The 57,496-nt window shown below is 71.1% G+C and carries 51 protein-coding genes (1 of these 51 running past the window's edge); 12 read left to right on the top strand and 39 right to left on the bottom strand.

Annotation, left to right across the window (positions count from 1 at the left end):
* Together ACZ5NH_RS20235 and hisI are read right to left on the bottom strand one after the other, a co-directional pair.
* A protein-coding gene (locus tag ACZ5NH_RS20235; protein ID WP_468777030.1) for an anthranilate synthase component I crosses the window boundary here: on the bottom strand, positions 1-1,406 show its 5' portion. 73 nt of this gene lie to the left of the window's left edge; the window shows 1,406 of its 1,479 coding nt (coding positions 1-1,406); it begins with the start codon at positions 1,404-1,406; the stop codon falls past the left edge of the window.
* Between the two features lie 11 nt (positions 1,407-1,417).
* Positions 1,418-1,819: a phosphoribosyl-AMP cyclohydrolase gene (gene hisI / locus ACZ5NH_RS20230; protein WP_388621365.1), complete on the bottom strand. Its 402-nt coding sequence runs from the start codon at positions 1,817-1,819 to the stop codon at positions 1,418-1,420.
* Between the two features lie 83 nt (positions 1,820-1,902).
* On the opposite strand from hisI, the gene ACZ5NH_RS20225 reads away from it, so the two are divergent.
* Positions 1,903-2,538, top strand: a complete 636-nt coding sequence (locus ACZ5NH_RS20225; protein WP_388621367.1) for a TIGR03085 family metal-binding protein — start codon at positions 1,903-1,905, stop codon at positions 2,536-2,538.
* Positions 2,539-2,553: 15 nt separating this feature from the next.
* On the opposite strand, the gene ACZ5NH_RS20220 is transcribed toward ACZ5NH_RS20225, so the two are convergent.
* The 10 genes from ACZ5NH_RS20220 to hisD all read right to left on the bottom strand — a co-directional run bounded on the left by ACZ5NH_RS20220 (position 2,554) and on the right by hisD (position 10,197).
* Positions 2,554-3,795, bottom strand: coding sequence for an MFS transporter (locus tag ACZ5NH_RS20220; protein WP_468777028.1), 1,242 nt, complete (start codon positions 3,793-3,795; stop codon positions 2,554-2,556).
* Positions 3,796-3,810: 15 nt separating this feature from the next.
* The gene (locus ACZ5NH_RS20215; protein ID WP_388621371.1) at positions 3,811-4,398 is read right to left on the bottom strand and encodes an ArsR/SmtB family transcription factor; all 588 of its coding nucleotides are present in this window, start codon (positions 4,396-4,398) and stop codon (positions 3,811-3,813) included.
* An 84-nt stretch (positions 4,399-4,482) separates the two neighbouring features.
* Complete coding sequence (gene hisF / locus ACZ5NH_RS20210; protein WP_388621373.1) at positions 4,483-5,238, bottom strand: imidazole glycerol phosphate synthase subunit HisF; 756 nt, start codon at positions 5,236-5,238, stop codon at positions 4,483-4,485.
* A 6-nt stretch (positions 5,239-5,244) separates the two neighbouring features.
* The gene (locus tag ACZ5NH_RS20205) at positions 5,245-5,640 is read right to left on the bottom strand and encodes a RidA family protein (protein WP_450980651.1); all 396 of its coding nucleotides are present in this window, start codon (positions 5,638-5,640) and stop codon (positions 5,245-5,247) included.
* On the bottom strand, positions 5,637-6,362 hold the full coding sequence (gene priA, locus ACZ5NH_RS20200) for a bifunctional 1-(5-phosphoribosyl)-5-((5-phosphoribosylamino)methylideneamino)imidazole-4-carboxamide isomerase/phosphoribosylanthranilate isomerase PriA (RefSeq protein ID WP_388621377.1): 726 nt from the start codon (positions 6,360-6,362) through the stop codon (positions 5,637-5,639). The genes ACZ5NH_RS20205 and priA overlap by 4 nt, the downstream gene beginning before the upstream one ends.
* 3 nt (positions 6,363-6,365) lie before the next feature.
* Entirely contained in the window at positions 6,366-7,013 is a 648-nt protein-coding gene (gene hisH, locus ACZ5NH_RS20195; RefSeq protein WP_388621379.1) for an imidazole glycerol phosphate synthase subunit HisH, read from the bottom strand.
* A complete protein-coding gene (locus ACZ5NH_RS20190; protein ID WP_362112798.1) occupies positions 7,004-7,168 on the bottom strand; it encodes a hypothetical protein in 165 nt (54 codons plus the stop codon). The genes hisH and ACZ5NH_RS20190 overlap by 10 nt, the downstream gene beginning before the upstream one ends.
* 4 nt (positions 7,169-7,172) lie before the next feature.
* The gene (gene hisB, locus ACZ5NH_RS20185) at positions 7,173-7,766 is read right to left on the bottom strand and encodes an imidazoleglycerol-phosphate dehydratase HisB (protein ID WP_030783530.1); all 594 of its coding nucleotides are present in this window, start codon (positions 7,764-7,766) and stop codon (positions 7,173-7,175) included.
* A complete protein-coding gene (locus ACZ5NH_RS20180) occupies positions 7,763-8,875 on the bottom strand; it encodes a histidinol-phosphate transaminase (protein ID WP_468777025.1) in 1,113 nt (370 codons plus the stop codon). Before ACZ5NH_RS20180 ends, hisB begins: the two co-directional genes overlap by 4 nt.
* Entirely contained in the window at positions 8,872-10,197 is a 1,326-nt protein-coding gene (hisD, locus tag ACZ5NH_RS20175; protein ID WP_388621383.1) for a histidinol dehydrogenase, read from the bottom strand. Before hisD ends, ACZ5NH_RS20180 begins: the two co-directional genes overlap by 4 nt.
* Before the next feature lie 163 nt (positions 10,198-10,360).
* Here hisD and ACZ5NH_RS20170 point away from each other — a divergent pair, with 163 nt between their 5' ends.
* The 4 genes from ACZ5NH_RS20170 (at position 10,361) to ybaK (ending at position 15,264) form a co-directional block, all read left to right on the top strand.
* Positions 10,361-11,938, top strand: coding sequence for an oxidoreductase (locus ACZ5NH_RS20170; protein WP_388621385.1), 1,578 nt, complete (start codon positions 10,361-10,363; stop codon positions 11,936-11,938).
* 954 nt (positions 11,939-12,892) lie between these two features.
* Positions 12,893-13,954, top strand: coding sequence for a hypothetical protein (locus ACZ5NH_RS20165; RefSeq protein ID WP_388621387.1), 1,062 nt, complete (start codon positions 12,893-12,895; stop codon positions 13,952-13,954).
* A gap of 11 nt (positions 13,955-13,965) precedes the next feature.
* Positions 13,966-14,706: an LON peptidase substrate-binding domain-containing protein gene (locus tag ACZ5NH_RS20160; protein WP_388621389.1), complete on the top strand. Its 741-nt coding sequence runs from the start codon at positions 13,966-13,968 to the stop codon at positions 14,704-14,706.
* Positions 14,707-14,757: 51 nt separating this feature from the next.
* Complete coding sequence (gene ybaK, locus ACZ5NH_RS20155) at positions 14,758-15,264, top strand: Cys-tRNA(Pro) deacylase (protein ID WP_450980658.1); 507 nt, start codon at positions 14,758-14,760, stop codon at positions 15,262-15,264.
* Between the two features lie 86 nt (positions 15,265-15,350).
* Here the strand turns inward: ybaK and ACZ5NH_RS20150 are convergent, their stop codons facing one another.
* From ACZ5NH_RS20150 to ACZ5NH_RS20135, 4 genes are all read right to left on the bottom strand, one after another.
* Complete coding sequence (locus ACZ5NH_RS20150) at positions 15,351-16,022, bottom strand: AAA family ATPase (protein ID WP_468777022.1); 672 nt, start codon at positions 16,020-16,022, stop codon at positions 15,351-15,353.
* 34 nt (positions 16,023-16,056) lie between these two features.
* Positions 16,057-16,878, bottom strand: a complete 822-nt coding sequence (locus tag ACZ5NH_RS20145) for an ABC transporter permease (RefSeq protein WP_468777020.1) — start codon at positions 16,876-16,878, stop codon at positions 16,057-16,059.
* A 76-nt stretch (positions 16,879-16,954) separates the two neighbouring features.
* Positions 16,955-17,968, bottom strand: coding sequence for an ABC transporter ATP-binding protein (locus tag ACZ5NH_RS20140; protein ID WP_468777018.1), 1,014 nt, complete (start codon positions 17,966-17,968; stop codon positions 16,955-16,957).
* 81 nt (positions 17,969-18,049) lie between these two features.
* Positions 18,050-19,264 (bottom strand): NYN domain-containing protein, encoded by a 1,215-nt coding sequence (locus ACZ5NH_RS20135; protein WP_388621399.1) that lies wholly within the window; start codon positions 19,262-19,264, stop codon positions 18,050-18,052.
* A 225-nt stretch (positions 19,265-19,489) separates the two neighbouring features.
* Here ACZ5NH_RS20135 and ACZ5NH_RS20130 point away from each other — a divergent pair, with 225 nt between their 5' ends.
* Positions 19,490-19,666 carry a hypothetical protein gene (locus ACZ5NH_RS20130; RefSeq protein WP_228622693.1) on the top strand — a complete coding sequence of 59 codons (177 nt, stop codon included), beginning with the start codon at positions 19,490-19,492 and terminating at the stop codon, positions 19,664-19,666.
* An 83-nt stretch (positions 19,667-19,749) separates the two neighbouring features.
* Here ACZ5NH_RS20130 and dnaE read toward each other — a convergent pair whose 3' ends face one another.
* A complete protein-coding gene (gene dnaE / locus ACZ5NH_RS20125; RefSeq protein ID WP_468777016.1) occupies positions 19,750-23,289 on the bottom strand; it encodes a DNA polymerase III subunit alpha in 3,540 nt (1,179 codons plus the stop codon).
* A gap of 209 nt (positions 23,290-23,498) precedes the next feature.
* Between dnaE and ACZ5NH_RS20120 the strand changes: the two genes are divergently transcribed.
* From ACZ5NH_RS20120 to ACZ5NH_RS20105, 4 genes are all read left to right on the top strand, one after another.
* Positions 23,499-24,824 (top strand): DUF2252 domain-containing protein, encoded by a 1,326-nt coding sequence (locus tag ACZ5NH_RS20120; RefSeq protein WP_468777014.1) that lies wholly within the window; start codon positions 23,499-23,501, stop codon positions 24,822-24,824.
* Between the two features lie 67 nt (positions 24,825-24,891).
* A complete protein-coding gene (locus ACZ5NH_RS20115; protein ID WP_468777012.1) occupies positions 24,892-25,581 on the top strand; it encodes a hypothetical protein in 690 nt (229 codons plus the stop codon).
* A 132-nt stretch (positions 25,582-25,713) separates the two neighbouring features.
* Positions 25,714-26,526, top strand: a complete 813-nt coding sequence (locus ACZ5NH_RS20110; protein WP_388621408.1) for a DsbA family protein — start codon at positions 25,714-25,716, stop codon at positions 26,524-26,526.
* 94 nt (positions 26,527-26,620) lie between these two features.
* Positions 26,621-28,291 (top strand): alkaline phosphatase D family protein, encoded by a 1,671-nt coding sequence (locus ACZ5NH_RS20105; RefSeq protein WP_468777010.1) that lies wholly within the window; start codon positions 26,621-26,623, stop codon positions 28,289-28,291.
* A gap of 7 nt (positions 28,292-28,298) precedes the next feature.
* Here the strand turns inward: ACZ5NH_RS20105 and ACZ5NH_RS20100 are convergent, their stop codons facing one another.
* Complete coding sequence (locus tag ACZ5NH_RS20100) at positions 28,299-28,877, bottom strand: dienelactone hydrolase family protein (protein ID WP_451004044.1); 579 nt, start codon at positions 28,875-28,877, stop codon at positions 28,299-28,301.
* 104 nt (positions 28,878-28,981) lie between these two features.
* Between ACZ5NH_RS20100 and ACZ5NH_RS20095 the strand changes: the two genes are divergently transcribed.
* The gene (locus ACZ5NH_RS20095) at positions 28,982-30,055 is read left to right on the top strand and encodes a mechanosensitive ion channel family protein (RefSeq protein WP_468777008.1); all 1,074 of its coding nucleotides are present in this window, start codon (positions 28,982-28,984) and stop codon (positions 30,053-30,055) included.
* Here the strand turns inward: ACZ5NH_RS20095 and ACZ5NH_RS20090 are convergent.
* From ACZ5NH_RS20090 to ACZ5NH_RS20065, 6 genes are all read right to left on the bottom strand, one after another.
* Positions 30,027-30,767 (bottom strand): SDR family NAD(P)-dependent oxidoreductase, encoded by a 741-nt coding sequence (locus ACZ5NH_RS20090; RefSeq protein WP_468777006.1) that lies wholly within the window; start codon positions 30,765-30,767, stop codon positions 30,027-30,029. The two genes, ACZ5NH_RS20095 and ACZ5NH_RS20090, sit on opposite strands and share 29 nt — an antisense overlap.
* Before the next feature lie 90 nt (positions 30,768-30,857).
* A complete protein-coding gene (locus ACZ5NH_RS20085; protein WP_388621418.1) occupies positions 30,858-32,444 on the bottom strand; it encodes a Na+/H+ antiporter in 1,587 nt (528 codons plus the stop codon).
* Positions 32,445-32,540: 96 nt separating this feature from the next.
* Entirely contained in the window at positions 32,541-33,008 is a 468-nt protein-coding gene (locus ACZ5NH_RS20080; protein ID WP_468777004.1) for a GNAT family N-acetyltransferase, read from the bottom strand.
* A complete protein-coding gene (locus ACZ5NH_RS20075) occupies positions 33,005-33,949 on the bottom strand; it encodes an RluA family pseudouridine synthase (RefSeq protein ID WP_451551822.1) in 945 nt (314 codons plus the stop codon). The genes ACZ5NH_RS20080 and ACZ5NH_RS20075 overlap by 4 nt, the downstream gene beginning before the upstream one ends.
* Positions 33,950-34,021: 72 nt before the next feature.
* Positions 34,022-34,654, bottom strand: a complete 633-nt coding sequence (lspA, locus tag ACZ5NH_RS20070) for a signal peptidase II (protein ID WP_468777002.1) — start codon at positions 34,652-34,654, stop codon at positions 34,022-34,024.
* A gap of 59 nt (positions 34,655-34,713) precedes the next feature.
* The gene (locus tag ACZ5NH_RS20065) at positions 34,714-36,339 is read right to left on the bottom strand and encodes a histone H1-like repetitive region-containing protein (protein ID WP_468777000.1); all 1,626 of its coding nucleotides are present in this window, start codon (positions 36,337-36,339) and stop codon (positions 34,714-34,716) included.
* A gap of 605 nt (positions 36,340-36,944) precedes the next feature.
* On the opposite strand from ACZ5NH_RS20065, the gene ileS reads away from it, so the two are divergent.
* Positions 36,945-40,088, top strand: coding sequence for an isoleucine--tRNA ligase (gene ileS, locus ACZ5NH_RS20060; protein WP_468776998.1), 3,144 nt, complete (start codon positions 36,945-36,947; stop codon positions 40,086-40,088).
* 161 nt (positions 40,089-40,249) lie between these two features.
* On the opposite strand, the gene ACZ5NH_RS20055 is transcribed toward ileS, so the two are convergent.
* The 15 genes from ACZ5NH_RS20055 to ftsL all read right to left on the bottom strand — a co-directional run bounded on the left by ACZ5NH_RS20055 (position 40,250) and on the right by ftsL (position 57,125).
* Positions 40,250-41,425 (bottom strand): DivIVA domain-containing protein, encoded by a 1,176-nt coding sequence (locus tag ACZ5NH_RS20055; RefSeq protein ID WP_468776996.1) that lies wholly within the window; start codon positions 41,423-41,425, stop codon positions 40,250-40,252.
* A 55-nt stretch (positions 41,426-41,480) separates the two neighbouring features.
* Positions 41,481-41,768, bottom strand: coding sequence for a YggT family protein (locus ACZ5NH_RS20050; protein WP_055707297.1), 288 nt, complete (start codon positions 41,766-41,768; stop codon positions 41,481-41,483).
* Positions 41,769-41,830: 62 nt separating this feature from the next.
* Entirely contained in the window at positions 41,831-42,469 is a 639-nt protein-coding gene (locus ACZ5NH_RS20045; RefSeq protein ID WP_388621432.1) for a cell division protein SepF, read from the bottom strand.
* Between the two features lie 128 nt (positions 42,470-42,597).
* Entirely contained in the window at positions 42,598-43,317 is a 720-nt protein-coding gene (locus ACZ5NH_RS20040; protein WP_468776993.1) for a YggS family pyridoxal phosphate-dependent enzyme, read from the bottom strand.
* Positions 43,318-43,323: 6 nt separating this feature from the next.
* Positions 43,324-44,052, bottom strand: coding sequence for a peptidoglycan editing factor PgeF (pgeF, locus tag ACZ5NH_RS20035; protein ID WP_388621436.1), 729 nt, complete (start codon positions 44,050-44,052; stop codon positions 43,324-43,326).
* On the bottom strand, positions 44,049-45,257 hold the full coding sequence (ftsZ, locus tag ACZ5NH_RS20030; protein WP_388621438.1) for a cell division protein FtsZ: 1,209 nt from the start codon (positions 45,255-45,257) through the stop codon (positions 44,049-44,051). Before ftsZ ends, pgeF begins: the two co-directional genes overlap by 4 nt.
* A gap of 279 nt (positions 45,258-45,536) precedes the next feature.
* Positions 45,537-46,331 carry a cell division protein FtsQ/DivIB gene (locus ACZ5NH_RS20025; RefSeq protein WP_468776990.1) on the bottom strand — a complete coding sequence of 265 codons (795 nt, stop codon included), beginning with the start codon at positions 46,329-46,331 and terminating at the stop codon, positions 45,537-45,539.
* Positions 46,332-46,394: 63 nt separating this feature from the next.
* Positions 46,395-47,486, bottom strand: coding sequence for an undecaprenyldiphospho-muramoylpentapeptide beta-N-acetylglucosaminyltransferase (gene murG, locus ACZ5NH_RS20020; protein ID WP_468776988.1), 1,092 nt, complete (start codon positions 47,484-47,486; stop codon positions 46,395-46,397).
* A gap of 6 nt (positions 47,487-47,492) precedes the next feature.
* On the bottom strand, positions 47,493-48,851 hold the full coding sequence (gene ftsW / locus ACZ5NH_RS20015) for a putative lipid II flippase FtsW (RefSeq protein WP_388621443.1): 1,359 nt from the start codon (positions 48,849-48,851) through the stop codon (positions 47,493-47,495).
* Positions 48,852-48,948: 97 nt separating this feature from the next.
* Entirely contained in the window at positions 48,949-50,391 is a 1,443-nt protein-coding gene (gene murD / locus ACZ5NH_RS20010) for a UDP-N-acetylmuramoyl-L-alanine--D-glutamate ligase (RefSeq protein WP_388621445.1), read from the bottom strand.
* Complete coding sequence (gene mraY, locus ACZ5NH_RS20005; protein WP_388621447.1) at positions 50,373-51,446, bottom strand: phospho-N-acetylmuramoyl-pentapeptide-transferase; 1,074 nt, start codon at positions 51,444-51,446, stop codon at positions 50,373-50,375. Before mraY ends, murD begins: the two co-directional genes overlap by 19 nt.
* Entirely contained in the window at positions 51,443-52,849 is a 1,407-nt protein-coding gene (locus tag ACZ5NH_RS20000) for a UDP-N-acetylmuramoyl-tripeptide--D-alanyl-D-alanine ligase (protein WP_388621448.1), read from the bottom strand. Before ACZ5NH_RS20000 ends, mraY begins: the two co-directional genes overlap by 4 nt.
* A 28-nt stretch (positions 52,850-52,877) precedes the next feature.
* Positions 52,878-54,398 carry a UDP-N-acetylmuramoyl-L-alanyl-D-glutamate--2,6-diaminopimelate ligase gene (locus tag ACZ5NH_RS19995; protein WP_388621450.1) on the bottom strand — a complete coding sequence of 507 codons (1,521 nt, stop codon included), beginning with the start codon at positions 54,396-54,398 and terminating at the stop codon, positions 52,878-52,880.
* A 166-nt stretch (positions 54,399-54,564) separates the two neighbouring features.
* The gene (locus tag ACZ5NH_RS19990; RefSeq protein WP_468776985.1) at positions 54,565-56,526 is read right to left on the bottom strand and encodes a peptidoglycan D,D-transpeptidase FtsI family protein; all 1,962 of its coding nucleotides are present in this window, start codon (positions 56,524-56,526) and stop codon (positions 54,565-54,567) included.
* A gap of 5 nt (positions 56,527-56,531) precedes the next feature.
* Complete coding sequence (gene ftsL / locus ACZ5NH_RS19985) at positions 56,532-57,125, bottom strand: cell division protein FtsL (RefSeq protein WP_468776984.1); 594 nt, start codon at positions 57,123-57,125, stop codon at positions 56,532-56,534.
* Positions 57,126-57,496 lie beyond the last annotated feature (371 nt).

The following is a 57,496-nucleotide window of genomic DNA, read 5'->3' as shown; positions in this document are numbered from 1 at the left end:
TCCGCCACCGGGTCGGAGTCGGCGACGATGCCGGCTCCGGCCTGCACGTATGCCGTGCCGTCCCGCAGCAGGGCGGTGCGGATGGCGATCGCGGTGTCGGAGTCGCCCGCGAAGTCCAGATAGCCGACGCAGCCGCCGTACAGGCCGCGCCGGGACGGCTCCAGTTCGTCGATGATCTGCATCGCGCGGGGCTTGGGGGCGCCGGAGAGGGTGCCCGCCGGGAAGCACGCGGTGAGCACGTCGAAGGCCGTGCGGCCCTCGGCCACCCTGCCGGTGACGGTCGAGACGATGTGCATGACGTGCGAGTAGCGCTCGATGGACATGAAGTCGACCACCTCGACGGAGCCGGGCTCGCAGACCCGGCCGAGGTCGTTGCGCCCGAGGTCGACGAGCATCAGGTGCTCGGCGCGCTCCTTGGGGTCGGCCATCAGCTCCTCGGCGAGGGCCTGGTCCTGCTGCGGGGTGGTCCCGCGGGGCCGGGTGCCGGCGATGGGGTGGACCATCGCGCGTCCGTCCTCGACCTTCACCAGCGCCTCGGGGGACGAGCCGACGACGTCGAAGCCCTCGAAGCGGAACAGGTACATGTACGGGGAGGGGTTCGTGGCCCGCAGCACCCGGTAGACGTCGAGGGCGCTCGCGCTGCACGGGGTCTCGAAGCGCTGGGAGGGCACGACCTGGAAGGCCTCGCCCGCGCGGATGCGCTCCTTGACGTCCTCGACGGCCACCTGGAAGTCGGGGCCGCCCCACAGCGCGGTGTACTCGGGCAGTTCGGAGGGCGGCAGCACGGCAGGGGGCTGGGCGACCGCGCGCGTGAGGTCGGCCTCCATGGCGTCGAGCCGGGCCACCGCGTCGGCGTAGGCCTCGTCCACACCGGTGTCGAGGTCGTTGTGGTTGATCGCGTTGGCGATCAGCAGGACCGAGCCCTCCCAGTGGTCCATGACGGCGAGGTCGCTGGTCAGAAGCATGGTCAGCTCGGGCAGCTTCAGGTCGTCGCGCTCGCCGGGGCCGATCTTCTCCAGGCGGCGGACGATGTCGTAGCCCAGATAGCCGACCATGCCTCCGGTGAAGGGCGGCAGTCCTTCCTGCTGCGGGGTGTGCAGGGCCTGGATCGTGGCGCGCAGGGCCTTCAGGGGGTCGCCGTCCGTGGGCACGCCGACCGGCGGCGTGCCGAGCCAGTGCGCCTGTCCGTCGCGCTCCGTCAGCGTCCCGGCGGACCGGACGCCGACGAAGGAGTACCGGGACCAGGAGCGGCCGTTCTCCGCGGACTCCAGCAGGAAGGTGCCGGGGCGCTCGGCGGCCAGTTTGCGGTACAGCGCGACCGGGGTGTCGCCGTCGGCGAGGAGCTTGCGCGTCACGGGGATGACGCGCCGGTCGGTGGCGAGCTTGCGGAAGGTCTCGAGGTCCATGGCGGCCGACCTTACTGATCAGATGCCGGAGCGGCGGAATCGGCGTCCTTGAGGAGCACGTCCTCGTCGAAGCAGGTGCGCGCCCCGGTGTGGCAGGCCGCGCCCACCTGGTCGACCTTGACCAGGACGGTGTCGGCGTCGCAGTCCAGCGCGACCGACTTCACCCACTGGACGTGACCCGAGGTGTCGCCCTTGACCCAGTACTCGCGGCGGCTGCGGGACCAGTAGGTGCAGCGGCCGGTGGTCAGGGTGCGATGCAGCGCCTCGTCGTCCATCCAGCCGAGCATGAGCACCTCACCGGTGTCGTACTGCTGGGCAATGGCGGGCAGGAGACCGTCCGCGCTGCGCTTGAGGCGGGCGGCGATCTCCGGGTCGAGGCTGCTGGGCCGGGGAGTCCCGGTCGTACTGGTCATGGATGCCATTGTGCCGCGCGGGTACGACAACGCCGGTGCCGTGTCCACTGCGCGGACCGAGCACCTGGTCGTAGGCTGACTCCATGTCGACCTTCGCCAAGCGTGAACGGCTCCTGCTCGCGGACCTCTTGGAAACCGTTGGTCCGGACGCCGACACCCTCTGCGAGGGCTGGCGGACCCGGGACCTGGCCGCGCATGTCGTCGTGCGCGAGCGCCGCCCGGACGCGGCCGGGGGCACGCTGATCAAGCAGCTCGCGCCGCGCCTGGAGAAGGTGATGGCCGAGTACGCCGCGAAGCCGTACGAGGAGCTGATCCAGCTGATCCGTACCGGCCCGCCGCGCTTCTCCCCCTTCCAGCTCAAGCAGGTCGACGAGGCGGCCAACATCGTCGAGTTCTACGTCCACACCGAGGACGTCCGCAGGGCCCAGCCGGACTGGAGCCCGCGCGAGCTGGACCCCGTCTTCCAGGACGCCCTGTGGTCCCGGCTGGAGCGCACCGCGCGGCTGGTGGCCCGGGGTGTGCCGACGGGCCTGGTGCTGCGCCGCCCGGACGGGCAGACCGCCGTGGCACACCGGGGCGCGCCGGTGGTCACGGTGACCGGCGAGCCGTCGGAGCTGCTGATGTTCGTGTTCGGGCGGCAGAACGCGGCCGAGGTGGAGGTCGAGGGCGAGACGGACGCGATCACCAAGCTGACCGAGTCCAGGCAGCTGGGCATCTGAGCGTCTTCAAGGAGTTCAGCCCGGGAGTTCCGCGCGGCGCAGGGACGGTACGGCGAGGGCGACGACCCCGCCCAGGGCGCAGACGCCGGCGCTGACGGCGTAGACCGGCCCGAGCCCGAAGGCGCCGATCGCGGCCGCCGCGAGCGGCATGGACAGCGGGGTGAGGCCGAGGCTGATCATGCTGGAGACGGCGGTGACCCGGCCCAGATGGGCGGGGTCGGCATGGGTCTGCAGCAGGGCCCCGCACAGGGCGCCGCTGAGCCCGGTGAGCAGGCCGACGAGCAGGGCCGTACCGACGGCCGCGGCCAGGGTGGGTACGAACGCGAGGGCGCCGACGGCCACGGCCCCCACGGCACACGCCCACCCGGTGACCAGCCCGGCGCGCGGCAGCCGCCCCCGGACCGCCAGCAGCAGCGAGGCCGCTCCCGCGCCGGTCCCGAATCCGGCCAGCACCCAGCCCATGCCGGAGGCACCCCAGCCGCGCCGCTCGGCGAGCAGGGTCAGCCCGACGTTCAGCGGGCCGACGAAACCGAGGTCGCCGAGGGCGATGGCCAGCATCAGCGGGGCGAGGACGCGGTGGCGGCGGATGTGGCGCAGTCCGGCGCCGAGGTCACCCCAGGCGCTTCCCGACGCCTCGGGCCTGTCGTCCTTCGGCAGGTCCCGTACCCGCACCGAGAGCAGCAGGGGCACCGAGACGGCGATGAGCAGCCCGGCGAGGGCGAACGCGGTCGCGGCTCCGCCGACGGCCACGCCGAGCCCGCCGAGCGGGGCCCCGGCCACGCCGGCGAACCGGATCGCGAGGCCGCGCATCCCCTGGACCCGCGCGAGCTGGCCCTTCTCGGTGAGGCGGGCGGGCAGGGCGCCCACGGCGGGCATGAACACGGCGTCGACCGTGCCGAAGACCAGTGCCAGCACGGCGAGCGGCCACAGTCCCGGGCTGGTGAGGAACAGCAGGGCGGCCACGGCGAGGACGGCCGCGCAGCGCACGGCGTCGCTGCCGATGACGACGAGACGCGGCCCGAACCGGTCGGCGATCACTCCGCCGCCCAGCATCAGTACGGCCCTGGGCAGCGCGCTTGCGGACATCACGAGGCCGGCCTGTGCGGGCGTTCCGGCCTGTACGGCGGCCCAGGACAGGGCGAGGTAGTACACGCTGTCGCCGAGCATCGAGGAGGTGTAGGCGGCGAGCCAGCGCAGGACGTCGGGGTCGCGGTGGGCCTGTGGCGCGGTCGCCGACGGGGTGAGTGTGGCGGTCACGGGAGAGGGGGCCTCTCAGATGCGGAACGGGAAGCCGTACAGGTAGAGCGCCACGTGCTCGCGTCCCTCGGTCTCGCCCGCGGCCTCGGCGGCCCGGCCCCGCTCGTCGAACTTGCGCAGGACCGCATCCAGCTCGTCCTTCAGCGCGGTCAGCTCCGCCGGGGTCAGCCGCATCCAGGACTCGGTGTCCACCGACGCGGTGTTCCACTCGGGCCCCCAGGTGGGGCGTTCGTCCAGGTAGCGGCGGTACTGGTCGGCCCGCTGATCGTGGAAGAGACGCGTGGCCGCGAGGTGTGCGGCGGCCTTTCCCGGCTCTCCCCGGAAGTCCTCGTCCCGGATGCGCACCCCGTCGGACGCCGGCTGCCACCAGCGCTCCCGCCCGTCCGCCGTCTGCGGCTCGGCCTCCTCGATCAGCCCGTGGTCGGCGAGCTTGCGCAGGTGGTAGCTGACCAGGGACACCGCCTCATCGACGTGTTCGGCCAACTGGGAGGCGGTGGCCACCCGCTCCATACACAGCAGCCGGTACAGATGGGCGCGCAACGGGTGCGCGAGGGCCTTGAGCGTGCCCACGTCCGTGATCCGGCGCTCCTGTTCACGAGGCATACCCCGACCCTAGATACGAAAGAAAGGTTGCACAACAGATTTTGCGCAACCTCTCTTTCGTATCTGCCCAAGCCCGGCGCAGCGTCAGCGCACGGGGTGCCCCGCCGCCCGCAGCGTCTCCTTCACCTCGCCGATCCGCAGATCCCCGAAGTGGAACACCGACGCGGCCAGCACGGCGTCCGCGCCCGCCTCGATCGCCGGCGGGAAGTCGGCCAGCCTGCCCGCGCCACCCGAGGCGATCACCGGGACGGTCACGTGCTTGCGCACCGCCGCGATCATCTCCAGGTCGTAGCCGTCCTTGGTGCCGTCCGCGTCCATGGAGTTCAGCAGGATCTCCCCGGCGCCCAGCTCGGCCGCCCGGTGCGCCCATTCGACGGCGTCGATGCCGGTGCCGCGCCGGCCGCCGTGCGTCGTCACCTCGAAGGAACCCGACTCGGAGCGGCGCGCGTCCACCGACAGCACCAGCACCTGGCGGCCGAAGCGCTCCGCGATCTCCCGGATCAGGTCGGGACGCGCGATCGCCGCCGTGTTCACGCCCACCTTGTCGGCGCCCGCCCGCAGCAGCTTGTCCACGTCCTCGGCCGTACGGACGCCGCCGCCGACCGTCAGCGGGATGAACACCTGCTCCGCGGTGCGCCGCACCACGTCGTACGTCGTCTCCCGGTCGCCCGAGGACGCGGTGATGTCCAGGAACGTCAGCTCGTCGGCGCCCTCGGCGTCGTACACCTTGGCCATCTCGACGGGGTCGCCCGCGTCGCGCAGGTTCTGGAAGTTGACGCCCTTGACGACCCGGCCGTTGTCCACGTCCAGGCAGGGGATGACTCGGACCGCCAGGGTCATGACTGCTCAGGCTCCTCTGAATGCTTCAAGTTCCACTTCCACCAGGATGCGCGGATCGACGAACCCCTCGACGACCAGCAGGGTCGACACCGGGCGCACGGAGTCGAACAGCTCCTTGTGCGCCCGGCCGACGGCGTCCACGTCCCGCACATGGGTCAGGTACATCCGCGTACGGATCACGGACCCGATGCCGAGCCCGAACTCGCCGATCGCCTCGATGGCGCTGGTGAACGCCACCTTGGCCTGTTCGTACGGGTCGCCCTCGCCGTACAGGACATCGCCCCGGAAGGACGTCGTGCCGGCGACCAGCACGCGGTCCCCCGCCGCGACGGCACGTGCGAAACCGAAACTCTCTTCCCAGGGACTTCCGCTCTGCACACGCCGCACGGCTTCGGACGTCATGACGACACAGCCTCCAAGGCCTCTTCCAGGGTGAATGCCTTCGCGTACAGGGCCTTCCCGACGATGGAGCCCTCGACACCGAGGGGTACCAGCCCGGCGATGGCGCGCAGGTCGTCCAGGGACGACACGCCGCCGGAGGCCACGACCGGGCGGTCCGTCGCCGCGCACACGTTCTTCAGCAGCTCCAGGTTGGGGCCCTGGAGGGTGCCGTCCTTGGCGATGTCGGTGACGACGTAGCGGGCGCAGCCCTCCTTGTTGAGGCGCTCCAGCGTCTCGTAGAGGTCGCCGCCGTCACGGGTCCAGCCGCGGCCGCGCAGGGTCGTACCGCGCACGTCCAGGCCGACCGCGATCTTGTCACCGTGCTCGGCGATGACCTTGGCGACCCACTCGGGGGTCTCCAGGGCGGCCGTGCCGAGGTTCACCCGGGTGCAGCCGGTGGCCAGGGCGGCGGCCAGCGAGGCGTCGTCGCGGATGCCGCCCGACAGCTCCACCTTGATGTCCATCGCCCCCGCGACCTCGGCGATCAGCTCACGGTTGTCGCCGGTGCCGAAGGCCGCGTCCAGGTCGACCAGGTGCAGCCACTCGGCGCCGGAGCGCTGCCAGGCGAGGGCGGCCTCCAGCGGGGAGCCGTAGGAGGTCTCGGTCCCGGACTCGCCGTGCACGAGGCGGACGGCCTGGCCGTCGCGGACGTCGACGGCGGGGAGGAGTTCGAGCTTGGCCATGGTCTACAGGGTTCCGATCCAGTTGGTGAGGAGCTGGGCGCCGGCGTCGCCGGACTTCTCGGGGTGGAACTGGGTGGCCCACAGGGCGCCGTTCTCCACGGCGGCCACGAACGGCTTGCCGTGCGTCGACCAGGTCACCTTGGGGGCGGCGATCAGCGGGTTGTGCGACTCCAGAGCCCAGTCGTGGACGGCGTAGGAGTGCACGAAGTAGAAGCGGGCATCGGCGTCGAGGCCGGCGAACAGCTCGGAGTCGGCGGGGGCGTCGACGGTGTTCCAGCCCATGTGGGGCACGATCTCGGCCTGGAGCGGTGCGACCGTGCCGGGCCACTCGTCCAGGCCCTCGGCCTCCACGCCGTGCTCGATGCCGCGCGCGAACAGGATCTGCATGCCGACGCAGATGCCCATCACGGGCCGTCCGCCGGACAGCCGCCGGTCCACCACCCAGTCACCGCGCGCGGCGCGCAGGCCCTGCATACAGGCGGCGAAGGCGCCCACGCCCGGCACGAGCAGTCCGTCGGCGTTCATCGCCTTGTCGAAGTCGCGCGTGATCTCGACATCGGCGCCCACGCGCGCGAGGGCACGTTCGGCGGACCGGACGTTGCCGAAGCCGTAGTCGAAGACCACGACCTTCTTGGAGTCGGTCAATTCCACACCCCCAGCCGCATGACGCCCGCGACCAGGCACAGGCCCGCGCCGATGGAGAGCAGCACGATCAGGCTCGCGGGCATCTTCTGCTTGACGAAGGAGACGATGCCGCCGACCAGGAACAGACCGACGACGATCAGCAGGGACGAGAGGCTGTTCATGGGTTTACAGCGCGCCCTTCGTGGAGGGGAGGATGCCGGCCGCGCGCGGGTCGCGCTCGGAGGCGTAACGCAGCGCCCGGGCCAGCGCCTTGAACTGGCACTCCACGATGTGGTGCGCGTTGCGCCCGTACGGCACGTGCACGTGCAGCGCGATCTGCGCCTGGGCGACGAAGGACTCCAGGATGTGCCGGGTCATCGTGGTGTCGTACTCGCCGATCATCGGCGCCATGTTCTCGGGCTCGGTGTGCACGAGGTACGGGCGGCCGGACAGGTCGACGGTCACCTGGGCGAGGGACTCGTCCAGCGGCACCGTGCAGTTGCCGAAGCGGTAGATCCCCACCTTGTCGCCGAGCGCCTGCTTGAAGGCGGCGCCGAGGGCGAGGGCGGTGTCCTCGATGGTGTGGTGGGAGTCGATGTGCAGATCGCCGTCGGTCTTCACGGTCAGGTCGAACAGCCCGTGCCGGCCGAGCTGGTCGAGCATGTGGTCGTAGAAGCCGACGCCGGTGGCGATGTCGGTCCTGCCGGTGCCGTCGAGGTCTATCTCGACGAGGACCGAGGTCTCCTTGGTGGTGCGCTCCACGCGTCCAACGCGGCTCATGCCTCAAGCTCCTTCTTCAGTTCCCGTACCGCGTCGAGGAACGCGTCGTTCTCCTCCGGGGTGCCGGCGGACACCCGCAGCCATCCCGGTACGCCGTTGTCCCGGACCAGGACGCCCCGGTCGAGGATCTTCTGCCAGGCCTCGTGGGCGCTCGCGAACCGGCCGAACTGCACGAAGTTCGCGTCGGACTCGGTGACCTCGTAGCCGATCGCGCGCAGCTCGGCGACCAGCCGGTCCCGCTCCGCCTTCAGCTGCTCGACGTATCCGAGCAGGGTGTCGGTGTGCTCCAGGGCGGCCAGCGCGGTCGCCTGGGTGATCGCCGAGAGGTGGTACGGCAGCCGGACGAGCTGGACGGCGTCCACGACCGCCGGGTCGGCGGCGAGATAGCCGAGGCGCAGGCCCGCCGCGCCGAACGCCTTCGACATCGTGCGGGAGACGACGAGGTGCGGGCGGCCCTCCAGCAGGGGCAGCAGCGAGTCGCCGTGGCTGAACTCGATGTACGCCTCGTCCACGATCACCATCGACGGCTTGGCCGCCTGCGCCGCCTCGAACAGCGCGAGGACCGTCTCGGGCGGGACCGCGTTGCCCGTGGGGTTGTTGGGGGTGGTGATGAAGACGACGTCCGGCTTGTGCTCGGCGATCGCCTCGACGGCCGCCGCGACGTCGATCGTGAAGTCCTCGTTGCGCGGACCCGAGATCCAGCCGGTGCCGGTGCCGCGTGCGATGAGCGCGTGCATCGAGTACGACGGCTCGAAGCCGATCGCCGTACGGCCCGGCCCGCCGAAGGTCTGCAGCAGCTGCTGGATGACCTCGTTGGAGCCGTTGGCGGCCCACACGTTCTCGATGCCGAGCGGGTACCTGCCCGTCCTCGTCAGGTACTTGGCCAGCTCGGTGCGCAGCTGGACCGCGTCCCGGTCCGGGTAGCGGTTCAGATCGCGGGCCGCATCCCGCACCCGCTCCGCGATCCGCTCGACCAGCGGCTCGGGCAGCGGGTAGGGGTTCTCGTTGGTGTTCAGCCGTACGGGGACGTCCAACTGGGGCGCGCCGTAGGGGGACTTGCCGCGCAGCTCGTCCCGTACGGGAAGATCGTCGATCCTCACGTCGCTCACTTGCTCTCGGGTACCTTCCAGCCGAACCTCGCCTTGATCGCCGCGCCGTGCGCCGGCAGGTCCTCCGCCTCCGCCAGCGTCACCACGTGATGGGCGACCTCGGCGAGCGCGTCCTTCGTGTAGTCCACGATGTGGATGCCGCGCAGGAAGGACTGGACGGACAGGCCCGAGGAGTGGCAGGCGCAGCCGCCGGTGGGCAGGACGTGGTTGGACCCGGCCGCGTAGTCGCCGAGCGAGACGGGGGCCCAGGGGCCGATGAAGATCGCGCCCGCGTTCTTGACCCGGTCGGCGACCTCGGAAGCCCGAGCGGTCTGGATCTCCAGGTGCTCGGCGCCGTACGCGTCGACGACCCTGAGGCCCTCCTCGATGCCGTCGACCAGCACGATCGCGGACTGCCGGCCCTTGAGGGCGGGCACGATCCGGTCCTGGACGTGCCGGGTGGCCGCGACCTGTGGCTCAAGCTCCTTCTCCACCGCCTCGGCCAGCTCGACGGAGTCGGTGACCAGGACGGCCGCCGCGAGCGGGTCGTGCTCGGCCTGGCTGATCAGGTCGGAGGCCACGTGCACCGGGTCGGCGGTGTCGTCGGCGAGGATGGCGATCTCGGTCGGGCCGGCCTCGGCGTCGATGCCGATCCTGCCGGTGAAGAAGCGCTTGGCGGCGGCGACCCAGATGTTGCCGGGCCCGGTGACCATGTTGGCGGGCGGGCAGGACTCGGTGCCGTAGGCGAACATCGCGACGGCGGTGGCGCCACCGGCCGCGTACACCTCGTCCACGCCGAGCAGCGCGCAGGCGGCGAGGATCGTCGGGTGCGGGAGGCCGCCGAACTCGGCCTGGGGCGGGGAAGCGAGCGCGATCGACTCGACCCCGGCCTCCTGGGCCGGCACGGCGTTCATGATCACGGAGGACGGGTAGACGGACCGGCCGCCCGGCGCGTACAGCCCGACGCGCTCGACCGGCACCCACTTCTCGGTCACGGAGCCGCCCGGCACCACCTGGGTGGTGTGGGTGCTGCGGCGCTGCTCGCGGTGGACCAGGCGGGCGCGGCGGATGGACTCCTCCAGCGCGGCGCGCACGGCCGGGTCGAGGGCGTCCAGCGCTTCGGTGAGCGCCTCTGCCGGGACACGGACGGATTCCAGCCGTACTCCGTCGAACTTCTCGGCGAAGTCGATCAGCGCCGCGTCGCCACGATGATGCACGGCCTCGCAGATCGGACGCACCTTCTCCAGGGCGGCCTGAACATCGAAGTCGGCTCGGGGCAGCAGGTCGCGCAGGGCGGGGCCCTCGGGAAGGGCGTCGCCGCGCAGATCGATTCGGGAAATCACAGCCCCAATTCTCTCAGACCGCCGTCGCGGGCCGTGGACGCGTATCAATGGCTGATACAGAACGTGGCGGAACTTGGAAGATCGTCTTCACGTCTAGTGTTCCGGGCGTCACTCAACGGGCATGAACGGCTGTACGCGAGCACTGGACCAGGAGAGGACGAAGGTGACCGAGGGGACCGGCGTCGTCGCCGGGGACCTGCCGGACGAGCTGACCGCGGCCGAGGCGGGCATGTGGCAGGGCTTCCGCAACGGCAGTGTGTACGACCTGAGCTGCGGGGACACCGTGGTGGACGATCCGCACGGCGGACACCCCTGGGGTCCGGAGCGCACGGTGCGGGCGCGGATCGTGGCGTGGCTGCTGCTGGACGGCCCGCCGGCGCTCGCGGGCCGGGTGTCCTCGCTGAAGCTGACCGGCGTGCGGATCACCGGCACGCTGGACCTCTCGGGCGGCACGGTACGGCCGTACGTCGAGCTGCGCGGCTGCCGCTTCGACGAGGAGGTCCTGCTGCCGGAGGCCCGGTTCACGACCCTGCGCATGGTGGACTGCGCGGTGCCCCGGCTGGAGGCGGCCCGGGTGCACACCGAGGGCGATCTGCACCTGCCGCGCTGCCGGTTCCAGAACGGGGCCCGGCTGACGGACGCGCACATCGGCACCGATCTGATGCTCAACGAGGCGGTGGTGTACCGCGACCGCAGCGGGCGGTCGATCTCGGCGGACGGCATGACCGTCGGCCAGGACCTCCAGGCGGAGATGCTGCAGTCGCACGGCGAGCTGCGGCTGCGCGGCGCCAAGGTGGGCGTCTCCCTCAGCCTGCGCGGCGCGAACCTGGACAACCCGTACTCCCGCTACGCCCTGAACGCCCCTCAGCTGACCGTCGAGCGCACCCTGTACCTGACCCCGGCCGGCGTCGGCAGCCCGCTGCTGAGCGGCACGACACCGGCGCGCGGGACGCGGATCCAGCGCTTCGACTGCCGGGGCGGGATACGGCTGGACGACGGGCGGTTCGGGGACGCCGTCGACTTCGAACGGGCCCGGTTCACCCTCACCGACGACCAGGAGCTGTCGCTGCGCCGGGTGCACGCGTCGGAGCTGCGCTTCCTCGGGGACGGGCCGCAGCTCGGCAAGGTGGTGCTGTCCGGCGCGCGGATCGTCAGCCTGGTGGACCGGGCGGCGAGCTGGCCGGGCCCCGGCAATCTGCACATGGGCGGCTTCGTGTACGAGAACCTCGTCCCGCGCGGCCCGTTCCCGCTGGCCGGCCGGCTGGACTGGGTGGCGGCGGCCACCGCGGAGTACGCCCCGGAGCCGTACGAGCGGCTGGCGGCGGTGCTGCGGGCGGCCGGGGAGGACGAGGACGCGCGCGAGGTGCTGCTCGCCAAGCAGCGCCGGCGCCGCGAGACGCTGCCGCTGGCCGGGAAGTTCTGGGGGTACGTCCAGGACTGGACCGTCGCCTACGGCTACCGCCCCGGCCGGGCCGCGGTGTGGATGGCGGTGCTGTGGGCGGCGGGCACGCTGGCGTTCGCCCACGCGGACCATCCGCCGACGAGCCACGACGCTCACCCCTACTGGAGCCCGGCCCTGTTCACCCTGGACCTGCTGCTGCCGGTGATCGACCTGGGCCAGGTCGGCCAGTGGCAACTGCGGGGCGGCTGGCAGTGGCTGGCGTCCGTGATGATCCTCCTCGGCTGGATCCTGGCGACGACGGTGGCAGCGGGCGCGACCCGGCTGCTGCGACGCAGCTGAGCGCCGGGGCGCGCGGAGGACGGCCGCTGGGGCAGAGGCAGGCCGCGGTGGTATGGGGCGCGGCGCGGAGGCCAGCCGCCCAGGCAGCACGGGCGCCGCAGAGGAGGCCGCCAGCTAGCGCGGGCGCCGCGGAGGAGGCCACCGGGGCGCAGACCGGACGAAGGCGGACCACCCGGGACTGCACGAACGGCGCAGAGGAGGCCGCCAGCGAGCGCGGGCGCCGCAGAAGAGGTCGCCGGGGCGCAGGTCGGGCCAGGGCGGCCACCCGGGAATCCGCGGGCAGCGCTGAGGCGGCCCGTCGGGGGCGCGAGAGCGCAGGCGGCGCGGACGAGCAACCGGGTTGCGCGGGCAGCAATGAGGCGGCCCGCCGGGGGCGCGAACGCCGGCCACCGGGCGCGCGACACAGCGGACGGCCACCCGAAGAGCGCGGGCGCCGCGGCGGCGAGCAACCGGGTTGCGCGGGCAGCGCTGAGGCGGCCCGTCGGGGGCGCGCGAGCGCAGGCGGCGCGGACGAGCAACCGGGTTGCGCGGGCAGCAATGAGGCGGCCCGCCGGGGGCGCGAACGCCGGCCACCGGGCGCGCGCGACACAGCGGACGGCCACCCGAAGAGCGCGGGCGCCGCGGCGGCGAGCAACCGGGTTGCGCGGGCAGCGCTGAGGCGGGCTGCCCGCGGGGCGTGAACGCCTGCCGTCGGGCGTGCGACGCGGAGGACCGCCACCCGAGGAGCGCGGGGTGCATAGACGACGGCCGCCCGGAGCGCGGGCAGCGCTGAGGACGGCCGCCCCGGGGCGTGCGACGGCGGTGGGCCGGGCCTCCCAGGGTTCGCGGGTGACGCGAAAGCCACATACGTCTCAAAGGTTGAACAATCACCTTTACCGGTCCTTGACCGTCCCCCATACAACTTTCCATGACTTGCCCAAAGCCTCTGGCGCGCGGCCGACCTGCGGTCTTTCAATGGTCGGCACCATGGTTCTGCTCCCCTCGTTCATCCGCCCCACCCGGATGACCAAACGCTCCGCGCGCCCGGCCGGCCGACCGCCGACCGGGGACGAGGTCGTACTCGACGCACCCGACGACCGTCTCTCGCCCGCGCTGGTCGCGGCCGGCCGGGGCGAGTACCAGGCCGCGGCCGCACTGCTCGCGACCACCCGCACCGGCGGCGAGTGGGAGAACCGCGACCGGTACGTCCGGCATCTGGCCGCCTTCGCCCGTTCGCGTCCCGAGTGGTTCGAGTCCTGGCGGGCGGCCGCCCCGGCGAAGCCCGACGCGCTGCTGGTCGAGGCACAGCTGGCCGTGGACCGCGCCTGGCCCTCGCCGGCCCGCGCCGAGCTGCTGCGCGAGGTGAGCCCGCTGATCACCGCCGCCGCCCGCGCCGACGACCGAGACCCGGTGCCCTGGCGGATCGCGCTCGACCATGCCCGCGGCTCGCGGGCCGGTCACCGGTACTTCGAGGAGCTGTGGGAGGCGGCCGTCCGCCGCGCCCCGCACCACTACGGCTGCCACGTGGCCGCCCTGCGCTACCTGGCCAGCTTCCGGCGCGGTTCCCACGGCGCCTGCTTCGACTTCGCCGAGCTGGCCGCGCAGGACGCCCCGGCCGACTCGCTCGTCCAGGCCCTGCCGGCCCGGGCCGCCTTCGGCTACCTGATCGACGGCAGCGGCCAGGAGATCCCGCGCCCCCGGCTGAACGCCGCTGCCGACCGGGCGCTCACGCTCTCCGCCCGCTTCCCCACGGCCGACCCGTGGGCCGCACAGGTCCGCAACAAGCTCTTGTACGTCCTGCTGCGCCTGCACCGCTGGGAGGACGCGCGCGCCGAGCTCAGCCGGATCGGCCCCTACGCCACGTCCTTCCCCTGGGAACGGTTCTCCGAGGACCCGCTCGGCCACTTCCTGCGGCTGCGCGAGCACCTGCTGACGGCGGGATCCCGCCCCGCCCCCGCCGGCCTCATGGCCCTGATGAGCGCGTCTGAAGCCACCCTCGACGAGCGCGGCGGACACGCGCCCGCCGGTGACCACTAGGCTGGGGCGTCGTGACCACCGTCCGTCTCCCGCTCTTCCCGCTGAACACGGTGCTGTTCCCGGGGCTCGTGCTGCCGCTGAACGTCTTCGAGGAGCGCTATCGCGCCATGATGCGCGAGCTGCTCAAGACACCGGAGGACGAGCCGCGCCGGTTCGCCGTCGTGGCCATCCGCGACGGCTACGAGGTGGCGCCGAGCGCCCCCGGCATGCCGGACCCCACGGCGCAGCCCGACCGGGGGCCGGCCGCCGGCTTCGGCCCGGACCCCCTGAAGTCCTTCCACGGGGTGGGGTGTGTGGCGGACGCGGCGACCGTCCGGGAGCGGGCCGACGGCACGTTCGAGGTGCTGGCGACGGGCACGACCCGCGTGCGGCTGCTCTCCGTCGACGCGTCGGGCCCGTTCCTGACCGCGGAGCTGGAGGAGCTGCCGGAGGAGCCGGGCGACGAGGCGGGCGCGCTGGCCGAGGGGGTGCTGCGCTCCTTCCGCCAGTACCAGAAGCGACTGGCGGGCGCGCGGGAGCGCTCGCTGTCGACCGGCGCGGAGCTCCCGGACGACCCTTCGGTGGTGTCCTACCTGGTGGCGGCGGCGATGGTGCACGACACGCCGACGAAACAGCGACTGCTCCAGGCCCCCGACACCGCGTCCCGCCTGCGCGACGAGCTGAAACTCCTTCGCGCCGAGACGGCCATCATCCGTAGTCTTCCGTCTCTGCCCGCCTTCGAGCTGACGCGGGCGCCGACGAGCTTGAACTGACGACGACGGCGGGACGGGCCCGAGACGAGGAAGAACCGCGGAGCAGGACGGATGGCGAAGAAGTCGAAGAAGCAACAGCAGCAGTCCGGCGGCACCCCCGCGACGGTCGCCCTGTCCTCGGCCGGCGTGGACTTCACGGTCCACTCCTACGACCACGACCCCTCCCACCCCTCCTACGGCGAGGAGGCGGCGGAGGCGATGGGCGTCTCCCCCGACCGCGTCTTCAAGACCCTGGTGGCCGACGTCGACGGCACCCTGACCGTTGCGGTGGTCCCGGTGTCCGGCTCCCTGGACCTGAAGGCGCTCGCGGCGGCGGTGGGCGGCAAACGAGCCACGATGGCCGACCCGACCCTGGCGGAGCGCACCACGGGCTATGTCCGCGGCGGCATCTCACCCCTGGGCCAGCGAAAGAAACTCCCGACGGTCCTGGACGACTCCGCCGGGACCCACGAAACGATCTGCATCTCAGCAGGCCGCCGGGGCCTCGAGGTGGAACTGTCCCCAGCGGCCCTGACCGAACTGACGAACGCGGTGCTGGCACCTATCGGGCGGGGCTGACGGAGGGCGGAATTCCGCCGTCTGCCGGGGGCCGACCGAGTCGGCTGGGTGGGAAGCGGGCGGCCCCGGGGGCGGAGCCCCCCTGGTCACGGGGTCGGCGTCCCGGGGTCGCCGGTGCCGAACTCGGGATCGCCGGGGCCGAACTCGGGGTCTCGGGGGCCGAACAGTGCCGTGAGGCCCAGGTGGACCAGCAACGCGCCCAGCGGCCAGGCCAGCAACGCCCCCTTGGCGTTCAGCTTCAGCGGCGCCGAGAAGGTGACGCCCTTCCCCACCGCCTTGGCATGCGCGAGCACGTCGGACATGGGCCCGAGCCACACCCCCAACCGCCACGCCAGCACCGACCCGAGCAGCGCGCCCAGCCCGAGCGCCACCACGACCGGCACACCCCCACGCCGCCGCAGCAGGAAGACCACCACCGCGCTGACGAGCCCGAAGCCCAGCCCCAGCAGGGTGAAGGTGCCGTCCACGCCGGCCGCTTGCTCGCCCTCGCTGTCCTTGAGGTAGACGACCCAGCTGCCGTCGACCACATCGCCGACCAGCGGCACATGCGGCGCCAGCCACCACCACAGCAGCCCCAGCAACACCCCGCCCAGCGCCACCGCCACCGTGATCACGGCGGCATCCCGCAGTTCGGTCTTCATCCCGGGGCCGTCCTGTTCGTACACGCCCCCGGACATCCCGGCAGGCGGCGGCGCCTGCCAGACATCGTCCGGGGACTGGTTGTGCGGCGGCGTAGGCGGAGTCAACGGTGCGGTCACCCTGACATCGTGCCAGGTCGCGCTGTGCGCCGCGTCACCGGACGGCGGCCCTGCGGTACGCCCGGGCCGCCACGGCCAGCGAGACGACTCCGACACCGGCGCACACTCCCAGGTCGATCAGCACGACGGCCCAGTCCGGATGGGCCCCGAAGGTGCGGGCGTACGCCTCCACACCGTACGTCGACGGCAACAGGTCCCGCGCCAGCCGTACGACCTCCGGCATCCGGTCGGCCGGCAGCACACCCAGCAGCAGCGCCGCCGACATGCCCAGTTGCCCGAGCAGCGTGGCCAACTCGGGCCGCGGCGCGAGCAGCCCGCAGGCGGCGCCGAGTCCGGACAGCGCGGCCCCGGCGAGCGGGATCACGGCCAGGAGAATCCACAGATTGCCCAGCGGCAGCCCGAACAGGACGCACCCGAAGACGGCCGTCACCAGCGCCCCCGGCACGGTGAAGGAGGCGTACGCCGCCGCCGCGCCCAGCACCACGGCCGCGGGCGGCACCGGCAGGGTCGCGTAGTGGTCGAGCCCGCCGCTCGCCCGCAACTGCCCGAAGTACTGCGCCAGCAGATTCAGCGCCACATACGCGACGACCAGCACCGACGACCCCGCCACCACGGACTGGGCCTCACTGCCGCTGTCGACGACGCCCCGCATCATCACGGTGATGCCGACGGACTGGAAGGTCGCCACGAACAGCAGCGGAATCCGGGCCACCCGGGCCCGGGACAGCTGCGCCCGGTAGACGGCCGCCAGCGACGGCCACAGCCGGGCGGCCGGCCCGAGTTCGGCCGCGCCCGGTGCCGTCTCCGGCACGGCCGGGGCACCGCCCGGCAGAACCTCCGCGGGTACGACACTCACGTCGAGCTGCCCCTCTTCCCTACCGCAGTCGCGTAGACCGGCGTACAGACCCATACGCACCGCACGTCCGCCGCGCTCACGCCTTCACCAACCCCTTCCGGGCCGCGCCGCCGAGCGCCAGGTAGACGTCCTCCAGGCTGGGCGTGGCGAGCGTGAAGTCGTCCAGGGCGGCGAAGGCGGCCCCACCGGTCACGGTGGCGACGGCGGCCCGGGCCTCCTCGGGCGCGAGCCGCAGCGTCCAGCGCCGGCCGGACTCCACGGCGCGCTCGCGCAGCGCGGCGACCTCGGGCACCTGGAGCGGCGCCCGGTCCCGCCACACCAGCTCGACCCGCACCTCTCCGGCGACCCGTTCCTTCAGCCCGGCCGGGGTGTCACAGGCGATCACCCGGCCCTGGTCGATGACGGCGACCCGGTCCAGCACGGTCTCGGCCTCGATGACGTTGTGGGTGACCAGCAGCACGGTCGTACCACGCTCGGCGCGCCGCCGGTCCACGGCCGCCCAGACCGCGCGCCGGGCCACCGGGTCCATGCCGGTGGTCGGCTCGTCCAGCACGAGCAGCGGGCGCTCGCCGACGAGGGCGGCGGCGAGGCAGGCGAGCCGCCGCTGCCCGCCGGACAGCTTCTTCAGCGCCCGCCCGGCGATCGGCGTGAGCCCCAGCTCCTCCAGGACGGCGTCGCGCTCGGCCCGGGCCCGCGTCACGTCCAGGCCGCGCAGGCGTCCGGTGGTCTCGGCGGCGAGGGAGACGGTCAGCTCGTCCAGCGCGGAGGACTCCTGCCCCAGGTAGGCGAGGAGGCGCGCGGCCCGCTCGGGGTGCCGGACGATGTCGTGCCCGAGGATCTGGATGCTGCCGGTGTCCGGCCGGAGCAGCCCGGTGAGCTGCCGTACGAGCGTGGACTTGCCGGCGCCGTTCGGCCCGAGCAGCCCGAACACCTCGCCGCGCCGCACGTCCAGGTCGACCCCGTCGGTGGCCCGCACCTCGGGGGTGCCGGGCACACCCCGCCGGCCCTTCACGGCCGGATAGGTCTTGCCGAGCCCGCGCACGCGTACGACCTCGTCATACCGAGGTGCCTGTGCCGCGCGCGTACTCACAAGGGACGAGAGTACGGGGTCGGACCGCTTTACTCGTCTTTGGGGCCGGTTCCGTACGCGACCGGTAAGAAATCCCCGCCGTCACTCCCCCGTCGCGCTCTCCGCCGCCGCCGGAACGTCGATCTCCCGCCAGAACCCCGCCCGAATGGCGTAACGGTCGTGCTCGTCGATCTGGTCGTCCTTGTGGGCGAGCAGCCCGAACCGCGCGGCGTACCGCAGCAGCTCGCCGTCGATGCGGTGGGGGATGCGCGGATACAGCTGCGAGAGCCTCTGCAGCTGGCCCTGGTCGCCGAGCCGGGACATCCAGCGGCGGGCGAAGACCTGTCCCACCTCGTAGGGGTCGCCGCCGACGGTGGTGATGTCCTCCTCACGGTCGGCCCACCGCTGCTCGGCCGTGGTGAGCTGGGCGAGCGTCGGCATGGCGGCGACCTCGGGGGGCTCGACCGCGCCCGGCCGGTCCACCCAGCCCTTGTCGGAGGACCAGCGCAGGGTCGCGGTCGCGGGGTGCTGGGCGGACGGGGCGCCGGGGGCGCGCAGCGCGGCGAGGTCCTTCGGGGTGGGGACGCCCTTGTGGCCGGTGGCCCGCTCCTGGGTGCCGTTCTCCGTCACCGCGGCGGCCGACTGGGGCGCGCCCTGTTCGGCCGGCCGCTCGCCCGCCGTGCCGAGCGCGGACTCGGGCAGCGGCGCGGAGAGGATAGCGGCGATCTCGGGCCGGGGCACGGGCGGCGGGGCGCAGACGCCGGTCAGTTCCTTGGCGCGGACGGCCTGGGTGATCCAGGCGCGGTCCAGCACACGCCGCTCGTCGGCCTCGGCGACCAGGTCCTCGGACTGGTTGTAGTCGCCGTCGGCGGCCTGTACGGCCCACAGGTGGACGGCGACGCCGTGCTCCTTGGCGGCCATCATGCCGGGCAGCAGATCGCCGTCACCGGTGACGAGGACGATGTCGGAGCAGGCGCGGTTGCGGGCCAGCTCGGTCAGCTCGGCGTGCATGGCCGCGTCCACGCCCTTCTGCGCCCAGCGCCCGTCGCTGCGGGTGAGGGCGCCGAGCCGGACGGTGACCCGGGGCATCACGCGCAGCCGGCGATGCTCCGGTTGGGGGACACGGTCGGGGGCGCCGTCGAACCAGTAGATGCGCAGCAGGGGACGCTCGGTGTCGGACTCCGCGCGCACCCGCAAGGCCTGGATCAGCGCGGTGTGGTCGACGGTGATCCGGGACCGCGAGGGCTCACCGGCGAGGAGGCTGGCGGCGGCTCCCAGCAGGTACCCGGCGTCCACCAGGACGATGCAGCGGTCCACGCGACTCACCCTCTTCCCGGGAGGTTTTGCTTCGGACTTCCTTCGAGTCTGCCCGACGGCGCGGGGGTTAACGGCCCGAACTCGATCTTCGGCGTGGCGTTTCCGGATCCCGCTCGCCCACCCGCCCTGTCACACACGGTAATTATCCGACATGCGCTTGATGTCAGCGTATGTGAATCTGGTCCCGGCCCTGGCCCCTAGATCCCCCACAGGAGGCAGATCACCATGGCCAAGAACAAGAACCGCAAGCAGGCCGGCCCGCAGAACCGCGCGTCGCACGCCGAGCAGAGCCAGGAGCACGCGCAGCGGCAGACGGAGGCTCACGAGTCACCGGTGTCGCACATCCAGGGCAGTCCCGCGGATGTTGCAGGCAAGAAGCGAAAGAGCTTCGGCCACAACTAAAGGGCAGTTGAAGCCCAGGCACGCAGGAGGGGCGCACCCTTGGCGGGTGCGCCCCTTCGTGCGTGCCGGCGTCGGGTACGGCGTCAGCCGGCCAGGCAGGAGGGGCCGAGCAGCACCTTCAAGTCGCCGAAGAGCGCGGGGTCGGGCTTGACCCGGTGCCGGTCCAGGCGCAGCACGGTGGTCTTGCGCGGGCCCTGGAGCTTGATGCGGACCTCGCTGTCGCCCTTGTGATGGCTGAGGATCTCGCCGAGGCGGCTGACCATGGGCGGAGTGACCTTCACGGCCGGGATGGTGAGGATCACCGGCGCGTTGGTGCCCGCGTTGGACAGGTCCGGGACCATCAGCTCCATGGCGACGAGCCGGGGCACGTCCTCGCGCTTGTCGAGGCGTCCCTTGACGAACACCACGGCGTCCTCGACGAGTTGGGTGGACACCAGCTGGTAGGTCGCCGGGAAGAACATGCACTCGATGGAGCCGGCGAGGTCCTCGACGGTGGCGATCGCCCAGGCGTTGCCCTGCTTGGTCATCTTGCGCTGCAGGCCGGAGATGATGCCGCCGATGGTGACGACCGCGCCGTCGGCGTGCTCGCCGCCGGTGAGCTGGGCGATGCCCGCGTCGGCCTTGTCGGCGAGGACGTGTTCCAGGCCGAAGAGCGGATGGTCGGAGACGTACAGACCGAGCATCTCCCGCTCCTGGGCGAGCAGATAGGTCTTGTCCCACTCGTCGGTGGAGAACTCCACGTCGAGTCCGAAGCCGGGCTCGCTGCTGGTGTCCTCCCCCATGCCGCCGAAGAGGTCGAACTGCCCCTCGGCCTCCTTGCGTTTGACCGCGACCACGTTGTCGATCATCGGCTCGTACTGCGCCATGAGGCCCTTGCGGGTGTGCCCCATGGTGTCGAAGGCGCCGGCCTTGATGAGCGATTCCGTGGTGCGCTTGTTGCAGACCACCGCCTCGACCTTGTCGAGGTAGTCGGGGAAGGAGGCGTACTTCCCCTTCGCCTTGCGGCACTTGATGATCGACTCGACGACGTTGGTGCCGACGTTGCGGACGGCGGAGAGGCCGAAGAGGATCACGTCGTCGCCCTGGGCGGCGAAGTTGGACTCGGACTCGTTGACGTTCGGCGGCAGCACGCGGATGCCCATGCGGCGGCACTCGTTCAGGTACACCGCCGACTTGTCCTTGTCGTCCTTGACGGAGGTCAGGAGCGCGGCCATGTACTCGGCGGGGTGGTTCGCCTTGAGGTAGGCGGTCCAGTAGGAGACCAGGCCGTACGCGGCGGAGTGCGCCTTGTTGAAGGCGTAGCCGGCGAAGGGGACCAGCACGTCCCACAGGGCCTGGATGGCCTCGTCGCTGTAGCCGTTCTTGCGGGCGCCGGCCTGGAAGATGGTGAAGTTCTTCGCCAGTTCCTCGGGCTTCTTCTTACCCATCACTCGGCGGAGGATGTCGGCCTCGCCGAGCGAGTAACCCGCGATGATCTGGGCGGCCTTCTGCACCTGCTCCTGGTAGACGATCAGGCCGTAGGTGACGTCCAGGACCTCCTTGAGCGGCGCCTCCAGCTCGGGGTGGATCGGCGTGATCTCCTGCTGCCCGTTCTTGCGGAGGGCGTAGTTGGTGTGGGAGTTCATGCCCATCGGGCCCGGGCGGTACAGGGCCGACACGGCGGAGATGTCTTCGAAGTTGTCGGGCTTCATCAGCCGCAGCAGGGACCGCATGGGGCCGCCGTCGAACTGGAAGACGCCGAGGGTGTCGCCGCGCTGGAGCAGGTCGAAGGTCGTGGGATCGTCGAGCGGCAGGGACAGCAGGTCGATGTCGAGGCCCTTGTTGGCCTTCACCATCTTGACCGCGTCGTCCATGATCGTGAGGTTGCGCAGGCCCAGGAAGTCCATCTTCAGCAGGCCGAGCGACTCACAGCTCGGGTAGTCCCACTGGGTGATGGTCACGCCGTCGGTGTGCCTGACCCACACCGGGACGTGCTCGGTGATGGTCTCGCTGGACATGATCACGCCGGCGGCGTGCACACCCATCTGCCGGACCAGGCCCTCCACGCCGCGCGCGGTGTCGATGACCTTCTTCACGTCCGGCTCGTTCTCGTACATCCCGCGGACCTCGCCCGCCTCGCTGTAGCGGGGGTGGCTGGGGTCGGTGATGCCGGACAGCGGGATGCCCTTGCCGAGGACGTCGGCGGGCATGGCCTTGGTGATGCGGTCGCCCATCGCGTACGGGTAGCCCAGCACGCGCGCGGAGTCCTTGATCGCGTTCTTGGCCTTGATGGTGCCGTAGGTGCCGATCATGGCGACCTTGTCGGCGCCGTACTTCTCGGTCACGTACCGGATCACCTCGACGCGCCGGCGCTCGTCGAAGTCGATGTCGACATCGGGCATCGAGATGCGCTCGGGGTTGAGGAACCGCTCGAAGATCAGGCCGTGCGGGATCGGGTCGAGGTCGGTGATGCCCATGGCGTAGGCGACGATCGAGCCGGCCGCGGAGCCTCGGCCGGGGCCGACGGCGATGCCGTTGTTCTTGGCCCACATGATGAAGTCGGCGACCACGAGGAAGTAGCCGGGGAAGCCCATCGAGATGATGACGTCCATCTCGTAGTCGGCCTGCTTCTGGCGGTCCTCGGGGATGCCGCCCGGGTAGCGGCGCTCCATGCCGCGGCGGACCTCCTCCTTGAACCAGGTGACCTCGGTGTAGCCCTCCGGGATGTCGAACTTGGGCATGAGGTCGCGCTTCTCGAACATGCCGTCCGTGTCGACCATCTCGGCGACGAGGAGCGTGTTGGCGCAGCCTTCCTGCCAGGCGTCCGAGGAGTCGATGGCGTACATCTCGTCCGTGGACTTCAGGTAGTAGCCGGTGCCGTCGAACTTGAAGCGGTCCGGGTCGGAGAGGTTCTTGCCGGTCTGGATGCACAGCAGGGCGTCGTGGGCACCCGCCTCGTGCGCGTAGGTGTAGTGCGAGTCGTTGGTGACCAGCGGGGGGATGCCGAGCTTCTTGCCGATCTCCAGCAGGCCGTCGCGGACCCGGCGCTCGATCTCGATGCCGTGGTCCATCAGCTCCAGGAAGTACCGGTCCCTGCCGAAGATGTCCTGGTAGTCGGCGGCGGCCTTCAGGGCCTCGTCGAAGTGGCCGAGGCGCAGCCGGGTCTGCACCTCGCCGGAGGGGCAGCCGGTGGAGGCGACGATGCCCTCGGACCACTGGGCGATGGTCTCCTTGTCCATCCGGGGCCACTTCTGCAGCCAGCCCTCGGCGTAGGCGTCGGAGGAGAGGCGGAACAGGTTGTGCAGACCGGTCTTGTTCACGGCCCACATCGTCTTGTGGGTGTAACCACCGGAACCGGAGATGTCGTCCCGCTTCTGGTGCGGCTGGCCCCAGAGGATCTTGCGCTTGTTGCGCCGGGACTCGGGGGCGACATATGCCTCGATCCCGATGATCGGGGTGACTCCGGCCTTCTTCGCGGAATGGAAGAAGTCGTATGCCCCGTGCAGGTTGCCGTGGTCGGACATGGCGATGTGCGTCATGCCCATCTCGTTGCAGGCGTTGAACATGTCCTTGAGCCGCGCGGCACCGTCCAGCAGCGAGTACTGGGTGTGGACGTGCAGGTGCGTGAAGGGCGGCTTTGACACGGTATGGCCTCCAACGGAAACGGTGGGTGGCGGGCGGGCGGACAGTTCTGGGGTCAGCGTCGAAGTCTATGCCCCGGGGCTGACACAGGCGGGGGATCCCTGCGTACCTTCATGCGGGAACCGGGCACTCCCGCGTGGCGTCGCCCGTTGGAGACGGCAGAAACGCTGTCGTACAGGTATGCACGGAAAGCACCAGGAGGCACCCAGCGATGTCGTTCCCCCAGCTCAACGACGAGCAGCGCGGCGAGGAGATCCTCGCCGTCTTCGACACCGCCTTCGGCCGGCTCCTGGCCGCCGACCCGGCCGCGTTCCGGGTGAAGTTCCGGAAGATGGCGGCCTCGGCGTTCGCGTTCTACCGGGGCACGGCGTGCCTCTTCTACCACGACCTGGACGCCGACAAGCGCGGTGGTCCATTCCTGGACGACCGCACCTCGCGCGTGTGGATCCACGGTGATCTGCACGCGGAGAACTTCGGAACGTACATGGACTCCAACGGCCGCCTGGTCTTCAACGTCAACGACTTCGACGAGGCCTACGTCGGCCCCTTCACCTGGGACCTGAAGCGCTTCGCGGCGTCGATCGCGCTCATCGGGTACGCGAAGGCGCTCAGCGACGAACAGATCACCGAGCTGGTGCGCGTCTACGCGGGCGCGTACCGCGAGCGGATCCACGCCCTGGCCACCGGCGCGAAGAGCGACGAGGTGCCGCCGTTCACCCTGGACACCGCCGAGGGCCCGCTGCTGGGCGCCCTGCGCGCCGCCCGCTCGCTGACCCGTTTCGAGCTGCTGGACTCGATGACGGAGATCCGGGACTTCGAGCGCCGTTTCGCGCCGGGCGGCGGCTCCATCGAGCTGGACGCGGCCACTCGCTACAAGGTCCTCGCGGCCTTCGACGGCTACCTGGAGACGCTGCCGGACTCCTCCCTGGCCCGCCCGGACTCCTACCGCGTGAAGGACGTCGTCGGCCGCCGCGGCATCGGCATCGGCTCGGCGGGCCTGCCGTCGTACAACATCCTGCTGGAGGGCCACAGCGACGCCCTGGAGAACGACGTCGTGATCTACATCAAGCAGGCCCAGACCCCGGCCGTCTCCCGGCACATCACGGACCCGGCCATCGCCGGCTACTTCCAGCACGAGGGCCACCGCACGGTGATCTCCCAGCGCGCCCTGCAGGCGCACGCCGACCCGTGGCTGGGCTGGACCGAGCTGGACGGCGCGGGCCAGCTGGTGGCCGAGGTCTCGCCGTACGCCGTCGACCTGGACTGGGGCGACATCGACGACCTGGAGGAGATCGCGCAGGTCGTCGCCGACCTGGGCCGGGCCACGGCGACGATGCACGCGGCGGCGGACGACACTTCCGGCGAGTCCCTGGTGCCGTTCTCCACCGAGCGGGCCATCGACGCGGCCATCGCCGCCGACGAGGAGGGCTTCGCGCCCCTCCTGGTGGACTTCGCGCACGGCTACGGCGCACGCGCGCGTGCCGACCACCAGATCTTCGTCGACCTGTTCCGCAACGGCCGGATTCCGGGGCTGTAACCTTCCCGTACTCACAGGCACCCTTTAAGGGTCCCTTACTCGGCTACGTGCCAGACTTTCTCTCGCTATGGACATATCCGGGATCCAGCTCAGAACCGTGCGCGCGGCGCTGTTCACGGCTGTCGTCGTGACGCTCAGCACCGCGTCGCACGTGCTGCTGTCCCGGGCCCCGCTGCCGATGGCGACCGTGCTCGCGGTCGCCACCGCGGTGTTCGCCACCGCGTATGCGCTGGCGGGCCGCGAGCGCGGCTTCGGCCGGATCGCGGCCCTGCTGATCCCGCTGGAACTGGCCGCCGACACGGTGTTCACCACCGGCCAGAACACCTGTTACGGCAGGGCGGGCGGCCCGGTCACCGGCCCCCTGCACGCGTTCGGCTTCGACGTGCTGTGCCAGGGCGGTGCCGTCGGCTCCCCGCTGGCCCAGATGACCGGGGCTCACGGCCGTCCCGCGGCGCTGCTCGCGCACGCCAGCCCGGCGGCGGCCTGGCTGCTGCTCGCCGCGCACGTCGGCGTGGGTCTGCTCGCCGCCGCCTGGCTGCGCCGGGGCGAGCGGGCGCTGATGCAGTTGCTGCGCGCGGTCGCCGCCACCACCTTCCGGCCGCTGCTGCTCGCGGTCGCCGCGGTCGCCGTCCGGCTGACCCCGGCGCGCCGGCTGCCGCGCCCGGCCCCGCGCCGGGCCGCCGCCCGCGACCGGCTTCTCGTGCACTCTCTGGGACGGCGTGGACCGCCGTGCTCGCCCGCTCTCGCCGCCGGCTGAGCGGCACCACCTGAGCGACGCCGACCGGGCAGCGCCCATCGAGCGCGTCCGCGCGACGGCATCTGAGCACACCCAGTCCCCCACACGTATCCCGCGTACGGCATGTGCGCGTCCCACACGGAGAACATCGACATGAGCAAGCGGAACAGTCAGTCGGCGAAGACGGCGGCGCGGGAGCGGCTGCGCGAGGAGCGCGAGCGGCAGGCCAAGCGCGACAAGGCGAAGCGGCAGGTCATCGTGGCCGCCTCGGTCGTGGCCGTGCTGGCCGCGGCCGGCGGCATCGGCTATGCGGTCGTCCAGGCGAACACGCCCACCGGGTGGGACGCCGCGAAGACCAAGCCGCTCGTGAAGCCGGCCAACACCTCGGGCGCGGACGGCACGACCGTCGTCATCGGCAAGAGCACCGCCCAGAAGACCCTCACCATCTACGAGGACCCGCGCTGCCCGGTCTGCGCGCAGTTCGAGCAGACGGTCGGTTCGACCGTGAAGAAGGACATAGACGACGGCAAGTTCAAGCTCCGGTACGTCGGTGCCACCTTCCTCGACAAGAACCTGCCCGGTGTGGGCTCCAAGAACGGGCTCAGCGCCCTCGGCGCCGCGCTCAACGTCAGCCCGGAGGCGTTCCTCGAGTACAAGTCCGCCATGTACTCGACGAAGTGGCACCCCGACGAGAACGACGACAAGTTCAAGGACGACGCCTATCTGATCAAGATCGCCGACACGGTCCCCGCCCTGAAGGGCAACGCGGCGTTCCAGAAGGCCGTGAAGGACGGCACCTACGACCGGTGGGCGCTGGAGGAGTCCAAGATCTTCGACAAGGACGGCATCCAGGGCACCCCGACCCTGAAGATGGACGGCAAGACGCTGACGGGCGCCGACGGCAAGAACCCGCCCATGACCGTGGCCGAATTCGACAAGGCCGTCGACGCGGCGCTCAAGGGCTGACACCCCGGGCGGAATCCGTCCTTCCCGTGAAGAGCGGGCGAACATTCGAGTTCGCCCGCTCTTGTGTGCGTACCGGTCAGTAACCTGACCGGTCGTGACCAGTCGAAAAAGATCACTTTCGGCCGCCGAAGGCCTCAACTCCCTCTCGCCCCGCCGCCGTACAATCGTCAAGGCCGCGGCGGCAACCGCTGTGCTGGCCGGCCCGTTCGCCGCCTCCCTTCCGGCGCGCGCCGCCGACCAGGCCCCCGCCTTCCTGCACGGTGTCGCCTCCGGTGACCCGCTGCCCGACGGCGTCCTGCTGTGGACCCGGGTGACCCCGACCCCCGACGCCGTACCCGGCTCCGGGGTGGGCCCGGACACCGAGGTGAGCTGGGTCGTCGCCAGGGACAAGGCGTTCACCGGCATCGTCGCCAAGGGCTCGGTGACCGCGACCGCCGCCTCCGACCACACCGTGAAGGCCGACGTCCGCGGCCTGCAGCCGGCCACCGACTACTGGTTCCGCTTCTCGGCCGGCGGCACCGACTCCCCGGTGGCGCGCACCCGCACCGCGCCGGCGACGGACGCGACCGTGGCGAACCTCCGCTTCGGCGTGGTCACCTGCGCCAACTGGGAGGCCGGCTACTTCGCCGCCTACCGCCACCTCGCGGCCCGGAGCGACCTGGACGCCTGGCTGCACCTCGGCGACTACATCTACGAGTACAAGTCCGGCGAGTACGCGGCGCGCGGCACGGTCGTCCGTCCGCACGCACCGGTCAACGAGATCATCACGCTCGCCGACTACCGGATCCGGCACGCGGAGTACAAGACCGACCCCGACCTCCAGGCCCTGCATCTGAAGGCGCCGGTCGTCGCCATCTGGGACGACCACGAGTTCGCCGACAACGCCTGGTCGGGCGGCGCGGTCAACCACACCGAGGGCGCCGAGGGCACCTGGACCGCCCGCAAGGCGGCCGCCAAGCAGGCCTACTTCGAGTGGATGCCGGTCCGCCCCGCGATCGAGGGCACCACCTACCGGCGGCTGCGCTTCGGCAAGCTCGCCGACCTGTCCCTGCTGGACCTGCGCTCCTTCCGCTCCCAGCAGGCGTCCGCGGGCAGCGGCTCGGTGGACGACCCGAACCGCACGATCACCGGGCGCGCCCAACTCGACTGGCTGAAGGCCGGGCTGAAGGCCTCGGACACCAAGTGGCGGCTGGTCGGCAACTCGGTGATGATCGCGCCGTTCGTCATCGGCTCCCTCACCGCCGACCTCCTCAAGCCGCTCGCCAAGCTGCTCGATCTGCCGCAGGACGGCATCGGCGTCAACACCGACCAGTGGGACGGCTACACCCACGACCGCCGCGAACTCCTCGACCACCTGCGCTCGAACGGCATCGGCAACACCGTCTTCCTCACCGGTGACATCCACATGTCCTGGGCCAACGACGTGCCGGTGGACGCGGGCACCTATCCGCTGTCGCCGTCGGCGGCCACCGAGTTCGTGATCACCTCGGTGACCTCCGACAACCTCGACGACATGGTCAAGGTCCCCGAGGGCACGGTCTCCGCCGTCGCCGCGCCGCTCATCGAGGTCGCCAACCGGCACGTCCACTGGGTGGACACCGACCGGCACGGCTACGGCGTGCTGGACATCACCGCCGACCGCGCGCAGATGGACTACTACGTCCTGTCCGACCGCACCGACCAGAACGCGACCTCCCAGTGGGTGCGCTCCTACCGCACCCGCAGCGGCACGCAGAAGGTCGAGCGGACCTACGACCCGGTGTAGCGGGCGGCTATCCGGACTGCAGGCCGTCGAGGAAGCCGAGCGCCACCCGCCAGGTGGCCTCGGCGGCCTCGGCGTCGTAGTCGGGCAGCCCGGGGTCGGTGTAGAGGTGCCCGGCGCCGGCGTAGCGGTAGACCTCCACGTCGGCTCCGGCGCGGCCCATCTGCAGATACCAGGCGGTCAGCCAGTCGTCCGTCTCGAACGGATCCGGCTCGGCCACATGCAGCTGCACCGGCAGCTCGTCCACCTGCGCCGTCGGCGCGATGTCCGACGTGCCGTGCAGAAGCAGCAGCCCGCGCGCCTTGTCGTCGCCGAGGGCGAGGGTCTGGGCGATCGAGGCGCCGAGCGAGAACCCGGCGTACACCAGTCCGCGGTCCGAGTAGGGGGCCGCCGCCAGCACGGCCCGCTTCAGCAGTTCCTCCTTGCCGAGCGACTCCTTGAACTCCATGCCCTCCTCGACGGTGTCGAACGTGCGCCCCTCGAAGAGGTCCGGCGTCCACACCTCGTGGCCGGCCGCGCGCAGCCGGTCCGCGGCCTCGCGCACCGCGGGCCTGAGGCCGTAGGTCGAGTGAAAAAGCATGATGTTCATGAGGCCATGGTGCCAGCCGGTGCGAGATCGCCGGAGCCGCCGGAGCCGGGAACACGCCAAACTCACATGTTCATGCCCGCCGGACACCGGTTAGAAGCGGGGGCATGGAGAACCTAGTCCGCCCCGTGATCGTGATCGGCGGCTCGGTGCTGCTCACGCTGGCCGTCGGCTGGGCCACCGACCGACTGCTGCGCAAGGCCGACGAACGCGACCACGACTCACCGCTGTGGGAACTGCTGCGCCGCGGCCGCATCCCCTACCAGCTCGTGCTCTGCGCCGCCCTGCTCCGCGGGTCCTACGACCAGGCGAAGCTGCTGGAGCGGCACCAGGTCGGCATCGGCCGGGCCCTGACACTGGTGCTGATCGGCTCCGCCTCCTGGCTGGTGATCCGCATCGCCGCGGCGATCGTCGAGACCACCTACAGCCGCTACGCCCGCGCGCACCGGGATCCGGCCCGGGTGCGCCGCGTGCGCACGCAGGTGGAGCTGATCATGCGGGTGGTGTCGGCGATCGTCATCGTCGTGGCGATCGCCGCCATGCTGCTGACCTTCCCGGCGATGCGCGCGGCCGGTGCCTCGCTGCTGGCCTCGGCGGGTCTCCTCGGCATCGTGGCCGGTGTCGCCGCCCAGTCGACCCTGTCCAACATGTTCGCCGGACTGCAGATCGCCTTCGGGGACATGGTGCGCATCGGTGACACGGTGGTCGTGGACGGCGAGTGGGGCACGGTCGAGGAGATCACCCTGACCTTTCTGACGGTACGGACCTGGGACGAGCGCCGGATCACCATGCCGGTGTCGTACTTCACCTCCAAACCCTTCGAGAACTGGTCGCGGGGCACCCCGCAGATGACCGGCACCGTCTTCTGGCACCTGGACCACAGCGCGCCCATCGAGGCGATGCGCGAGAAGCTGCGCGACATCCTGCGCGAGAGCCCCGCCTGGGACGGCCGCGCCTACGGGCTCGTGATGACGGACAGCACGCCCAACACCGTCCAGGTGCGGGCCCTGATGACCGCGAAGGACGCCGACGACATCTGGACGGTGCGGGTCACGGTCCGCGAGCAGATGATCACCTGGCTGGCGGCGGAGCACCCCTACGCGCTGCCCCGGGTCAACACCGCCGGTGCGGTGCGGCCTCCCGCGGAGCCCGTCAGTGTCCGCGTTCCGCACCGCCGTTGACCTGGATGACCTGTGAGGTGACGTGCGCGGCGCCGGGCGAGGCCAGCCAGTGCAGCGTCGCGGCCACGTCTCCCGGTATCCCGGCACGTCCGGTCGAGGTCTCGGCGATGAGCTGCGCCCGCCGGGCCTCGTCCATCGAGTCACCGAAGAACTCGGTGTCCTCGACAAAGCCCGGCGCGACCACGTTCACGGTGATGCCGTGCGGTCCCAGCTGCCGGGCCAGATCGTGTGCGTACGGGTGCAGCGCGGCCTTGGACGCCGCGTAGGCGCCGCTGCCCGAACCCCGGTAGGCGGCGATGGACGAGATGAACAGCACCCGCCCGCCCGGTTCGGCGAGCCGGTCCTTCAGGGCTTCCGTGAGCAGAGCGGCGGTCAGGGTATTGAGCCGGAAGTTGTCGGTCCAGGCGTGGGCCACCCGCTCCAGAGGGTCCTCACCACCGGTCGGCGGATGCTGGCCCCCGGCGCCTCCGGCGCTGTGCACGAGCACGTCCACGGTGCCGAGTTCCCGGGCGACGAACTCTGCTGCGCCCCGTACGTCCGCCGGCTGCGTCAGGTCGGCCGCATAGGTGAGGGAGCCGGGCACCGCGGCCTTCTCCAGCACCTCCGCGCGCCGCCCCAGCAACAGCACCCGGTCGCCGTCCGCCGCGAACATCTGCGCCGTCGCCAGCCCGATGCCCGTACCGCCACCACTGATCACGATGTTGCGAGTCATGATCCGAGAGTAGGAGTGATCGGCCGACGATGCCGGTATTTATCCACAGGTACGCCATGTTCATATGACTTTTCCTGCACAGGGCTCAGCTCACCGCAGACTGCGCACGTCGAGATGCCTGAGCACCCGGTCCACGATCTCCGGATCCGCCCCCGGCTCGCTCCGCGCCGCCAGCACCTCGTGCCGCGCTGCGCTCAGCATCTCGTTCTGGATGTTCCGGACCCGCCTCAGCCGCCTGGCCCGCTGGTGCTGCGCCTCCCGCCGCTCCTCCTCCCCCATGTCGGGACTGATCCGGATCCCGATGTCGAAGGCACGCCGCAGCATCTGCTCGGACAGCTCCTCGGGCAGGTCCTCCACCTGTTCGATCTCCCGGAGTCTGCGCTTGGCCGCCCTCGCGGCCCGCACCGCCAGCTCCTTCTCGAACTCCTTCTCCCGCTCGGAGTCGGCCCGTACCCCGAGCCACCGCACGAGGGACGGCAGCGTGAGCCCCTGCAGGACCAGCGTGACGATGATGACCCCGAAGGCGATGAAGACGATCTCGTCGCGGTCGGGGAACGGGGAGCCGGCGTCGGTCTTCAGCGGGATGGCCAGCGCCAGCGCCACCGAGGCCACCCCGCGCATTCCGGACCACCACATCACGACGGTCTCCCGCCAGCTGACCGGGATCTCCTCGTCGTAGTCCCGCCGCGCGTGCAGCCGCTTGGTCAGCCAGGTCGCCGGCAGCAGCCACACCAGCCGTACGACGATCACCACGCCCACCACGGCGGCGGCCCAGCCCAGCAGCTCGCCCCAGCGCCCCTGGGCCGTGCGGATGGCGTTGTGCAGTTCGAGGCCGATGAGCCCGAACGCCACACCGGTGACCAGGGTGTCGATGATGTCCCAGAAGGTGTGCCCGGCCAGCCGGGTCATCACGTCGTCGGCGTCGGTGGCGTACTCGGCGAGGAACAGCGCGGTGGTGAGCACCGCGAGCACCCCGGAGCCGTGCAGCTTCTCCGCGAGCACGTAGGAGGCGTACGGCACCAGCAGGGTCATGCCGATCTGCAGGGTCGGATCGCCCAGCAGGTCCATGAGCCTGTTCGCGCCCCAGCCGAGCACCAGGCCCACGGCCACCGCGACGACGGCGGACAGCACGAGGTCCACCCCGGCCCGCCACGCCGAGAACGAGCCGCTCACGACGGCGGCGATCGCCACGTGGTACAGCACGATGGCGGTGACGTCGTTGAAGAGCCCCTCGCCCTCCAGGATCGACACCAGCCGGCGCGGCAGCCCGAGCTGCCCGGCGACGCTGGTCGCGGCGACCGGGTCGGGCGGGGCGATCAGCGCGCCGAGCGCGAAGGCGGCGGCGATGGGCAGTCCCGGCACGATCGCGCCGGCGACGAACGCCACGCACACCATCGTGACGAACACCAGCGCGACGGCCAGCAGGAGGATCGGGCGGACGTTGGCCGCGAACTGCCGCCAGGAGGTGCGCCGCACCGCGGCGTAGAGCAGCGGCGGAAGCAGCCCGGGCAGGATCAGCTCCGGCGGGATGTTCACGTTCGGCACGAAGTCGGCCACCGCGAGGACGCCGCCGAACAGGGTCATCAGCACCGGCGCCGGTACCCCGAACCGGTCCCCCACCGGGACGCTCACCAGGGCCCCGAGCAGCAGGACGAACAGCAGAGCCAACTGGTCCACGGCCGGCGCTCCGGGGGTCGACGGTCACACGGCAGGCCTCAAGCCTGCCATCCGACCCGCCCGAACGCCTGCCGCCGCAGGGCGCTGCGCGAGCTTCTACAGCTCCCGGCGCATCGCCCGGTGCGGGATGCCGGCGTCGGGGAACTCCGGGCCGTACGCCGCGTAGCCGAGCCGCTCGTAGAAGCCCAGCGCGTGGGTCTGTGCGTGCAGGTCCACCGCGGTGAGGCCACGCGCGCGTGCCGCCTCCTCGATGGCCCGCACCAGGGCCACGCCGACGCCCAGCCCGCGGGCCTCACGGGCGACTGCGAGCCGCCCCAGGGAGCCCACCGAGGCGTCCCCGCCGGTCTTCGCCGCCGCGGCCTCGCCGTGCAGCAGCCGCCCGGTGCCGAGCGGCACACCGTCCTCGCGGACCGCGAGGACATGCACGGCGACCGCGTCGTAGGCGTCGTACTCGATGGTCTCGTCGACGCCCTGCTCGCGGACGAAGACCTCCTTGCGGACCGCGAAGCAGGACTCGCGGTCGGCGCGGTCCTCGGCGACCCGGACGGTGTACGGCGCGCTCACGCGTACGTCTCCTCGCGGACCTGGTCGAGGGCCTTCTGCAGGTCCGCGGGATAGGCGCTCTCGAACTCCACCCACTGGCCGTCCCCGGGGTGCTCGAAGCCGAGGCGCACGGCGTGCAGCCACTGGCGGGTCAGGTGCAGCCGCTTGGCCAGGGTGGGGTCGGCGCCGTAGGTGAGGTCGCCGACGCAGGGGTGGCGATGGGCGGACATGTGGACGCGGATCTGGTGGGTGCGGCCGGTCTCCAGCTTCACGTCCAGCAGGGAGGCGGCGCGGAAGGCCTCGATGAGGTCGTAGTGCGTCACCGAGGGCTTGCCGTCGGCCGTGACCGCCCACTTGTAGTCGTGGTTCGGGTGGCGGCCGATGGGCGCGTCGATCGTGCCGCTCGTCGGGTCCGGGTGGCCCTGGACCAGGGTGTGGTAGCGCTTGTCGACCGTGCGCTCCTTGAACTGGCGCTTGAGCGAGGTGTACGCCCGCTCCGACTTGGCGACCACCATCAGGCCCGAGGTGCCCACGTCCAGGCGGTGCACGATGCCCTGGCGCTCGGCCGCGCCGGAGGTGGAGATCCGGTACCCGGCGGCGGCGAGACCGCCGATGACGGTCGGGCCGCTCCAGCCCGGCGACGGATGCGCGGCCACGCCGACCGGCTTGACGATCACGACCACGTCCTCGTCGTCGTGCACGATCTCCATGCCCTCGACCGGCTCGGCGACCACCTGCACCGGCGCGGGCGCCTGCGGCATCTCGACCTCCAGCCAGGCGCCGCCGCTCACCCGGTCGGACTTGCCGACCACCGTGCCGTCGACCTGGACCTTGCCGGCCGCGGCCAGCTCCGCCGCCTTGGTGCGGGAGAAGCCGAACATGCGGGAGATGGCGGCGTCGACGCGCTCGCCCTCCAGGCCGTCGGGCACGGGCAGGGTGCGGATCTCGGGAATCGTGCTCACCCGTCGAGTATGCCGGACGGGTGGCAGCGGCCCGCACGAGCCTGTGGAAAACCGCCTGTGGACGCCCCGGCCTCAGTCCTTGTGGATGGTGCCGTCCGGGTCCAGGCCCCGGAAGGACAGCAGGACGATCAGGATGCCGCCGCACACGATCGCCGAGTCGGCCAGGTTGAACACGGCGAAGCCCTTGGGCGCGATGAAGTCCACGACCTTGCCCTCGAAGACGCCGGGCGACCGGAAGATCCGGTCGGTCAGGTTGCCGAGGGCGCCGCCGAGCAGCAGGCCGAGCGCGATGGCCCAGGGATAGCTGTAGAGCTTGCGGGCCAGGCGCATGATCACCACGATCACGGCCGCGGCGATCAGGGTGAAGATGATCGTGAAGGCCGCGCCGAAGCCGAAGGCCGCACCCGGGTTGCGGGTGGCGTTCAGCTCCAGCCAGTCCCCGACCAGCCTGATCGGCTCATGGCCCTCCAGCTTGGCGACCACGAGCAGCTTGCTGATCAGATCGAGGGCGTACGCGAACGCGGCCACCGCGAACAGGAGGGCGATCCGGCGCCCACGACCACTCCGGGCCTCGGCCGGGGCCTGCTGCCCGTCCGCGCCGGACGCGGCGGCCGGGGTGGACGCACCGGAGCCGACCGCAGCCGTCCGCTCGCCGCCGTCGTCCGGGGTGTCCGGCGTACCGATGATGCGCTCCGCCTCTGCCACGTGAGTCCCTCAACCTAGGTGCCTGACTGAGGACGAGACTACGGCACGGCCCCGCACAGTCAGGAGCGGCGTTCCTGCTTCTGTTTGCACTCGACGCACAGCGTGGCCCGGGGGAAGGCCTGCATCCGGGCCTTGCCGATGGGGTTGCCGCAGTTCTCGCACAGGCCGTAGGTGCCCGCGTCCAGCCGCTCCAGGGCGTGCTCGTTCTGAACCAGCATCTCGCGCGCGTTGGCTGCGAGCGCCAGCTCGTGCTCGCGGGTGATGTTCTTGGTGCCGGTGTCGGCCTGATCGTCTCCGGCGCCGTCCCCGGAGTCCCGCATCAGGCCCGCGAGGGAGGCCTCGGAGGAGCTGATCTCGGTGCGCAGCCGCTCCACCTCGGACAGCAGCTCGGCACGGGCCTCGGCGACCTCTTCCGGGGTCCAGGGGTCCTCACCGGGGCGCACCGCCAGCTCGCCGGGCTCCGCCGCGCCGACCCGCGCCTTCGGAAGGGCGGTCTCCGCCGTGGCCGTGCCAGGAGTCTTCTTCGCAACCACTGTCGTGGCTCCCGTCTGCTCCGCGGCCCGCGCCGCGCCCGCTTTCTTGGCCCTGCTCGTGTCGGCCGCCTCCGTGGAGACGCCTTTCGCGGCCGCCTTCCTGCCGCCGGCCTTCCGGGCCGGCGCCTTCTTGACGGCCGTCTCCTGCGCCGCTCCCTTCGCCGCCGGCTTCTTTCCACCGGACTTCTCTGCCACTGGCTTCTTCGGGGCCGCCTCGGCCGCCACCGCCACCCCGTCTGCGGCGACCGCCTTCCGGGCCGACGTCTTCTCGCCGCCGGCCTTCTTGCCAACCGCCTTCTTGGCCGGCCTCTCCCTGGCGGCCGTTTCCCTGTCGGCGGTCTCCTTTCCGGTCGCCTTCTTGGCCGACCCGGCCGCCATCTTCCCGGCCGCCTTCTTCATGGCCGTCTCTTCCCCCGCCGCCGCCTTCTTGGCGGCTGCCTCCTTGCCAGCGGACTTCCTGGCAGCCACCTTCTCAGCGGCCGCCTCCTTGCCCGCCGGCTTCCCGGCGGCCACCTTCCCGGCAGCCACCTCCTTGCCCGCCGACTTCCTGGCAGCCACCTTCCCGGCAGCCACCTCCTTGCCCGCCGACTTCCTGGCAGCCACCTTCTCGACAGCCACCTCCTTGCCCGCCGACTTCCTGGCAGCCGCCTTCCCGGCAGCCACCTCCTCGGCAGCCGCCCCCTTGCCCGCCGACTTCCCGGCAGCCACCTCATCGCCCGCGGACTGCCCGGCAGCCGCCTTCTCGACGGCCGCCTCCTTGCCCGCCGGCTTCCCGGCGGCCACCTTCTCAGCGGCCCCCTTCTCGGCAGCCGACTCCTCGGCGGCCGTCCTCTTGACGGCAGTTTTCCTGGCGGCCGTCCTCTTGACGGCGGTCTCGTCCTCGGCCGTCAGCGCCTTGTCCACGGACTTTCTGGGCGCCTTCTCCTCGGAGGCCGGATCCCTCGCCGCGGTCTTCCGCGCGGCCGTCTTCCCGGCGGCCGGCTCCTTCACGGCCGTCGCCCTCAGCGCCGTCTTCCTCGCGGCCGGCTGCGCGCCCCTCTCCGCGGTCGGCCGCTTCCTGCCGTCCACTGCCCTGGCCTCGCCGCCGGAGGCAATCGCGCCCCCGCGCCGGCCGGTCGCCGGCTGCTGTACGGCGGTCCTTTTCGCCACCATGGCCGCGACCCCTTCACATACTGTGATGTTGCTCGCGAATCGTTCTGGGACGATAAATCGACTTGAGTCCCGCGGCAACGGGGCACACCGCCCGATTCGCCCGCCCGCACTCCCCGCGCAGCGGGCCTGCATCCGTTGTGCCCAGCTCCCCGCCGGGTAATCCGCCGGCCCGGGCCCGCCCGGACCCGGGCGCCCGCCACCTGGCCATTCGGGTCATCCCGGACCGTCACGCGGCCGGCGGCCGCACCGCGCGGAAAACCGGTCGGCCGCTGTCCGCGCGGCGCCGTACACTGGGCGGAGCGAAAAGCGTGGATGGGGACGAGTAGCGGCGTACGCAGCCCAGAGCGACCCGGGGACGGTGAGAGCCCGGGGGCGAGCGCGACGTGAAGATCACCCCGGAGCCGCCGGAAGAAAGCCGCAGCCAGCAGGCCACGGCGAGTAGAGCCGGCTTCGCGACCCCAATGAGGGGGCTCACCGGCGCGTAGGGCGTGGCGGAGGGCCAAGGAGGGTGGTACCGCGGGAGCGCGCCGCAGACGGCGTAGGCAGGATCGAAGGCTCTCGTCCCTCCGACGGAAGGCAGCAAGTCCGTTGGAGGATGCTCGCAGATGACAGCGCCGACGTACCGCCAGGTGCCCGCACAGGTCGACCTGCCCGCTCTTGAGCACGCCGTGCTCGACTTCTGGCGCGAGCAGAAGATCTTCGCCAAGAGCCTGGAGCAGTCCGAGGGCCGCCCGGAATGGGTGTTCTACGAAGGCCCGCCCACCGCCAACGGCATGCCCGGCGCCCACCACATCGAGGCGCGCGTCTTCAAGGACGTCTTCCCGCGCTTCCGCACCATGCGCGGCTACCACGTGGCCCGCAAGGCGGGCTGGGACTGCCACGGCCTGCCCGTGGAGCTGGCCGTCGAGAAGGAGCTGGGCTTCTCCGGCAAGCAGGACATCGAGGCGTACGGCATCGCCGAGTTCAACGCCAAGTGCCGTGAGTCCGTGACCCGGCACACCGACGCCTTCGCCGAGCTCACGACCCGCATGGGCTACTGGGTCGACCTGGACGACGCGTACCGGACCATGGACCCCGAGTACGTGGAGTCGGTCTGGTGGTCGCTGAAGGAGATCTTCACCAAGGGCCTGCTGGTCCAGGACCACCGCGTCGCCCCCTGGTGCCCGCGCTGCGGCACCGGCCTGTCGGACCACGAGCTGGCGCAGGGCTACGAGACGGTCGTCGACCCGTCCGTGTACGTCCGTTTCCCGCTCACCTCCGGTCCGCTCGCCGGCGAGGCCGCCCTCCTGGTGTGGACGACGACCCCCTGGACCCTGGTGTCCAACACGGCGGTCGCCGCGCACCCGGAGGTCACCTACGTCGTCGCCACCGACGGCGAGGAGAGGCTCGTCGTCGCCGAGCCGCTGCTCGCCAAGGCACTCGGCGAGGGCTGGGAGAGCACGGGTCAGACCTTCACCGGCGCCGAGATGGAGCGCTGGACGTATCAACGTCCGTTCGAGCTAGTGGAGTTCCCGGAGCCGGCCCACTACGTGGTGAACGCCGACTACGTCACCACCGAGGACGGCACGGGTCTGGTCCACCAGTCCCCCGCCTTCGGTGAGGACGACCTCAAGGTCTGCCGCGCCTACGGCCTGCCCGTCGTGAACCCGGTCCGCCCGGACGGCACCTTCGAGGAGAATGTCCCGCTGGTCGGCGGCGTCTTCTTCAAGAAGGCGGACGAAAAGCTCACCGCGGACCTGCAGCAGCGCGGCCTCCTCTTCAAGCACGTCGCGTACGAGCACAGCTACCCGCACTGCTGGCGCTGCCACACCGCGCTGCTCTACTACGCGCAGCCGTCCTGGTACATCCGCACGACGGCGATCAAGGACCGCCTGATCCAGGAGAACGAAAAGACCAACTGGTTCCCGGACACGGTCAAGCACGGCCGGTACGGCGACTGGCTGAACAACAACATCGACTGGGCGCTGTCCCGCAACCGCTACTGGGGCACCCCGCTGCCGATCTGGCGCTGCGAGGACGACCACCTCACCTGCGTGGGCTCCCGCGCGGAGCTGACCGAGCTGACGGGCACCGACCAGTCGGGCCTGGACCCGCACCGCCCGTACATCGACGAGGTCACCTTCGCCTGCCGCCACGACGGCTGCGGCAAGAGGGCCACGCGCGTGCCCGAGGTCATCGACGCCTGGTACGACTCGGGCTCGATGCCGTTCGCGCAGTGGGGCTACCCGTACAAGAACAAGGAGCTGTTCGAGAGCCGCTACCCGGCGCAGTTCATCTCCGAGGCGATCGACCAGACCCGCGGCTGGTTCTACACGCTGATGGCCGTCGGCACGCTGGTCTTCGACAAGTCGTCGTACGAGAACGTCGTCTGCCTGGGCCACATCCTGGCCGAGGACGGCCGCAAGATGTCCAAGCACCTGGGCAACATCCTGCAGCCGATCCCGCTCATGGACCAGCACGGCGCGGACGCTGTGCGCTGGTTCATGGCGGCGGGCGGCTCCCCCTGGGCGGCACGGCGTGTCGGCCACGGCACCATCCAGGAAGTCGTCCGCAAGACCCTGCTGACGTACTGGAACACGGTGGCCTTCCAGGCGCTGTACGCCCGTACGTCGGACTGGGCGCCCAGCGCGGCCGACCCGGCCCCGGCCGAGCGCCCGCTGCTGGACCGCTGGCTGCTGTCCGAGCTGCACGCGCTCACGGACCAGGTGACGCAGTCCCTGGAGGCGTACGACACCCAGCGGGCCGGCAAGCTGCTGTCGGCGTTCGTCGACGACCTCTCGAACTGGTACGTCCGCCGTTCGCGCCGCCGCTTCTGGCAGGGCGACAAGGCCGCGCTGCGCACGCTGCACGAGGTGCTGGAGACGGTCACCAAGCTGTTGGCGCCGATCACGCCGTTCATCACCGAGCGGGTGTGGCAGGACCTGATCGCGCCCGTGACCCCGGGCGCGCCGGAGTCCGTGCATCTGGCTTCCTGGCCGGAGGCGGACCTGGCGGCGATCGACCCGGAGCTGTCGAAGCAGATGGTCCTGGTCCGCCGGCTGGTGGAGCTGGGCCGGGCCACGCGCGCGGAGTCGGGCGTCAAGACGCGTCAGCCGCTGTCCCGCGCGCTGATCGCCGCGACCGGCTTCGAGTCCCTGGACCCGGAGCTGCACGCGCAGATCACCGAGGAGCTGAACGTCTCCTCGCTGGCGTCGCTGTCCGAGGTCGGCGGCAGCCTGGTGGACACCACCGCCAAGGCCAACTTCCGCGCGCTGGGCAAGCGGTTCGGCAAGCGGGTGCAGGACGTGGCCAAGGCGATCGCCGCCGCCGACGCGGCCGCGCTCTCCCTCGCGCTGCGGGAGGGCACGGCCTCGGTGGAGGTCGACGGTGAGACGGTGACCCTCGCTCCCGACGAGGTGATCATCACCGAGACCCCGCGTGAGGGCTGGTCCGTGGCCTCCGACTCGGGCGCCACGGTGGCGCTGGACCTGGAGATCACCGAGGAGCTGCGGCAGGCGGGCCTGGCCCGTGACGCGATCCGGCTGATCCAGGAGGCCCGGAAGAACAGCGGCCTGGATGTGGCCGACCGGATCGCTCTGCGCTGGGTGTCGACCGACCCCGCGGTGGTCGCTGCGCTGGCCGAGCACAGTGAGCTGATCGCCGAGGAGGTTCTGTCGACGGACTTCCAGCAGGGCGAGGGCGACGACAGCTTTGGTGAGCCGTTCGCCGACGAGGGGCTGTCTCTCACGTTCCGGCTGCGGAAGGCGTAAGCGCCGAACCCGCTGCGAAGGGCCCGGTCTCCGTCTCGGAGGCCGGGCCCTGCTGTTTCTTCACTCAACCCGCGTAAAAAGGGCGGGCCCCCGGGACCGAAGTCCTGGGGGCCCGCCCTATTGAGCGCTGCCGACGCCGTTGTCGTACTAGTGCCCGATGCTCAGTTGTCGTCCTCGTCGATCAGGAACCCGCGCATCGGCGAGGGTGCCTGACCCATCGGGGACGGGCCCTGCGGGCGGACCGGGGCCATGGGCTGGGTCATGGCCGGGGTCATCTGCTGCTGGCCGCCGTAGGACGGGGCGGACGGACCGGGGTTGCCGCCCATCGTCTGGTTGCCACCGTAGGACGGGGCGCCGGCCGGAGCCATGGAAGGCGCCGGGGACGGCGGCAGCGACGCGGTCGCCGGGGTGCGCGGCGGGGCCAGGGAGTCGTCGGCCTGGGTCTCCAGCTGGCGCAGCTGGGACTCGAGGTACGACTTCAGGCGCGTGCGGTACTCGCGCTCGAAGCCGCGCAGGTCCTCGACCTTGCGCTCCAGCGTGGCGCGGGCGGACTCCAGGGAGCCCATCGCGACGCGGTGCTTCTCCTGCGCGTCCCGCTCCAGGGCGTCGGCCTTGGCACGGGCGTCACGCTCCAGACCCTCGGCACGGCTGCGGGCCTCGCCGACGATCTTGTTGGCCTCGGAGCGGGCCTCGGCGATCGCCTGGTCGGCGGTCTGCTGGGCCAGCGAGAGGACACGGGCGGCACTGTCGCCACCCGGGCCCTGACCGGGGCCGCCCATCGGGCCGCCCATGGGGCCGCCCATCGGGCCACCCATCTGCTGCATGGGCGGCTGGCCGCCCATCGGGCCCTGACCCATCGGACCCTGACCCATCGGACCCTGGCCCATCGGACCGGGACCCTGCGGGCCGCCCTGACCGCCGGGACCGGCGGGCAGCTGCGGGGCGCCGCTCGGCAGCTGGGGCGGGCCACCCATGGGGCCACCCATCTGCTGCTGCGGCGGGCCCGATATGCCGGCGGGCACCGGAGCGCCGGGACCTCGCATGCCCTGCTGAGGCATGCCCTGCTGAGGCATGCCCTGCTGAGGCATGCCCTGCTGCTGCGGGTGCTGCTGCTGGTCCTGCTCCGGCGGGCCCTTGCGCATGTTCTGCTGGTTCTGCGCGGCCGCACGGGTCGCCGCGGCCAGCTTGGCGCGCAGGTCCTCGTTCTCGCGGAGCAGGCGGGTCAGTTCGGCTTCGACCTCGTCGAGGAAGGCATCGACCTCGTCCTCGTCATAGCCTTCTCGGAGGCGGACGGTCGTGAACTGCTTGTTCCGCACGTCCTCGGGGGTCAACGGCATCTCTTCACCTCAACGTAGTCATCGGCAGTCGGCAAGACCGTATCGTCCACCCTCATCACATGAAGCTCCCCGTGATGGAGAGGAGGATGTAGACGATGATCATCAGTACGAAGAAGGACAGGTCGAGCGCCACGCCCCCGAGACGCAACGGCGGGATGAACCGCCGCAGAAGCTTCAGCGGTGGATCGGTGACAGTGTAGGTGGCCTCCAGTACGACCACCATCGCCTTGCCGGGTTGCCACGAGCGGGCGAACTGGAACACATAATCCATCACGAGCCGGAAGATGAGCACGGCGAGGAACACCAGCAGCGCGGTGTGGACCACCGTGACGAACACGCTCATGGTCTGCGCTTCCCTCTCCCCTGTTCCATGCTCTTCCGAGCCTCGATCCGGTTGCCTGTGTCTCAGCTCTGGTTGAAGAACCCGCCCTCTGCGATGCGGGCCTTGTCCTCCGCCGTGACATCGACGTTAGCAGGAGACAACAGGAACACCTTCTGCGTCACCCGCTCGATGCTGCCGTGAAGACCAAACACCAAACCGGCCGCAAAGTCGACAAGTCGCTTCGCGTCTGTGTCATCCATCTCAGTCAGATTCATGATCACCGGGGTTCCCTCACGGAAGTGTTCCCCGATGGTACGGGCCTCGTTGTAGGTCCGCGGGTGCAGCGTGGTGATCCGGTAAGGCTCTCGCTCGGACACAACCTTGGGCATGATCACCGGTGCGTTCTTCTCCAGGGACTGACGTTCTGGTGTGATGGACGCCACGGGCGCGATGCGCGCCGGACGCCCGGATTCCGCGGCGAGCGAAGTCGATCGGACCACCGGCTCGCGCGGCGCGGGCGGTTGCACGATTCGCACCTCTTCGTCCCTTTGGGACTGATCTCTGTGCGATTGGTGTGACGATTCGTGCCGTCGATGATCCCGCTCGGGCTCCGGGTCCAACTCGGGCTCGAAGTCGTCGTCGGGGTCGAATCCGCGGCCGTCGTACCCATCGTCCTCCACGAGGCCGAGGTAGACCGCCATCTTGCGCATCGCGCCGGCCATGCTCTGAGTCCTCCGCTCTGTGGTGGATCGACTGACGACTGCCAAGTGCCCGCGATCCACGAGGTCGTTGTGCCCGTCTTCACAGGCATTGACCATATTTTCTGCTGTGGTCCGACTTCCTGGCGACGTTACCCGAGCCCGGGGCGGACTCCGAGTACCGCAGTGCCGACGCGCACATGTGTCGCCCCGGCGGCCACGGCCTGTTCGAGGTCCGCACTCATCCCTGCCGACACCATGGTTGCAGCCGGATGGGCTCGGCGCAGGTCGGTCGACAAATCCATGAGCCGTTCAAACGCCGCCTGTTCGCGTCCCGCGTACTCGCCGGTGAGCGGAGCGACCGTCATCAGCCCGTCGAGCCGCAGTCCCGGTGCTTCACCGATGAGGTCGGCCAACTCTTCGATTCCGCCCGGCGCGACGCCTCCGCGCTCGCCGCGGCCGTTCTCTCCCGCGTCCAGCGCGACCTGAACGAGACAGCCGACCTCGCGCCCGGCCCGCACGGCCTCCTTCGACAGAGCTGTGACGAGCTTGGAACGATCCACGGACTGCACGACATCGGCGTAACCGACCACGGAACGGACTTTATTGGTCTGCAATTGACCGACAAAATGCCATTTCAGCGGCAGATCGGCGCAAGCCGCGGCCTTCGGCGCGGCGTCCTGGTCGCGGTTCTCGGCGACGTGACGCACACCGAGTTCCGACAGAATCCGTACATCACCGGCCGGGTAGGTCTTGGTGACCACGATCAGGGTCACCTCCTCCCGCTTGCGCCCGGCCGCCACGCACGCGGCGGTGATGCGCTCCTCCACTTTCGCCAGGTTCGCGGCGAGTTGGGTCTTACGGTCCGTCATGCCCCATCAGTCCAGCCAGACATAGCCCGCGAGCCGCCCGGTGGTGCGGTCACGGCGGTACGAGAAGTGGTCGCCCGACTCCAGCGTGCACTCCGGCGACTGCGCCCGGTCGCACACCCCGAGCCGGTCGAGCTGCGCGTGCACCCCGGCGCTCACGTCGACCGCCGGCGTACCCCAGCTCGTCTCAGCGTGCGCCGCCGGCTCGACGGCCGCCACCTCGGCGCGCATCGCCTCCGGCACCTCGTAGCAGCGCCCGCAGACGGCCGGTCCGGTGCGGGCGAGGATCCGGCCCGGCTCGGCGCCGAGTTCGACCATGGCCCGTACGGCGGCGGGGACGACCCCCTTGACCATGCCGGGCCGGCCCGCGTGCGCCGCCGCGGCGACCCCGGCGACGGGATCGGCGAGCAGCACCGGCACACAGTCGGCGGTGAGGACGGCGAGGGCGAGTCCGCGGCGCGCGGTGACGATCGCGTCGACCTCCGGCACCGGGAGCTCTCCCCAGGGCTCGTCCACCACGGCCACATCGGCGCCGTGCACCTGGTTCATCCAGACGACCCGGTCCGGGTCGATGCCGAGCGACTTGGCCACGATGTCCCGGTTGGCCCGTACCGCCTCGGGGGCGTCGCCGACCGCGCCGCCGAGGTTGAGCTCCTCATACGGAGCGGCGCTCACCCCGCCCCACCGGTCGGTGAAGGCGAAGTGCGCGCCGCTCACGCTCTCGCGCCGTCCTATCACTTCAGGAAGTCCGGGACGTCCAGCTCCTCGGCCGCGCTGTCCGCGTAGGCGGTCCGCTGTGCCGGGGGGACCGGCGGGGCGGCCGGGATGTCGGCCACCGGCTCGGGCACGGGCTCCGGCTCCTCCTTGGGCTTGACGCTGCCCAGCGAGCCGAAGGACGGACGGCTGGGCTCGCTCGGCCGGGCCGCGGGCTCCTCGCGGCGCGAGCCCGCCGAAGCCGAGGCCGAGCCGAGGACGTTGTCCCGGCGGGCCGGAGGCTGGCCGCCGTCGAAGCCGGCCGCGATCACGGTGACCCGGACCTCGTCGCCGAGGGCGTCGTCGATGACCGCGCCGAAGATGATGTTGGCCTCGGGGTGGGCGGCCTCGCTGACCAGCTGGGCCGCCTCGTTGATCTCGAACAGACCGAGGTCGGAGCCGCCGGAGATGGAGAGCAGCACGCCACGGGCGCCGTCGATGGACGCTTCCAGCAGCGGCGAGGAGATCGCCATCTCGGCGGCGGCCACCGCGCGGTCGTCGCCGCGCGCCGAGCCGATGCCCATGAGGGCGGAACCGGCCTCGGACATGACCGACTTCACATCGGCGAAGTCGAGGTTGATGAGGCCGGGGGTGGTGATGAGGTCGGTGATGCCCTGGACACCGGAGAGCAGGACCTGGTCGGCGGACTTGAAGGCGTCCAGGACCGAGACCTGGCGGTCCGAGATGGACAGCAGCCGGTCGTTGGGGATGACGATGAGGGTGTCGACCTCTTCGCGCAGCTCGGCGATGCCGTCCTCGGCCTGGTTGGCGCGGCGCCGTCCCTCGAAGGTGAACGGGCGCGTGACCACGCCGATGGTGAGGGCGCCGAGGGAGCGTGCGATGTTGGCCACGACGGGCGCGCCGCCGGTGCCGGTGCCGCCGCCTTCACCGGCCGTCACGAAGACCATGTCGGCCCCCTTGAGGACCTCCTCGATCTCCTCGCGGTGGTCCTCGGCGGCCTTGCGGCCGACGGCCGGGTTGGCTCCGGCGCCGAGTCCGCGGGTGAGTTCGCGGCCGACGTCCAGCTTGACGTCGGCGTCGCTCATCAACAGCGCCTGAGCGTCGGTGTTGATGGCGATGAACTCGACGCCCTTGAGACCGACCTCGATCATCCGGTTGATGGCATTGACACCACCGCCGCCGACACCGATGACCTTGATGACTGCGAGGTAGTTCTGCGGTGCTGCCACGTCGAAGGCCTCTCGCCTCGAATTACGTTGCCGTCGCCGTGCGGTGCCCCGCGCCGGGACGACAGATGCCGAATGGGACGGTCCGTAACGCCGACCCGAACCCTAACCCTGAAGTTTAGGGTTACCAGTGTGTCTGTTCTCTGAAGTCTTCTGAACAGGACACTAAGTCGACAAGTGGCGCCCGTTCAACGAACACGCCGAACCTCCCGTTTTTCTTTTCACCCTATGTGATCAGCCATAGCAGTGCCCAACCAGGGTGCTGGCCTGCGCCGATGTGCGTCAACTACCCGATGACGCAGGGGCGGTGGGAACGCTGACATCGAAATGCCGCGCGCCGGGAGCTGCTTTCATGAGAGCTGCGAGGGTCCGCGCCTTGGCGCGGCCGTTCTCGCCGCTGCCCCAAGCGACCGTGCGGCCGTCGGCCAACTCCAGCGAGATGTCGTCGTAGGAACGGACTTGGACGGTCCGGGTGTCCGCCGCCACGGCGGCCGGCAGCTCGCCGGCGACCAGGACCGCCTCGCGCACCAGCCGGTCGGCGCCGAAGCGGCGGAGGCTCGCGGAGCCGGAACCCGTGCGGGAGACGGACAATTCCAGCACCGGAACGCCATTCGGCGCCTGAGAAACCGTGGCGAATCGGACACCTTCGTGGTCGATTTCGATGAAATTCCGATCTTTTCGGACAATCAGAACCGGGGTACGCTCGGTCACTTTCAGACCGATTCCATGGGGCCAGGACCGGACCACATCAACGGTGTCAATTCGGGGCAATTTCCGGCGAAGTCGGGCTTCGATGCCATCGGTGTCGACGGAAATCATCGGCGCCCCGACCGGTACGTCCGCCGCGTCCAGCACCTCGGCGGGGATGAGCACGCGCGTGCCGGACACCGAGACGTGCCGGACGCGCAGCCAGCTAGAGCCGTACAACACCCAGATGCCACCGGCCCCGAGGAGCACGGCGAGCGCGGCCAGGATGACGATCGTACGAAGAGGCGGTCTCCTGAGCCGGCGGACGAGCGGCGGGCCGGACGACTCCTGCTGGCGTTCACCGCGCTCGGCGGTCGTCGGTCCGGCCACGCGCGCTCCCTTTCTTGGCTCGGCTCACCTCCGGGGCGCGCCCCTTCGGCTCACTCGCCGATGCTAGTGGTGGCGCGAGGCGATCGCCTCGTACACCATGCCGACGAGCAGCTCGTCGGCGTCCCGGCGGCCGAACTCGCTTGCCGCGCGGGACATCTCGTACAGCCGGTGCGGATCGGCGAGCACGGGCAGGACGTTCTGCTGGACCCACTCCGGCGTGAGTTCCGCGTCGTCGACCAGGAGGCCGCCGCCGGCCTTGACCACCGGCTGGGCGTTGAGCCGCTGTTCGCCGTTGCCGACGGGCAGCGGGACATAGGCGGCCGGCAGTCCGACGGCGGAGAGTTCGGCGACGGTCATCGCGCCCGCACGGCAGAGCATCATGTCGGCCGCGGCGTACGCGAGGTCCATCCGGTCCAGGTAACTTACCGGGATGTAGGGGGGCATTCCCGGCATCTGGTGCACCTGCGGCAGTTCGTTCTTCGGGCCGACCGCGTGCAGGATCTGGATGCCGGCCTGCTGCAGCCACGGGGCGACCTGCTGGACGACCTCGTTGAGACGGCGGGCCCCCTGGGAGCCGCCGGAGACGAGCAGCGTGGGCAGGTTCGGGTCGAGGCCGAAGCGGTGCCGGGCCTCGGGGCGGGCGGCGGCGCGGTCCAGGGTGGCGATGGAGCGGCGCAGCGGGATGCCGATGTAGCGGGCGTCGCGCAGCTTGCTGTCGGGCGTGGAGACGGCGACCCGGGCCGCGTACCGCGAGCCGATCTTGTTGGCCAGGCCGGGGCGGGCGTTGGCCTCGTGGATCACGATGGGCACACCGAGGCGCTTGGCGGCCAGATAGCCGGGCAGGGCGACATAGCCGCCGAAACCGACCACGACGTCCGCCTTGGTGCGCTCCAGGATCTGCTCGGCGGCCTTGATGGTGCCGCGCAGCCGGCCCGGGACGGTGATCAGCTCGGGGGTCGGCTTACGGGGCAGCGGCACCGCCGGGATCAGCGCCAGCTCGTAGCCGCGCTCCGGGACGAGCTTGGTCTCCAGGCCGCGTTCCGTGCCCAGGGCCGTGATCCCCACGGTCGGGTCCTGCCTGCGCAGGGCGTCCGCGAGGGCGAGCGCGGGCTCGATGTGGCCGGCGGTCCCCCCACCGGCGAGTACGACATGCACCGAAATTCACCGCTCTCCGGACGAACGCGCCGCCGAGGCACGCCGTCGCATCGTGTTCCATCTCCGAGGCCCCCGCTCAGCACCGGAGCCTCCCGCCCGCTTTCTACCAAAGCGAGGTTGCCGCATCGCAAGCGCCGCCCGCGCAGCGGGCTCGTCGCGCGCGAAGGCGATCAGCAGCCCGATGGCGAACATGGTCGGCAGCAGGGCGGACCCTCCGTAGGAGAACAGCGGGAGAGGGACACCGGCGATCGGCAGCAGACCGAGCACCGCACCGATGTTGATCACCGCCTGGGCGGTGATCCAGGTGGTCACGCCTCCCGCGGCGTACCTCACGAAGGGGTCCTCCGTGCGTCCGGCCACGCGGATACCCGCATAGCCTAGAGCCGCGAACAGGGCGAGCACCGACAGCGTCCCCGCCAGCCCCAGTTCCTCACCGGTGACGGCGAAGATGAAGTCGGTGTGGGCCTCCGGCAGTTGGCCCCATTTTTCCACACTCGCACCGAGACCGGAACCGAAGAGTCCGCCGGAGGCGAGGGCATAGATGCCGTGCGCGCCCTGCCAGCACATGTCGTTCGGGCCGGGGTCGGTGGCGGCGATGCAGCTGAGCCGGTTCAGCCGGTGGGGGCTGGACCAGATGGCGAGCGCGGCGAGCAGCCCGGCGACACCCAGCACCCCGGAGAACAGCCGGGTCGGCGCTCCCGCGAGCCACAGCAGCCCGAACAGGATCGCGGTCAGGATGATCGTCGTACCCATGTCGCCGCCGAGCATGATCAGCCCGAGCAGCAGGAAGGTGACCGGCACCAGCGGCACCAGCATGTGCTTCCACTGGGCCAGCAGCCTCTTCTCCTGCTTGCGGGCGATCAGGTCCGCGCCCCACAGCACCAGGGCCAGCTTGCCGAACTCGCTGGGCTGGATCTGGAAGGAGCCGCCGAGGGCGATCCAGTTCTGGTTGCCGTTGACCGCCATCCCTATCCCGGGGATCTGCACCAGGACCATCAGGAAGACGGCGCCGGCGAGGATCGGGTACGCCAGCGCCCGGTGCAGTTTCACCGGCATGCGGGAGGCCACGAACAGCAGTACGCCGCCGATGACCGCGGCGAGGAACTGCTTGCGGAAGAAGTACGACCCGGGCAGCGACAGCTGCAGCGCCGTGATCTGGGAGGCCGAGTAGACCATCACCAGACCGAGCACGGTGATCAGCAGGGTGCCGCCGACGATCAGGTAGTAGGCGGTCAGCGGCCGGTCCCAGGCCTTGCGGGCGCGCGTGTAGAGCCGTTGTACGGAGTTCTCGCGCGGCGGGCGGGGCGCCGCGGGCCTACTGGCGGCGCGCTGAGCCGGTGGACGGCCTGTACGGCTACCGGACATCACCAGCTCCTCGCGCCCGCCGACCAAACCCGAGCCACATCCGCCTCACGCGTCCCTCCAAGGGTCCCGAAGCACCCCAGGTGGCCGAGACCCGCCGTCAGGCGCCCGCGCCGAGTTCGCGGACCGCCGCCGCGAACGCGTCACCGCGCTGGTTGTAGTTGGTGAACATGTCCATGGAGGCGCAGGCCGGGGCCAGCAGCACCGTGTCACCGGGCTTCGCGAGCCGCTTCGCTTCCGTCACCGCCTGGAGCATCGCCCCAGTGTCGGTCCGGTCGAGGTCGACCACGGGTACTTCCGGGGCGTGTCGCGCGAGGGCGTCGCGGATCAGCTCACGGTCGGCGCCGATCAGGACGGCACCGCGAAGGCGCTTCGCCGACCTGGCGACCAGCTCGTCGAACGTCGCGCCCTTCGCCAGACCACCCGCAATCCATACGATCGACTCATATGCCGCCAACGAGGCTTCCGCGGCGTGGGTGTTGGTCGCCTTGGAGTCGTCGATGTACGCGACCCCGTCGAGGTCGGCGACATGCGCGATGCGGTGCGCGTCCGGGCGGAAGGCCTTGAGGCCCTCCCGTACGGCCTTGGCGGGCACCCCGAAGGCACGCGCGAGGGCCGCCGCGGCAAGGGCGTTGGCGATGTTGTGCGGGGCCGGCGGGTTGATGTCGGAGACCTCGGCCAGCTCCTGGGCGTTCTTCTGCCGGTTCTCGACGAAGGCGCGGTCGACCAGGATGCCCTCCACGACGCCGAGTTGGGAGGGGGCGGGGGTGCCGAGAGTGAAGCCGACGGCCCGGCAGCCCTCCTCCACGTCGGCCTCGCGCACCAGCTCCTCGGTCAGCTTGTCGGCCACGTTGTAGACGCAGGCGACCCGATTTCCTTCGTAGATACGGCCCTTGTCCTTGGCGTACGCCTCCATCGAGCCGTGCCAGTCGAGGTGGTCCGGGGCGAGGTTGAGGACGGCGGCGGAGTGGGCGCGCAGCGAGGGCGCCCAGTGCAGCTGGTAGCTGGACAGCTCCACGGCGAGGACGTCGTACTCCTCGTCCCCGAGCACCACGTCCAGCAGCGAGACGCCGATGTTGCCCACGGCGGCCGTGCGCAGGCCCGCGGCCCGCAGGATGGACGCGAGCATCTGCACGGTCGTGGTCTTGCCGTTGGTGCCCGTGACGGCCAGCCAGGGCGCCGCGTCGGGTCCGCGCAGGCGCCAGGCCAGCTCGACGTCGCCCCAGACCGGCACGCCCGCCGCGGCGGCCGCCGTGAAGAGGGGCTTGTCGGGCTTCCAGCCGGGCGCCGTGACGATCAGCTCGGTGCCCTCCGGCAGGGTCGCCCCGTCGCCGAGGCGCACGGTGATGCCGAGCGCCTCCAGTTCGGCGGCCTGCTCACGCGCGCGTGCGTCGTCGCCGTCGTTGACGACCGTGACGACTGCCCCGCGCGCGTGCAGCACCTTCGCCGCCGGGACGCCGGAGACACCGAGCCCGGCGACGGTGACGTGCTTGCCCTGGAAGTCGTAGAGCTCCGAGGTGGAGGTCACTTTTCCGCTGCCCATCCTGCATAGAAGAGGCCCAGTCCGACAATCACACAGATGCCCTGAATGATCCAGAATCGGACCACCACCAGGACCTCGGACCAGCCCTTGAGTTCGAAGTGGTGCTGGAGTGGCGCCATCCGGAAGACGCGCCTGCCGGTGAGCCGGAAGGAGCCGACCTGGATGACGACCGACATGGTGATGAGGACGAACAGACCGCCCATGATGGCCAGCAGCAGCTCCGTGCGGGAGAGGATGGCCAGACCGGTGAGGACACCGCCGAGGGCGAGCGAGCCGGTGTCGCCCATGAAGATCTTCGCCGGCGAGGTGTTCCACCACAGGAAGCCCAGGCAGGCGCCCATCAGGGCGGAGGCGACCACCGCGAGGTCGAGCGGGTCGCGCACCTCGTAGCAGGCGGCCGGGTTGGTCAGGGTCTGCGCGTTGGCGCAGGACTCCTGGAACTGCCAGACGCCGATGAACGTGTAGGCGCCGAAGACGAGCACGGAGGCGCCGGTGGCCAGTCCGTCCAGACCGTCGGTGAGGTTCACGCCGTTCGACATCGCGAGGATCATGAACAGCGCCCAGACGACGAACAGCACCGGGCCGATCGTCCAGCCGAAGTCGGTGATGAACGACAGCTTGGTGGAGGCCGGGGTGTTGCCGCGCGCGTCGGCGAACATCAGCGACAGCACCGCGAAGGCGATGCCTACGATCAGCTGGCCGGCCATCTTCGCCTTGGCCCGCAGACCCAGCGAACGCCGCTTGACGATCTTGATGTAGTCGTCGAGGAAGCCGACCAGGCCCATGCCGAACATCAGGCCGAGGACCAGCAGCCCGGAGTAGGTGGGCGGGTAACCGGTGATGAGCTTGCTCAGGAAGTACGCCGCGATCGTCGCCAGGATGAAGGCGATACCGCCCATGGTCGGCGTTCCGCGCTTGCTGGCGTGCTCACGCGGACCGTCGTCACGGATGTACTGGCCGTAGCCCTTGCGGGCGAGGAGCTTGATCAGCAGCGGGGTGCCGATCAGCGTCAGGAAGAGGCCAATAACTCCTGAGAACAGGATCTGCTTCATCATCGGGCGGCAACCTCACCCTCGGCACCGGTCTCGACGAGCGCCTGGGCAACGCTCTCCAGACCCACCGAACGGGACGCCTTCACGAGCACGACGTCCCCCGGGCGCAACTCGCTGCGCAACAGGTCGATCGCCGCCTGTGCGTCGGACACGTGCACCGACTCCTCACCCCACGAACCCTCGTTATATGCGCCCAGTTGCAGCCAGGAGGCCTCAATCCCCCCGACGGCGACGAGCTTGCTGACGTTGAGCCGGACGGCGAGCCGTCCGACGGCGTCGTGCTCGGCGAGCGCCTCGTCCCCCAGCTCGGCCATCTTGCCGAGCACCGCCCACGTGCGGCGCCCCTTGCCCATGGCCGCGAGTGCCCGAAGGGCGGCCCGCATGGACTCGGGGTTGGCGTTGTAGGCGTCGTTGACGATGGTCACGCCGTCCGGGCGCTCGGTGACCTCCATGCGCCAGCGGGAGAGGGAGCCCGCCTCGGAGAGCGCGGTGGCGATCTCTTCCGCGGACATGCCCAGCTCATGGGCGACGGCGGCCGCGGCGAGCGCGTTCGACACGTGATGCTCACCGTACAGGCGCATGGTCACATCACTTGCACCGGAGGGTGTGTGAAGCCTGAAGGAGGGCTGTCCGCTGTCCGTGAGTCGCACGTTCTCGGCGCGTACGTCCGCTTCGGCCGACTCTCCGAAAAGGACCACCTTCGCCTTGGTACGGGGGGCCATGGCGCGGACCAGCGGGTCGTCGGCGTTCAGGATCGCGGCGCCGTCCTCCGGAAGGCCCTCGATGATCTCGCCCTTGGCCTGGGCGATCTGCTCGCGGCCGCCGAACTCGCCGATGTGGGCGGTGCCGACGTTGAGGACCAGACCGATCCTGGGAGGCGTGAGGTCGGTGAGGTAGCGGATGTGCCCGATGCCGCGGGCGCCCATCTCCAGCACGAGGAACCGCGTCTCCTCGGTGGCGGACAGGGCGGTCAGCGGCAGCCCGATCTCGTTGTTGAGCGAGCCGGGCGTGAACACCGTCGGCGCCTTGCGCTGCAGCACCTGCGCGATCAGGTCCTTGGTGCTGGTCTTGCCCGCCGAGCCGGTCAGGGCGACGAGGGTCGCGCCGAGCCGGCGTACGACGTGCCGGGCGAGGGCGCCCAGCGCGGTCTGGACGTCGTCGACGACGATCGCGGGCACGCCGACCGGGCGCGACGCCAGTACGGCGACCGCGCCCGCCTCGATCACCTGCGCTGCGTAGTCGTGGCCGTCCACGCGTTCGCCGACGAAGGCGGCGAACAGGCTGCCGGGCAGCACCTCGCGGGAGTCCCGGACGACCGGTCCCGTGACCTCCACGGACGGATCCGGTATGTCGTGCGTCTGCCCGCCGACGACTGCTGCGATCTCGGCGAGGGAGAGGGCGATCACAAGTTCATCCCCTGGGTCTTCTGGATTTTCATCCCTGGGTTTTCTGGATGGCTTCGCGGAGCACCTGGCGGTCGTCGAAGGGACGGACCACGCCGGCGATGTCCTGGCCCTGCTCATGGCCCTTGCCCGCGACCAGCACGGTGTCGCCGGCCTGGGCGCGGCCCACTGCGGCGGCGATCGCGGCGGCCCGCTCCTCGAACAGGAGCACCTCGCCACGCTCGTGCGCAGGCACGGAGGCGGCGCCCTGGAGCATGGTCGCGAGGATCGCCAGGGGGTCCTCGGAGCGGGGGTTGTCGGAGGTCAGTACGGCCGTGTCGGCGAGCCGGGCCGCGGCGGCGCCCATCGGGGCGCGCTTGGTCCGGTCGCGGTCGCCGCCGCACCCGAGGACCACGTGCAGGCGGCCCTTGGTGACCTTGCGCAGCGCCTTGAGCACGGACTCGACGGCGTCGGTCTTGTGGGCGTAGTCCACGACCGCGAGATAGGGCTGCCCGGCGTCCACGCGCTCCAGCCGGCCGGGGACGCCCGGGACGGCGGCGATGCCGTCGGCGGCGGTCTGCGGGTCGAGACCGGCGGCGGCGAGCGCGACGACGGCGGCGAGGGTGTTCGCCACGTTGAAGGGGCCGGCGATCGGCGACTTGGCGTGGATCCGCTCGCCGTCCGGGCCGACGACGGTGAACGTCGAGTCCACCGGGCCGACCTGGACGTCCTCGGCGCGCCAGTCGGCGTCGGGGTGGCCCTCGGCGGAGAAGGTGACGACGGGGACCGTGGCCTCCTCGGCCAGCCGGCGGCCGTACGCGTCGTCCACGTTGATCACGCCGAGTTTGCTGCGTTTCGGGGTGAACAGCTGCGCCTTGGCCCGGAAGTAGTCCTCCATGTCGGAGTGGAACTCCATGTGCTCCGGGCTGAGGTTGGTGAACACGGCGATGTCGAAGACACAGCCGTCGACCCGGCCGAGGACCAGGGCGTGGCTGGAGACCTCCATGGCGACCGCCTCGGCGCCTCTTTCGCGCATGACCGCGAACAGGGCCTGGAGGTCGGTGGCTTCGGGGGTGGTGCGCTCCGACTTGATGCGCTCGTCGCCGATGCGGATCTCCACCGTGCCGATGAGGCCGGCGGGGCGGGACGCGCCCAGGCCGCCTTCGACGAGATAGGCGGTGGTGGTCTTGCCGGAGGTGCCGGTGATGCCGATCTGGAGCAGATCGCGGCCCGGGTGCCGGTAGATCGTGGCCGCCAGCTCTCCCATCCGTCCGCGCGGGTCGTCGACGACCAGGACGGGCAGTCCGGTCGCGGCGGCGCGCTCGGCACCCGTGGGGTCGGTGAGCACGGCGACGGCGCCCAGGCTCGCGGCCTGGTTGACGAAGTCGGCGCCGTGCAGCCGGGCGCCCGGGAGGGCGGCGTACAGGTCGCCGGGGCGGACGGCGCGCGAGTCATGGGTGATGCCCTTGATCTCGGCGGCGCCCTCCGGCGCGGTGACACCCAGCTGGTCGGCGAGCTCCGCGAGGGGTGTGGCGGGGAGCAGCGTCGGCCGGGGCAGTCCCGGATATGTCACGGGTTGGCCCTTCTGGGTGGTTTGGGACTGATCAGCGTGTGGCACGGCGGTGAGCGTACCGGGCGTACCCGCTCCGGAGCGAAGTGAGGGGTTCTCGGCCCCCTGGTTCCCGGGTTCCGGGGTGATCGTTGTCACGAGTTCGTTTCCTGGTGTTCCGGTGTGCTGATCAGGGCTTGTAGTCGACAGGCAGGTTCGTGGCCGGCGCCCCGGTCGGCGGGACCTGGAGGGTCTTCAGGGCGAACTCCATCACCTGCTTGTAGATGGGGCCACAGATCTGGCCGCCGAAGTAGCTGCCGGAGGTGGCGTTCTGGATGGCGCAGTAGACGGTGATGCGGGGGTTGTCCGCGGGTGCGAAGCCGGCGAACGACGAGGTGTACCCGTGGTACTTCCCGGTGGCCGGATCCACACGGTTGGCCGTGCCCGTCTTGCCCGCCACGTTGTATCCGGGGATGCGGGCCTTGACGCCGGTGCCCTGCTCGTCGTCCACGACGGACTCCAGCATCATGGCCACGGACCGGGCCGTCTTCTCGCTGACCACGCGGGTCTGCCTGGGCTTGGGCGCGGGGGTGAAGCGGCCGTCGGCACCCTTGCTGCCGCGGACCAGGGTCGGCTCGATCCGGACCCCGCCGTTGGCGATGGTCGAGTAGACGGAGGCGGCCTGGACGGCGTTGATGGAGAAGCCCTGGCCGAAAGGAATCGTGTACTGCTGCGAGGTGGACCACTTCTGGTACGGCGCGAGGATGCCCGGGGTCTCGCCCGGGAAGCCGAGTCCGGTGTAGCGGCCGATGCCGAACTTGCGCAGGTAGGAGTAGAGGACCTTGTTGGCCTCCGGCTGCGTCCTGCCGAGCTGGCCGGTGGCCAGGATGGTGCCGATGTTGCTGGACTTGGCGAGGACGCCGTTCAGCGTGAGGTTCCAGGTGGCGTGGTCGACGTCGTCGGAGAAGAGCCGGTCGCCGCGATGCAGCCGGTTCGGTACGACGACGTGGGTGAGCGGAGTGGCCGCGTTCTCCTCCAGTACGGCCGCCATGGACATCACCTTGGCGGTGGAGCCGGGCTCGTAGGCGTCCTGGACGGCCGCGTTGCCCAGGGCCGCACCGTCGGCCTTCGACAGGTCATTGGGGTCGAAACCGGGCGAGTTGGCCATGGCCAGGATCTGCCCGGTGCGGGTGTCCTGGACGACGACATAACCGCGGTCGGCCTTGGACTTCTTCACCTGTTGGGTGATGGCGTTCTGCGCGGCCCACTGGATGTCGCGGTCGATGGTCAGCTCGACGTCGGAACCGGGCACGGCGGGCGTCTCCGTCGATCCCGCCGTGGGCACCTCACGCCCCCCGGACTGGGCATAGCGGATCTTGCCGTCCTTCCCGGACAGCTGCTTGTTCAGCTCCTGCTCGATGCCGCCGCCGCCCTGGCCGTCGGCGTTGACCCAGCCCAGTATCCCGGCGGCGAGGTCGCCGTTGGGGTACACCCGCTGGCTGCTCGGGTCGGCGAAGACGCCGGCGAGCACGTTGACGGTGTTCTTGTCCGTCTCCGCCTTCTTGGCGAGCGCGGTCTTCAGGTCCTTGATCTGCTTCCAGACCTGCGGGGTCTGCCGGGTGGCGAGCCGGGCGTACCGGGAGTCCTTGCTCTTCGGCCGGAGCTTCTTCACGATGTCGCCCTGGCTCTGCCCGAGGATCGGCGAGAGCAGCGCGGCGGCCTGCTCCGGGCCGTCGTCGACCTTCAGCTGCTTGCTGCTGAACATCGTCGGATCGGCCGTGATGTCGTACGCGTCCTCGCTGATGGCGAGGGCCACGCCGTTGCGGTCGGTGATCCCGCCGCGCTCGGCGGCCAGCGTGTGCACGACATACCGGTTCTGCTCGGCCCGCGCGGCGTACGCGCTGGCGTCGACGGCCTGCACCTGGAGCAGCCGTACGACGAAGGCGATCAGGACCAGGGTCAGCGTGAGGCTGACCAGGCGCAGCCGGGGCCGCGGGCTGCCGAGCCGGAGCGGGCGCTGATACGGCGGCCGAGCACCGCTCGGCCGCCGCACCGGACGCGCACCGGGCCGGGGCTGCCGTACGGCACTCCTCGGCCGCGGCGGCTTGGCCGGCCCGGGCACACGACGGCGCGGCGGTTCCCTGTCGGACACTTCCGTCACCTGCCGGGGGTCGGGGTGGAAATGGGCTGGGGGGTGGACGGGTGCGGCGGAACGGCCCCCGCGCGGGCGGAGGCGACGGCGGCCGACCGGGGCTGTCCCGGTGCCGATGCGGTGGCGGAGGGCGTGACCGGGGCCGGCGTGGCGGGTGTGCCCGAGGTCGTGGAGGGGGCCGGGGCCGGGGTCAGGGCCTCGGGGGCGACCGGGTCGGTGAAGTCGGCGGACTCGGGGGTGGCGGCGCTCGGGACGCCCTTGATCCTGCCGTCGGAGCCGAGGAAGGCCGGGTCGCCGCCGGGGACCATGCCGAGTTGGCGGGCGCGGCGCTGGAGGGCGTCGGGAGAGGAGTAGGCGTCGATGTCCCGCTGGAGGGCCTGTTCCTCGTCGGTCAGGTTCTTCGTCCGCTTCTGCAGGTCGGCGAGCTTGAACGAGCCTTCGCTGAGCGCGGAGTTGAGCACCAGCAGTCCGATGAGACCGCCGCCGAGGAGCAGGACGACGAGCAGGACGAACGGGGTGCGGGCGGCCCGGGCCCGGCCAGCCGGAAAGAGCCGCACAAGCCGCGCGGCCCGCCCCTTCAACTGCGGTTTCCTACTCACAGCTCCCCCGGTCGGTCAGGGGCTCCTCGCAGCTCGGCCGCTCGCCCCGGAAACCCGCGCGGCACTCCGCATGACTACGGCGCTCCACACGGCGCCCCGGCCAAGCCCCGGGGTCCCCCCGGCGCTCCCGGTGGCTCCGGGAACCCCCGCGGCACTCCCGGCGAGTCCCGAGAACCGCACGGCGCTCCCAGCATGTTCCGGCGTCCCCACGGCAGCACTCCAGGCGAGTCCGGGAACCCTCGCAGCACTCCCGGCACATCCCGAGGTCCACTCGGCACTCCAGGCGAGTCCGGGAACCCTCGCAGCACTCCCGGCACATCCCGAGGTCCACTCGGCACTCCAGGCGAGTCCGGGAACCCTCGCAGCACTCC

The organism is Streptomyces sp. NPDC031426, from assembly GCF_055581585.1.
This window is presented reverse-complemented; position numbering and strand designations above follow the sequence as displayed.

Coding starts and splice junctions, on each gene's coding strand:
- ACZ5NH_RS20110 (WP_388621408.1), top strand. CDS start 25,714: ATGAGCAAGCGGAACAGTCAGTCGGCGAAGACGGCGGCGCGGGAGCGG.
- ACZ5NH_RS20225 (WP_388621367.1), top strand. CDS start 1,903: ATGTCGACCTTCGCCAAGCGTGAACGGCTCCTGCTCGCGGACCTCTTG.
- ACZ5NH_RS20165 (WP_388621387.1), top strand. CDS start 12,893: ATGGTCGGCACCATGGTTCTGCTCCCCTCGTTCATCCGCCCCACCCGG.
- ACZ5NH_RS20095 (WP_468777008.1), top strand. CDS start 28,982: ATGGAGAACCTAGTCCGCCCCGTGATCGTGATCGGCGGCTCGGTGCTG.
- hisB (WP_030783530.1), bottom strand. CDS start 7,766: ATGAGCCGCGTTGGACGCGTGGAGCGCACCACCAAGGAGACCTCGGTC.
- ACZ5NH_RS20215 (WP_388621371.1), bottom strand. CDS start 4,398: ATGCCTCGTGAACAGGAGCGCCGGATCACGGACGTGGGCACGCTCAAG.
- ACZ5NH_RS20100 (WP_451004044.1), bottom strand. CDS start 28,877: ATGAACATCATGCTTTTTCACTCGACCTACGGCCTCAGGCCCGCGGTG.
- murD (WP_388621445.1), bottom strand. CDS start 50,391: ATGGGCAGCGGAAAAGTGACCTCCACCTCGGAGCTCTACGACTTCCAG.
- ybaK (WP_450980658.1), top strand. CDS start 14,758: ATGGCGAAGAAGTCGAAGAAGCAACAGCAGCAGTCCGGCGGCACCCCC.
- ACZ5NH_RS20050 (WP_055707297.1), bottom strand. CDS start 41,768: ATGAGCGTGTTCGTCACGGTGGTCCACACCGCGCTGCTGGTGTTCCTC.
- hisF (WP_388621373.1), bottom strand. CDS start 5,238: ATGACCCTGGCGGTCCGAGTCATCCCCTGCCTGGACGTGGACAACGGC.
- ACZ5NH_RS20090 (WP_468777006.1), bottom strand. CDS start 30,767: ATGACTCGCAACATCGTGATCAGTGGTGGCGGTACGGGCATCGGGCTG.
- ACZ5NH_RS20120 (WP_468777014.1), top strand. CDS start 23,499: ATGTCGTTCCCCCAGCTCAACGACGAGCAGCGCGGCGAGGAGATCCTC.
- ACZ5NH_RS20190 (WP_362112798.1), bottom strand. CDS start 7,168: ATGAACAGCCTCTCGTCCCTGCTGATCGTCGTCGGTCTGTTCCTGGTC.
- ileS (WP_468776998.1), top strand. CDS start 36,945: ATGACAGCGCCGACGTACCGCCAGGTGCCCGCACAGGTCGACCTGCCC.
- hisI (WP_388621365.1), bottom strand. CDS start 1,819: ATGACCAGTACGACCGGGACTCCCCGGCCCAGCAGCCTCGACCCGGAG.
- ACZ5NH_RS20055 (WP_468776996.1), bottom strand. CDS start 41,425: ATGCCGTTGACCCCCGAGGACGTGCGGAACAAGCAGTTCACGACCGTC.
- ACZ5NH_RS20045 (WP_388621432.1), bottom strand. CDS start 42,469: ATGGCCGGCGCGATGCGCAAGATGGCGGTCTACCTCGGCCTCGTGGAG.
- mraY (WP_388621447.1), bottom strand. CDS start 51,446: ATGATGAAGCAGATCCTGTTCTCAGGAGTTATTGGCCTCTTCCTGACG.
- ACZ5NH_RS20130 (WP_228622693.1), top strand. CDS start 19,490: ATGGCCAAGAACAAGAACCGCAAGCAGGCCGGCCCGCAGAACCGCGCG.
- ftsW (WP_388621443.1), bottom strand. CDS start 48,851: ATGTCCGGTAGCCGTACAGGCCGTCCACCGGCTCAGCGCGCCGCCAGT.
- ACZ5NH_RS20065 (WP_468777000.1), bottom strand. CDS start 36,339: ATGGTGGCGAAAAGGACCGCCGTACAGCAGCCGGCGACCGGCCGGCGC.
- ACZ5NH_RS20205 (WP_450980651.1), bottom strand. CDS start 5,640: ATGACGTCCGAAGCCGTGCGGCGTGTGCAGAGCGGAAGTCCCTGGGAA.
- ACZ5NH_RS20115 (WP_468777012.1), top strand. CDS start 24,892: ATGGACATATCCGGGATCCAGCTCAGAACCGTGCGCGCGGCGCTGTTC.
- priA (WP_388621377.1), bottom strand. CDS start 6,362: ATGGCCAAGCTCGAACTCCTCCCCGCCGTCGACGTCCGCGACGGCCAG.
- ACZ5NH_RS20040 (WP_468776993.1), bottom strand. CDS start 43,317: ATGACGGACCGTAAGACCCAACTCGCCGCGAACCTGGCGAAAGTGGAG.